At 70.7% G+C, this 53,776-nt stretch carries 59 protein-coding genes and 1 tRNA gene (2 of these 60 cut by a window edge); 32 read left to right on the top strand and 28 right to left on the bottom strand.

The genetic code is table 11. The annotated features are described in order from the left end of the window. Window positions 1-29: the 5' end (the start) of a tRNA (cytidine(34)-2'-O)-methyltransferase gene (locus tag miv_RS15930; protein ID WP_048426153.1), read on the bottom strand. It extends 427 nt beyond the left edge of the window; only the first 29 of its 456 coding nucleotides appear in the window; the start codon lies at window positions 27-29; its stop codon lies off the left edge, out of view. Window positions 30-152: 123 nt separating this feature from the next. Between miv_RS15930 and miv_RS15925 the strand changes: the two genes are divergently transcribed. Next, the gene (locus miv_RS15925; protein WP_207177785.1) at window positions 153-2,012 is read left to right on the top strand and encodes an ABC transporter ATP-binding protein; all 1,860 of its coding nucleotides are present in this window, start codon (window positions 153-155) and stop codon (window positions 2,010-2,012) included. A 599-nt stretch (window positions 2,013-2,611) separates the two neighbouring features. Here miv_RS15925 and miv_RS15920 read toward each other — a convergent pair. After that, window positions 2,612-3,076: an outer membrane protein assembly factor BamE gene (locus miv_RS15920; RefSeq protein ID WP_048426151.1), complete on the bottom strand. Its 465-nt coding sequence runs from the start codon at window positions 3,074-3,076 to the stop codon at window positions 2,612-2,614. A gap of 201 nt (window positions 3,077-3,277) precedes the next feature. Here miv_RS15920 and miv_RS15915 point away from each other — a divergent pair, with 201 nt between their 5' ends. The 6 genes from miv_RS15915 (at window position 3,278) to miv_RS15890 (ending at window position 7,786) form a co-directional block, all read left to right on the top strand. Then, window positions 3,278-3,835, top strand: coding sequence for a ubiquinol-cytochrome C chaperone family protein (locus tag miv_RS15915; protein WP_048426150.1), 558 nt, complete (start codon window positions 3,278-3,280; stop codon window positions 3,833-3,835). A 171-nt stretch (window positions 3,836-4,006) separates the two neighbouring features. Continuing rightward, window positions 4,007-4,513, top strand: a complete 507-nt coding sequence (locus miv_RS15910; protein ID WP_048426149.1) for a YceD family protein — start codon at window positions 4,007-4,009, stop codon at window positions 4,511-4,513. A 203-nt stretch (window positions 4,514-4,716) separates the two neighbouring features. Continuing rightward, window positions 4,717-5,751 carry a phosphate acyltransferase PlsX gene (gene plsX, locus miv_RS15905; RefSeq protein WP_048426148.1) on the top strand — a complete coding sequence of 345 codons (1,035 nt, stop codon included), beginning with the start codon at window positions 4,717-4,719 and terminating at the stop codon, window positions 5,749-5,751. A 28-nt stretch (window positions 5,752-5,779) separates the two neighbouring features. Beyond that, window positions 5,780-6,757 (top strand): beta-ketoacyl-ACP synthase III, encoded by a 978-nt coding sequence (locus miv_RS15900; RefSeq protein ID WP_207177784.1) that lies wholly within the window; start codon window positions 5,780-5,782, stop codon window positions 6,755-6,757. A gap of 133 nt (window positions 6,758-6,890) precedes the next feature. Beyond that, window positions 6,891-7,208 carry an integration host factor subunit alpha gene (locus miv_RS15895; RefSeq protein WP_207177783.1) on the top strand — a complete coding sequence of 106 codons (318 nt, stop codon included), beginning with the start codon at window positions 6,891-6,893 and terminating at the stop codon, window positions 7,206-7,208. Window positions 7,209-7,240: 32 nt separating this feature from the next. Beyond that, the gene (locus tag miv_RS15890) at window positions 7,241-7,786 is read left to right on the top strand and encodes a MerR family transcriptional regulator (protein ID WP_244276415.1); all 546 of its coding nucleotides are present in this window, start codon (window positions 7,241-7,243) and stop codon (window positions 7,784-7,786) included. A gap of 31 nt (window positions 7,787-7,817) precedes the next feature. On the opposite strand, the gene miv_RS15885 is transcribed toward miv_RS15890, so the two are convergent. Both miv_RS15885 and miv_RS15880 read right to left on the bottom strand, forming a co-directional pair. Continuing rightward, entirely contained in the window at window positions 7,818-8,603 is a 786-nt protein-coding gene (locus miv_RS15885; protein WP_207177782.1) for an SDR family NAD(P)-dependent oxidoreductase, read from the bottom strand. A gap of 13 nt (window positions 8,604-8,616) precedes the next feature. Beyond that, window positions 8,617-9,399 carry an SDR family NAD(P)-dependent oxidoreductase gene (locus tag miv_RS15880; RefSeq protein WP_207177781.1) on the bottom strand — a complete coding sequence of 261 codons (783 nt, stop codon included), beginning with the start codon at window positions 9,397-9,399 and terminating at the stop codon, window positions 8,617-8,619. Between the two features lie 290 nt (window positions 9,400-9,689). Between miv_RS15880 and miv_RS15875 the strand changes: the two genes are divergently transcribed. The 4 genes from miv_RS15875 (at window position 9,690) to tuf (ending at window position 14,407) form a co-directional block, all read left to right on the top strand. Beyond that, on the top strand, window positions 9,690-10,712 hold the full coding sequence (locus miv_RS15875; protein ID WP_048426141.1) for an LLM class flavin-dependent oxidoreductase: 1,023 nt from the start codon (window positions 9,690-9,692) through the stop codon (window positions 10,710-10,712). A gap of 101 nt (window positions 10,713-10,813) precedes the next feature. Continuing rightward, the gene (locus miv_RS15870; RefSeq protein WP_207177780.1) at window positions 10,814-12,517 is read left to right on the top strand and encodes a lysine--tRNA ligase; all 1,704 of its coding nucleotides are present in this window, start codon (window positions 10,814-10,816) and stop codon (window positions 12,515-12,517) included. Window positions 12,518-12,655: 138 nt separating this feature from the next. Next, a complete protein-coding gene (locus miv_RS15865; RefSeq protein ID WP_048426139.1) occupies window positions 12,656-13,042 on the top strand; it encodes a hypothetical protein in 387 nt (128 codons plus the stop codon). A gap of 174 nt (window positions 13,043-13,216) precedes the next feature. Further along, complete coding sequence (tuf, locus tag miv_RS15860; protein ID WP_058617276.1) at window positions 13,217-14,407, top strand: elongation factor Tu; 1,191 nt, start codon at window positions 13,217-13,219, stop codon at window positions 14,405-14,407. A gap of 119 nt (window positions 14,408-14,526) precedes the next feature. On the opposite strand, the gene miv_RS15855 is transcribed toward tuf, so the two are convergent. Next, window positions 14,527-14,760 carry a hypothetical protein gene (locus miv_RS15855; RefSeq protein ID WP_048427504.1) on the bottom strand — a complete coding sequence of 78 codons (234 nt, stop codon included), beginning with the start codon at window positions 14,758-14,760 and terminating at the stop codon, window positions 14,527-14,529. Between the two features lie 122 nt (window positions 14,761-14,882). Between miv_RS15855 and miv_RS15850 the strand changes: the two genes are divergently transcribed. Continuing rightward, entirely contained in the window at window positions 14,883-15,185 is a 303-nt protein-coding gene (locus miv_RS15850; RefSeq protein ID WP_048427511.1) for a hypothetical protein, read from the top strand. 99 nt (window positions 15,186-15,284) lie between these two features. On the opposite strand, the gene miv_RS15845 is transcribed toward miv_RS15850, so the two are convergent. The 9 genes from miv_RS15845 to miv_RS15805 form a co-directional block, all read right to left on the bottom strand. Beyond that, window positions 15,285-15,953, bottom strand: a complete 669-nt coding sequence (locus tag miv_RS15845) for a L,D-transpeptidase (RefSeq protein WP_048427505.1) — start codon at window positions 15,951-15,953, stop codon at window positions 15,285-15,287. Between the two features lie 170 nt (window positions 15,954-16,123). Next, window positions 16,124-16,930 carry a transglutaminase-like domain-containing protein gene (locus miv_RS15840; RefSeq protein ID WP_207177779.1) on the bottom strand — a complete coding sequence of 269 codons (807 nt, stop codon included), beginning with the start codon at window positions 16,928-16,930 and terminating at the stop codon, window positions 16,124-16,126. Between the two features lie 269 nt (window positions 16,931-17,199). Beyond that, complete coding sequence (locus miv_RS15835) at window positions 17,200-18,153, bottom strand: transglutaminase family protein (protein WP_048427507.1); 954 nt, start codon at window positions 18,151-18,153, stop codon at window positions 17,200-17,202. Window positions 18,154-18,264: 111 nt separating this feature from the next. Continuing rightward, window positions 18,265-18,543: a hypothetical protein gene (locus miv_RS15830; protein ID WP_058618000.1), complete on the bottom strand. Its 279-nt coding sequence runs from the start codon at window positions 18,541-18,543 to the stop codon at window positions 18,265-18,267. A 189-nt stretch (window positions 18,544-18,732) separates the two neighbouring features. Further along, window positions 18,733-19,350 carry a response regulator gene (locus miv_RS15825; protein WP_207177778.1) on the bottom strand — a complete coding sequence of 206 codons (618 nt, stop codon included), beginning with the start codon at window positions 19,348-19,350 and terminating at the stop codon, window positions 18,733-18,735. Between the two features lie 147 nt (window positions 19,351-19,497). Next, window positions 19,498-20,628 carry a transglycosylase SLT domain-containing protein gene (locus miv_RS15820; protein WP_207177777.1) on the bottom strand — a complete coding sequence of 377 codons (1,131 nt, stop codon included), beginning with the start codon at window positions 20,626-20,628 and terminating at the stop codon, window positions 19,498-19,500. 237 nt (window positions 20,629-20,865) lie between these two features. After that, window positions 20,866-21,093 carry a hypothetical protein gene (locus miv_RS15815; protein WP_207177776.1) on the bottom strand — a complete coding sequence of 76 codons (228 nt, stop codon included), beginning with the start codon at window positions 21,091-21,093 and terminating at the stop codon, window positions 20,866-20,868. Between the two features lie 96 nt (window positions 21,094-21,189). Beyond that, window positions 21,190-21,810, bottom strand: coding sequence for a hypothetical protein (locus tag miv_RS15810; protein ID WP_207177775.1), 621 nt, complete (start codon window positions 21,808-21,810; stop codon window positions 21,190-21,192). A gap of 45 nt (window positions 21,811-21,855) precedes the next feature. Further along, a complete protein-coding gene (locus miv_RS15805) occupies window positions 21,856-22,014 on the bottom strand; it encodes a hypothetical protein (protein ID WP_165602102.1) in 159 nt (52 codons plus the stop codon). Window positions 22,015-22,090: 76 nt separating this feature from the next. On the opposite strand from miv_RS15805, the gene miv_RS15800 reads away from it, so the two are divergent. The 3 genes from miv_RS15800 (at window position 22,091) to miv_RS15790 (ending at window position 23,570) form a co-directional block, all read left to right on the top strand. Beyond that, the gene (locus miv_RS15800) at window positions 22,091-22,390 is read left to right on the top strand and encodes a hypothetical protein (protein WP_207177774.1); all 300 of its coding nucleotides are present in this window, start codon (window positions 22,091-22,093) and stop codon (window positions 22,388-22,390) included. Between the two features lie 519 nt (window positions 22,391-22,909). Continuing rightward, window positions 22,910-23,200 carry a hypothetical protein gene (locus miv_RS15795; protein ID WP_058617996.1) on the top strand — a complete coding sequence of 97 codons (291 nt, stop codon included), beginning with the start codon at window positions 22,910-22,912 and terminating at the stop codon, window positions 23,198-23,200. A gap of 181 nt (window positions 23,201-23,381) precedes the next feature. After that, window positions 23,382-23,570 (top strand): hypothetical protein, encoded by a 189-nt coding sequence (locus tag miv_RS15790; RefSeq protein WP_058617995.1) that lies wholly within the window; start codon window positions 23,382-23,384, stop codon window positions 23,568-23,570. 78 nt (window positions 23,571-23,648) lie between these two features. On the opposite strand, the gene miv_RS15785 is transcribed toward miv_RS15790, so the two are convergent. Then, window positions 23,649-23,852 (bottom strand): hypothetical protein, encoded by a 204-nt coding sequence (locus miv_RS15785; protein ID WP_058618011.1) that lies wholly within the window; start codon window positions 23,850-23,852, stop codon window positions 23,649-23,651. Window positions 23,853-24,056: 204 nt separating this feature from the next. Next, window positions 24,057-24,133: transfer RNA gene (locus tag miv_RS15780), tRNA-His, on the bottom strand. A 173-nt stretch (window positions 24,134-24,306) separates the two neighbouring features. On the opposite strand from miv_RS15780, the gene miv_RS15775 reads away from it, so the two are divergent. From miv_RS15775 to miv_RS15765, 3 genes are all read left to right on the top strand, one after another. Then, window positions 24,307-26,127, top strand: a complete 1,821-nt coding sequence (locus miv_RS15775; protein ID WP_207177773.1) for a chloride channel protein — start codon at window positions 24,307-24,309, stop codon at window positions 26,125-26,127. A gap of 63 nt (window positions 26,128-26,190) precedes the next feature. Continuing rightward, a complete protein-coding gene (locus tag miv_RS15770; protein ID WP_207177772.1) occupies window positions 26,191-27,270 on the top strand; it encodes a tartrate dehydrogenase in 1,080 nt (359 codons plus the stop codon). 167 nt (window positions 27,271-27,437) lie between these two features. Next, complete coding sequence (locus miv_RS15765; RefSeq protein WP_207177771.1) at window positions 27,438-28,250, top strand: DUF1236 domain-containing protein; 813 nt, start codon at window positions 27,438-27,440, stop codon at window positions 28,248-28,250. Window positions 28,251-28,266: 16 nt separating this feature from the next. Here the strand turns inward: miv_RS15765 and miv_RS15760 are convergent, their stop codons facing one another. Next, entirely contained in the window at window positions 28,267-29,424 is a 1,158-nt protein-coding gene (locus miv_RS15760) for a helix-turn-helix transcriptional regulator (protein ID WP_207177770.1), read from the bottom strand. Window positions 29,425-29,642: 218 nt separating this feature from the next. Here miv_RS15760 and miv_RS15755 point away from each other — a divergent pair, with 218 nt between their 5' ends. Next, window positions 29,643-30,845: a pyridoxal phosphate-dependent aminotransferase gene (locus miv_RS15755; RefSeq protein WP_048431545.1), complete on the top strand. Its 1,203-nt coding sequence runs from the start codon at window positions 29,643-29,645 to the stop codon at window positions 30,843-30,845. A 499-nt stretch (window positions 30,846-31,344) separates the two neighbouring features. Continuing rightward, window positions 31,345-31,587: a hypothetical protein gene (locus tag miv_RS15750; protein ID WP_207177769.1), complete on the top strand. Its 243-nt coding sequence runs from the start codon at window positions 31,345-31,347 to the stop codon at window positions 31,585-31,587. Window positions 31,588-31,636: 49 nt separating this feature from the next. Here miv_RS15750 and miv_RS15745 read toward each other — a convergent pair whose 3' ends face one another. Continuing rightward, the gene (locus miv_RS15745; RefSeq protein WP_207177768.1) at window positions 31,637-32,074 is read right to left on the bottom strand and encodes a PACE efflux transporter; all 438 of its coding nucleotides are present in this window, start codon (window positions 32,072-32,074) and stop codon (window positions 31,637-31,639) included. Between the two features lie 89 nt (window positions 32,075-32,163). Between miv_RS15745 and miv_RS15740 the strand changes: the two genes are divergently transcribed. Then, window positions 32,164-33,072, top strand: a complete 909-nt coding sequence (locus miv_RS15740; protein WP_207177767.1) for a LysR family transcriptional regulator — start codon at window positions 32,164-32,166, stop codon at window positions 33,070-33,072. A gap of 121 nt (window positions 33,073-33,193) precedes the next feature. On the opposite strand, the gene miv_RS15735 is transcribed toward miv_RS15740, so the two are convergent. Further along, window positions 33,194-34,123 carry a class I SAM-dependent DNA methyltransferase gene (locus miv_RS15735; protein WP_207177766.1) on the bottom strand — a complete coding sequence of 310 codons (930 nt, stop codon included), beginning with the start codon at window positions 34,121-34,123 and terminating at the stop codon, window positions 33,194-33,196. A gap of 109 nt (window positions 34,124-34,232) precedes the next feature. Between miv_RS15735 and miv_RS15730 the strand changes: the two genes are divergently transcribed. From miv_RS15730 to miv_RS15720, 3 genes are read left to right on the top strand one after another with little or no spacing between them, the layout of a single operon-like run. Next, window positions 34,233-35,369 carry a ligase-associated DNA damage response exonuclease gene (locus miv_RS15730; protein WP_207177765.1) on the top strand — a complete coding sequence of 379 codons (1,137 nt, stop codon included), beginning with the start codon at window positions 34,233-34,235 and terminating at the stop codon, window positions 35,367-35,369. Further along, window positions 35,366-37,060 carry a cisplatin damage response ATP-dependent DNA ligase gene (locus miv_RS15725; RefSeq protein WP_207177764.1) on the top strand — a complete coding sequence of 565 codons (1,695 nt, stop codon included), beginning with the start codon at window positions 35,366-35,368 and terminating at the stop codon, window positions 37,058-37,060. The genes miv_RS15730 and miv_RS15725 overlap by 4 nt, the downstream gene beginning before the upstream one ends. Beyond that, window positions 37,057-37,509 carry a secondary thiamine-phosphate synthase enzyme YjbQ gene (locus miv_RS15720; RefSeq protein WP_207177763.1) on the top strand — a complete coding sequence of 151 codons (453 nt, stop codon included), beginning with the start codon at window positions 37,057-37,059 and terminating at the stop codon, window positions 37,507-37,509. The genes miv_RS15725 and miv_RS15720 overlap by 4 nt, the downstream gene beginning before the upstream one ends. A gap of 656 nt (window positions 37,510-38,165) precedes the next feature. Here the strand turns inward: miv_RS15720 and rpe are convergent. The 9 genes from rpe to miv_RS15675 all read right to left on the bottom strand — a co-directional run bounded on the left by rpe (window position 38,166) and on the right by miv_RS15675 (window position 45,735). Then, window positions 38,166-38,849: a ribulose-phosphate 3-epimerase gene (gene rpe, locus miv_RS15715; protein WP_048429305.1), complete on the bottom strand. Its 684-nt coding sequence runs from the start codon at window positions 38,847-38,849 to the stop codon at window positions 38,166-38,168. Between the two features lie 98 nt (window positions 38,850-38,947). After that, window positions 38,948-39,226 carry a translation initiation factor IF-1 gene (gene infA, locus miv_RS15710; RefSeq protein ID WP_048429304.1) on the bottom strand — a complete coding sequence of 93 codons (279 nt, stop codon included), beginning with the start codon at window positions 39,224-39,226 and terminating at the stop codon, window positions 38,948-38,950. A 254-nt stretch (window positions 39,227-39,480) separates the two neighbouring features. Next, on the bottom strand, window positions 39,481-40,608 hold the full coding sequence (locus miv_RS15705) for a branched-chain amino acid ABC transporter substrate-binding protein (protein ID WP_048429303.1): 1,128 nt from the start codon (window positions 40,606-40,608) through the stop codon (window positions 39,481-39,483). A 158-nt stretch (window positions 40,609-40,766) separates the two neighbouring features. After that, window positions 40,767-41,120 (bottom strand): DUF6867 family protein, encoded by a 354-nt coding sequence (locus tag miv_RS15700; RefSeq protein WP_048429302.1) that lies wholly within the window; start codon window positions 41,118-41,120, stop codon window positions 40,767-40,769. Continuing rightward, window positions 41,120-41,902 carry an ABC transporter ATP-binding protein gene (locus miv_RS15695; RefSeq protein WP_058619953.1) on the bottom strand — a complete coding sequence of 261 codons (783 nt, stop codon included), beginning with the start codon at window positions 41,900-41,902 and terminating at the stop codon, window positions 41,120-41,122. The genes miv_RS15700 and miv_RS15695 overlap by 1 nt, the downstream gene beginning before the upstream one ends. After that, window positions 41,899-42,513, bottom strand: a complete 615-nt coding sequence (locus miv_RS15690; protein ID WP_207177762.1) for a LysE family translocator — start codon at window positions 42,511-42,513, stop codon at window positions 41,899-41,901. The genes miv_RS15695 and miv_RS15690 overlap by 4 nt, the downstream gene beginning before the upstream one ends. Window positions 42,514-42,524: 11 nt before the next feature. Next, window positions 42,525-43,400 (bottom strand): ABC transporter ATP-binding protein, encoded by an 876-nt coding sequence (locus tag miv_RS15685; RefSeq protein ID WP_279359468.1) that lies wholly within the window; start codon window positions 43,398-43,400, stop codon window positions 42,525-42,527. Beyond that, window positions 43,400-44,815 carry a high-affinity branched-chain amino acid ABC transporter permease LivM gene (gene livM, locus miv_RS15680; RefSeq protein WP_207177761.1) on the bottom strand — a complete coding sequence of 472 codons (1,416 nt, stop codon included), beginning with the start codon at window positions 44,813-44,815 and terminating at the stop codon, window positions 43,400-43,402. The genes miv_RS15685 and livM overlap by 1 nt, the downstream gene beginning before the upstream one ends. Then, window positions 44,815-45,735 carry a branched-chain amino acid ABC transporter permease gene (locus miv_RS15675; protein ID WP_048429299.1) on the bottom strand — a complete coding sequence of 307 codons (921 nt, stop codon included), beginning with the start codon at window positions 45,733-45,735 and terminating at the stop codon, window positions 44,815-44,817. Before miv_RS15675 ends, livM begins: the two co-directional genes overlap by 1 nt. A 247-nt stretch (window positions 45,736-45,982) precedes the next feature. Here miv_RS15675 and miv_RS15670 point away from each other — a divergent pair, with 247 nt between their 5' ends. From miv_RS15670 to miv_RS15635, 8 genes are all read left to right on the top strand, one after another. Beyond that, window positions 45,983-46,459, top strand: a complete 477-nt coding sequence (locus miv_RS15670) for an SRPBCC family protein (protein ID WP_048429298.1) — start codon at window positions 45,983-45,985, stop codon at window positions 46,457-46,459. Between the two features lie 257 nt (window positions 46,460-46,716). Further along, on the top strand, window positions 46,717-47,211 hold the full coding sequence (locus miv_RS15665; RefSeq protein ID WP_207177760.1) for a (2Fe-2S)-binding protein: 495 nt from the start codon (window positions 46,717-46,719) through the stop codon (window positions 47,209-47,211). 320 nt (window positions 47,212-47,531) lie between these two features. Continuing rightward, a complete protein-coding gene (locus tag miv_RS15660) occupies window positions 47,532-49,901 on the top strand; it encodes a xanthine dehydrogenase family protein molybdopterin-binding subunit (protein WP_207177759.1) in 2,370 nt (789 codons plus the stop codon). Between the two features lie 20 nt (window positions 49,902-49,921). Continuing rightward, on the top strand, window positions 49,922-50,722 hold the full coding sequence (locus miv_RS15655) for an FAD binding domain-containing protein (RefSeq protein ID WP_207177758.1): 801 nt from the start codon (window positions 49,922-49,924) through the stop codon (window positions 50,720-50,722). Window positions 50,723-51,139: 417 nt separating this feature from the next. Continuing rightward, a complete protein-coding gene (locus tag miv_RS15650) occupies window positions 51,140-52,042 on the top strand; it encodes an AAA family ATPase (protein WP_207177757.1) in 903 nt (300 codons plus the stop codon). Then, on the top strand, window positions 52,039-53,247 hold the full coding sequence (locus miv_RS15645; RefSeq protein WP_207177756.1) for a vWA domain-containing protein: 1,209 nt from the start codon (window positions 52,039-52,041) through the stop codon (window positions 53,245-53,247). The genes miv_RS15650 and miv_RS15645 overlap by 4 nt, the downstream gene beginning before the upstream one ends. A gap of 46 nt (window positions 53,248-53,293) precedes the next feature. Then, window positions 53,294-53,617, top strand: coding sequence for an XdhC family protein (locus tag miv_RS15640; protein ID WP_207177755.1), 324 nt, complete (start codon window positions 53,294-53,296; stop codon window positions 53,615-53,617). Then, window positions 53,614-53,776, top strand: partial view of an XdhC family protein gene (locus tag miv_RS15635; RefSeq protein WP_207177754.1) — the beginning only. 536 nt of this gene lie beyond the right edge of the window; the window shows 163 of its 699 coding nt (coding positions 1-163); the start codon lies at window positions 53,614-53,616; its stop codon lies off the right edge, out of view. Before miv_RS15640 ends, miv_RS15635 begins: the two co-directional genes overlap by 4 nt.

The raw sequence follows: 53,776 nt of genomic DNA, 5'->3' as shown, positions 1-53,776 counted from the left end.
TCGGGCTGGTAGAGGGCGAGGCGCAGCATGGGTCCGGTGGCGTCGGTTCGTGTCCCCCGACATAGCCCGGCGGATCGCCTGCGGCATCACCCCCCGGTTGGCGGGCGGTGCCCACAGCATAGCTGAAGGCCCTGATCCTCACGGGAGCCCGCATGTTCCTCGACTGGCTCGAGCGCCGCATCGATCCCTTCGCGCCCTTCGACGAGGCCGAACGTCCACCCGGCACGGTGGCGGGCTTCGCCTGGTTCTACCTGCGGCCGGTGCGCAAGCCGCTCGGGGTGCTGTTCGTGACGGCGCTCACCGCCGGCAGCGTCGAGGCCTCGCTCTACCTGCTGATGGGCTGGTTCGTGGACATCCTGGCCCGCTCGGGCCCGGAGACCCTGTGGCGCGACCACGGCACCGGGCTCATGCTCGCCGCCGCCCTGATCCTGGTGGTCCGGCCGCTCCTCGCCTGGCTGCACGAGGCGATCTCGAACCAGCTCGTGGTGCCGCAGACCACCGGTCTCATCCGCTGGCGCACCCATCTCTACACCCTGGGCCACGCCCTGTCGTACTTCCAGGCCGACTTCGCCGGGCGCCTCGCCAATCGGGTGACGCAGGTCGGGGTCGCGGTGCGCGAACTCGCGGTCGTGGTCATCGACACGCTGCTCTACGTCGCGATCTTCGCCGTCACGGCGGTGAGCCTCTTTGGCGCGATCAGCCCGTGGCTGGTCCTGCCGGTGCTGGTCTGGATCCTGGCCTATGCGGGGCTCACGGCCTACTTCGTGCCGCGCGCCCGGGCGCGCTCGCTCCAGGTCGCCGATACCCGCTCGGCCCTCGTCGGCCGCATCGTCGACAGCTACACCAACATCCTCACCGTCAAGCTCTTCGCGCGCGACAGCGAGGAGCGCTCGGCCGTGCGCGCCGCCACGGTGGACCACACCGACGCCTACCTGCACTCGTTCCGGCTCATCACGGCGGTGACCGGCACGCTCTCGCTCCTCAACAGCATCCTCATCGTGGTCACGGCCGGGGTCGTGCTGGCGCTGTGGTCCCGGGGCCAGATGACGACCGGGGAGGGGGCGGCGGGCCTCGCCCTGGTGCTGCGGCTCATCGCGATGTCGGGCTGGGTGATGCAGACCGTGCGCGGCTTGTTCGAGCATATCGGCACGGTTCAGGAGAGCATGCAGACCATCGCCCGGCCGCACGCGCTCACCGACCGCCCGGGTGCCCGCGACCTCGCGGTGACCGGGGGCGAGGTGCGCTTCGAGGGCGCGAGCTTCCATTACGGCAAGGCCGAGGGCGGAATCATCGAGGACCTGACCCTGCGCATCGCGCCGGGCGAGAAGGTCGGCCTCGTGGGGCCGAGCGGGGCGGGCAAGACCACGCTCACCTCGCTGCTGCTGCGCCTGCACGACCTCGAGGGCGGGCGCATCCTGATCGACGGGCAGGATATCGCCGGGGTGACGCAAGCCTCGCTGCGCCGGCAGATCGCCGTGGTGACGCAGGACACCTCGCTCCTTCACCGCACGATCCGCGACAACATCGCGTATGGCCGCGAGGCCGCGACCGAGGCCGAGATCGTCGCGGCCGCCCGCGCCGCCCATGCCGACGCCTTCATCCGCGACCTGTCCGACCACAAGGGCCGCGGCGGCTACGACGCCCAGGTCGGCGAGCGCGGCGTCAAGCTGTCGGGCGGCCAGCGCCAGCGCATCGCCATCGCCCGGGTGATCCTGAAGGATGCGCCGATCCTGATCCTCGACGAGGCGACCTCCGCCCTCGATTCCGAGGTCGAGGCGGCGATCCAGGGCTCCCTCGACCGGCTGATGCAGGGCAAGACCGTGCTCGCCATCGCGCATCGCCTCTCGACCATCGCGGCCCTCGACCGGCTGGTGGTTCTGGACCAGGGCCGCATCGTCGAGGAGGGGCGCCACGCCGATCTGGTGAAGGCCGGGGGGCTCTACGCGCGTCTGTGGGCGCGCCAGTCCGGCGGATTCCTGGGGGACGACGCGGAGCGCGCGGCGGCGGAGTAGGGAGAAATCTCCTCTCCCCGCGGGCGGGGAGAGGGCTGACGACCCCTTGTCGGGTCGGCAGCAAGCCCGCAGGGCGAGGGTGAGGGGGTATAGGCGGAGGAGCCTCATCCGCTGAGACCCCCTCACCCTCACTCCGGCCTTCGCCTCCGCTTGCTGTGCTTCCTGGACGGAAGCACAGCCCTCTCCCCGCCCGCGGGGCTAGCGGATTAACACTTCTTCTTTGAGAGCTAAGCTTCTGTGAATGTGCGCACTTTCCCCTCCCCCTTGTGGGGAGGGGTTATGGGGATCGAAGATCCCGCGTGGGGGTGGTGCAGAAGGCACCGCTGAGCCTCCTCCGGCACCACCCCCACCTCCAACTCCTCCCCACAAGGGGGAGGAGAGGCGCGCGACTTTCAAAGGGAGAAGCCGCTTAAACCGAGTTGTGTGAATGCGATAGGCCGGCGGGGAGAGGGGGAAACCCGCGCTCGATCTCCGAACGATTTTCCTCGTCTCGGACTCGCACCTACGGAGCAGCGTGCCTCCCGCCCGGGCTCCGGCCATCACCCCGACAAACGAAAGGCCGGGCGACACGCCCGGCCCACCATGCAGGGATCCAGGATTTACCGCGCGTTGCCGAACGGCTCGAACTTGGTCAGGCCGCGCATCAGCTGGCCGAGGAAGGCCTGCTCGCCGCCGCTGGTCGGCGTGGTGCGGGAGATGAAGTCGAACACCTTGCCGTCCTGCTCGCCGTAGAGCGCCACACGCTCGACCTTGAACCCGGCGTTGAAGTAGACGGCGAGGACGCGCTGGTCCTTCGGGCGCTCGCCCAGGAACATGACCGTGCGCTTGGTGTCCTGGCTGATGTAGTACCAGGACTTGTTGCCGACGGTCGAGACGGTGGTCGGCGTGCCGAGGAGCTGGAGCACCTGCTCGGCGCTGGCGCCGGGGCGGACCTGGGCGACGGCGGCATCGTCGATGATGTAGCCGTGCCGGAACTCTTCGCCGATCACGCAGCCCGCGGCCGACAGACCGATCAGACCGGCCGCGGCGAGGCGGAGAAGCGACGGTGTGAAGCGGCGCGGCATCGGGACCTCGGGGGAAACGTGTACGGGACGGTTATATCGGCCGGCCGGATGGCGGCCTTGCGCGAGAAGCGACCGTTGCCGTACCCCGGGGTTGTGGCGTTGGCAAGGCACGGCCAAGGTTCCGCCACGGATGTCGAAGACCCGGTGCGGCGGCCAGGGCGCGTCAGGGTCCCTGCGTGTTGGGACGATCGAGAGCTTGAGATGATTCGCAATCCCTTCCGCCGCGAGGATGCCCGCCGGCGCGCCATCGCGGCGCTGCATGTCCGCCTCAATGCGGGCGCCCGGGTGCCGGCGCTCTACCTCGACCTCGGCGTGCCCGACACGGTGGAGGGCCGGTTCGAGGCCCTGTGCCTGCACGTCGTGCTGGTGCTGCGCCACCTGCGGCGGCTGCCGGCCCCGGCGGCGGACATCGCCCAGGATCTCGTGAACTCGGTGTTCGAGCAGCTCGATTCGTCGCTGCGCGAGCTCGGCGTCGGCGACATGGGCGTCTCGAAGCGGATGAAGAAGCTGGCTCAGGCCTTCTACGGCCGGGCCGCCGCCTACGACGCCGCCCTCGATGCCGGCGACCGCGAGGCGCTCGCGGCGGCCCTCGCCCGCAACGTGCTCGCCCGCGAGGAGCCGGAGGCGGCCCGCGGCCTGGCCGCCTACGTGGCGGCGGCGGATGCGGGGCTCGCCGGAACCGACCTCGACGCGCTGATGGCCGAGGGGCCGGTTCTACCCGATCCCGCCCGCTTCGCCGCCGACGCGGCGCAGGGCTGACGGTTCGGCGGCTCTCCCCGACGTCCCCGTCCCGCGATCGCCTCTCGGCTCCCTCTTGCGCCGGGCCGGGGCGCGACGCATCTCGGGCACAGCCCGGAAAGAGCCCCCGCGGTGCCGGCGAGGCTTCCCGAAACCCTCGCCGTACCCACAAGGATCCCCAGAGGAGCCAGCATGACCCCCGACAGCGTCGGTCCGTTCTCCCGTCCGATCCTGGTCGAGCGCACCGTCCGGGCCGGCCAGCCCGTCACCGTCGAAGCCAACGAGGAGGAGCGCGCCGCGCTCGCCCGCGATTTCGGCCTGCCGGGGATCGCCCGGCTGTCCGGCACCTTCCGGCTCTCCGGCTCGCTCCACCGGCTCCAGGTCACCGGCACCGTCGAATCGACGCTGACCCAGACCTGCGTCGTCACCTTGGAGCCCTTCGACACGACCGTGTCCGAGGAGGTCGACGTCGATTTCGCCGACCAGGACGCTTTCGCGGGCACCCCGGCGGAGGATGCCGACATCCCCGATCCGATCGTCAACGGCCGCATCGACCTGGGCAGCCTCGCGGCCGAGTTCCTGGCCCTCGGCCTCGACCCCTATCCGCGCAAGCCCGGCGTCGCCTTCGAGCCCCCGGCGGATGCCGGGGAGGAGACGCCGTTCGCGGCGCTCCAGACCCTGAAGGGCGACGAGGCCTGAGGCGTCTCCGGCGACGGGCTCTCGGGGGCCTCGGCGCGGGTCCCGGGCCGTCGCCGCGAGAAAGCCTTCAGAATTCGTTTGCGGCCCGGCGCGGTGTCGCTATTTTCCGCCGCGCCGCGGATCCCCAGGACGGCGCGAGTCCGTCAGTTCCAAGTCCGGTGGTTTCTGTTCGCGGCGGATCCGAGAGGCTGTTCGACACCCCCATGTCCCAGAGAGTGCGCATCTCGCTCGACGCGATGGGCGGCGATCACGGCCCCTCGACGGTCGTGCCCGGTGCGGGGCTCGCCCGCGAGCGCCACCCCGAGACGACCTTCCTGATGTTCGGCGACGAGGCGGTGCTCACTCCCCTGGTCGCGGCCGAGCCGCGCCTGAAGGGCGCGGTCGAGATCCGCCACACCACCGTGTCGGTGGCCATGGACGAGAAGCCGAGCCAGGCGGTGCGTTCCGGCCGCGGCAAGTCGTCGATGTGGAAGGCGATCCAGGCGGTGCGCGACGGCGAGGCCGACGCCGCGGTGTCGGCCGGCAATACCGGCGCCCTGATGGCGATGTCGAAGATCTGCCTCAAGACGATGTCGCACATCGAGCGGCCGGCCATCGCCTGCCTCTGGCCGACGGTGCGCGGCGAGAGCGTGGTGCTCGACGTCGGGGCGACGATCGGCACCGACGCCAACCACCTCGTCGACATGGCGGTGATGGGCGCCGCGATGGCCCGCATCGTGTTCGACCTCGACCGGCCGACGGTGGGGCTCCTCAACGTCGGCACCGAGGAGATGAAGGGCAACGAGGCGGTGAAGGAAGCCGCCCGGATGCTGCGCGAATCCGACCTGGCGGGGCTGGCCTATCACGGCTTCGTCGAAGGCACCGATCTCGGCCGCGGCACCGTCGACGTGGTGGTGACGGAAGGCTTCACCGGCAACATCGCGCTCAAGACCGCGGAGGGCACCGCCAAGCAGATCGCCGCCTACCTCAAGGGTGCGATGGGCCGGACCCTGATGGCGAAGATCGGCTACCTGTTCGCCCGCGGCGCCTTCCGGGCGCTGCGCGAGAAGATGAACCCGAGCCGGGCCAATGGCGGCGTGTTCCTCGGGCTCGAGGGCATCGTCATCAAGAGCCACGGCGCCGCCGATGCCGAGGGCTTCGCCGCGGCGGTCGACCTCGCCTACGACATGGCCCGCCACGACCTGATGCGGACGATCCGGGAGCGCCTCGACGCGACGCCGGCCCAAGCCTCGGCATGAAGACCGTTTCGGCATAGGAGGACGCCTCATGACCCGCCTTCGCTCGGTGGTGCGGGGCTGCGGCTCCTACCTGCCGCGGACGACCGTCACCAACGACGACCTCGCCACCCGCGTCGACACCTCGGACGACTGGATCATCCAGCGCACCGGCATCCGCCAGCGCCACATCGCCGAGCCGGACGAGACCACCTCGGTGCTCGGCATCAAGGCCGCGCAGGCGGCCCTGCAGGATGCCGGCATCGAGCCTTCGACGATCGACCTCGTGATCTGCGCGACCTCGACGCCGGACCACACCTTCCCGTCCACCGCGACGCAGATCCAGGCCGGCCTCGGCATCCAGGCGGGCGCCGCCTTCGACCTGCAGGCGGTCTGCGCCGGCTTCGTCTACGCGGTCGCCACCGCCGACAAGTTCCTGGCGACGGGGGCGGCCACCCGCGCCCTCGTCGTCGGTGCCGAGACCTTTTCGCGGCTGCTCGACTGGGAGGACCGCACCACCTGCGTGCTGTTCGGCGACGGTGCCGGCGCCCTGGTGCTGGAAGCCCAACCCGGCGAGGGCCATTCGGGCGACCGCGGCGTGCTGACGAGCCAGCTGCGCGCCGACGGCCGCCACCGGGAAAAGCTCTACGTCGACGGCGGCCCGGGCTCGACCGGCACCACCGGCAAGCTGCGCATGGTCGGCAAGGAGGTCTTCCGCTTCGCCGTCGGCTCGGTCACCGACGTGGTGGCGCAGGCCTTCGAGGCCACCGGCACCACCGCCGACGATCTCGACTGGTTCGTGCCGCACCAGGCCAACCGGCGCATCATCGAGGCCTCGGCCGACAAGCTCGGCATCGCCCGCGAGAAGGTGGTGCTGACGGTCGACCGCCACGGCAACACCTCGGCGGCCTCGATCCCGCTGGCGCTCGATGCCGCCTGCCGGGACGGCCGGATCAAGCGCGGCGACCTCGTGATGATCGAGGCGATCGGCGGCGGCTTCACCTGGGGCAGCGCGCTCATCCGCTGGTAGGTCTACCGGGTAAGCCCACAAAGTATCCGGGCGTCCCGCCGGACGCCCGGTTGACCCGGCGCGCGACGCCGATTAGCGTGCGCGATCATAGACATACGTTAGTTCGTGAATCAGCCGCCGGGGGAGCAGCACGATGGCAGGCAAGACGGTCACGCGGGCCGATCTGAGCGAGGCCGTCTACCAGCGGGTCGGCCTGTCGCGCACGGAATCCGCCGCCCTGGTGGAGACGGTCCTGTCGGAGATCTGCGGCTGCCTGTCCTCCGGCGAGATCGTGAAGCTGTCCTCGTTCGGCTCCTTCGTGGTGCGCGACAAGGGCAAGCGGGTCGGCCGCAACCCGAAGACCGGCGTCGAGGTGGCGATCGAGCCGCGCCGGGTCATGGTGTTCAAGCCCTCGAACGTGCTCAAGGCCCGGATCAACGGCGACGCCGCGCCGGAAGAAGACGACGGGTGAGCCGCCGCGCCGGCTGATGCAGGATCGGGCCGATGACCGGGATGCCGATCGAGGACGAGGATGTCTCCGAATCCGGCGGGACCGACGGCCCCGGCCGGACCCTTCTGCCTGACAAGGACTGTCTTCCCGGGAAGGAACCGGGCGCCTTCCGCACCATCGGCGAGGTCGCCGAGGATCTCGACCTGCCCCAGCACGTGCTGCGGTTCTGGGAGACGCGCTTCACGCAAGTGCGCCCGCTCAAGCGCGGCGGCAACCGGCGCTATTACCGCCCCGACGACGTCGACCTCCTGCGCGGCATCCGCCGGCTGCTCTACGGCCAGGGCTACACGATCCGGGGCGCCCAGCGTGTCCTGCGCGAGCGCGGCATGCGCTTCGTCCAGGCGGTCGGCCGTGGCGAGCAGGTCGCTCCCGCCTTCGTCGAATCGGACCACGAGCCGGAGCCCGAGACGGCGGCACCGCCCCTCGGCCGCGCCGACCGGGCGAGCCTGACGGCCGTCCTCGACGAGTTGCGGGCCTGCCGCCGGCAGCTCGCCCGCGTGAGGCCGGCGGACCTGCGGGGCGACGCCCCGGCCGGGTAGGTACCGTCGGGACATCCGACGGTCTCGCCGTTCATCTCCGCGGCACGAACGGATGGGTGCTCGACAGGCCACCATCGACCGCGAGCGCCTGCCCGTTGACGTAGGCCGCCTCGTCGCTCGCCAGGAACAAGGCCGCGGCGGCGACCTCCTCGGGAAGGCCCGCCCGGCGCAGCGGATTGAGCTGGCCGATCCGGTCGGCCTTGCCCTTCGCCCGCGCCGCCGCGAACAGGCCCGCCGTCATGCCGGTCTCGATCAGGCCGGGGCAGACCGCGTTGATCCGCAGGCCCGTCCCCGCGAAGGCGTCGGCGGCGGTCTGGACGAGGCTGATCACGCCGGCCTTGCTGGCGCTGTAGGCGGCGCCCGCCGCGTTGGCGCGAAGCCCGGCGACGGAGGCCGTACAGACGATCGCCCCGCCGCCGTGGCGCAGAAGGAGGGGCGCGCCGTGCTTGATCGCCAGGAAGGCGCCGATCAGGTTGACCCGCAGCACCTCCTCCCAGAGCTCCACGCTCTGCTCGGTGAAGGGCACGGTGCCGCCGCCGATCCCGGCATTGGCGTGGATGGCGTCGAGGCGGCCGAAGGCGCGCTCGGCCGCCGCGAGGCAGCCGGTCACGTCGGCCTCGCGACCGGCATCCGCCGGGAGCGCGATCGCCCGGCCGCCCTCCGCGGCGATCAGGGCCGCGGATTCCTCGGCGCCGGCGGTCTCTCGATCCACGACCGCGACCGCCGCGCCCTCGCGGGCGAACAGCAGGGCGGAGGCGCGGCCGATGCCGCTGCCCGCGCCGGTGACGAGAACCGCCCTGTCGGTGAAGCGTGCCATCGTGCGAGCCCCGTCACGCCACCGTGTAGCCGCCGTCGATCACCACCACCTGGCCGGTCTGGTAGGAGGAGGCCCCGCTCATCAGGTAGACGGCGATGCCGCCGAAATCCTCCGGCCGGCCGAAGCGGCGGGCGGGGATGCGCGGCAGGTTGAAGGTCACGAACTTCTCGTTCGCCATCAGCCCCGCCGTCATGTCGCTCTCGATCCAGCCCGGCAGGATCGCGTTGGCGGTGACGCCGTAGCGGGCGAGTTCGACGGCGAGCGCCCGCACCATGGCGTTGAGCGCTCCCTTGGTGGCGCCGTAATGCTCGTTGCGGGCCGCCCCCAGCAGCGAGGCGACGCTCGACGTGGCGACGAGCCGCCCGAAGGCGTCGCCGGCTCCGGCGCGCTCGGCCATGTGCCGGGCCGCGACCTGGAAGCTCGCCACCACCCCGTCGAGGTTGACCGCGAAGGTCTGCCGCCATTCCTCGGGCTCCCGCTCCAGGAACGAGCGCCGGCCGCCCCCGGCGACGCCCGCATTGGCGAACATCCCGTCGACCCGGCCGAAGCGCGCGAGCGTCGCGTCGAAGGACCGCTGCACCGCCGCCGGATCGGCGACGTCGCAGGTTTCGGCCGCGACCGGCGCGCCCGTCGGGCCGAGGCGCTCCAGCGCCCGGCGGTTCTTGTCCGCGTCGCGGCCCCAGATCGAGACGGCGCAGCCGGCGCCGGCCAGGGCCTCCGCCATGCCGAGCCCGATGCCGCCATTGCCGCCGGTGACCACCGCCACCCGGCCGGTGAGATCGAACAAGCCCGCCATGGTTCCTCCGCGGATCGCCCGTCTCGTCGCGGCTGCGGGCGCCGACCCAGCATCGGGCAATCATTGGGACCGGGCAAGGCTTGTCTTCGAACGCACGGGATGGGCCGTGGCAACGGTGCAGCCACCCGCTCGGAAGAAGCGGTATGGCGGTCCGCACCGCCGGCCGATCCCGACCGCCCACGCAACCTCTGCATGTCACGCATCGGCCCGGGGCGCTTGTATCGGGCGCCCCCAAGCCAAATCTTGGGTCGCAGCAGGGGACATGCACTCACAACCTCCGGGACCCGCCGATGCCGCCACTTTCCGTCCTCGATCTCGCGCCGATTCCGCAGGGTGCCTCGCCGGGTGACGCGCTGCGCAACACCCTCGACCTCGCGCAAGCCGCCGACCGCTGGGGCTTCACCCGCTACTGGGTGGCCGAGCACCACAACATGACCGGCATCGCCAGTGCCGCGACCTCCGTGGTGGTGGGCTACATCGCCGGAGGCACGCACCGGATCCGGGTCGGGGCGGGCGGCATCATGCTGCCGAACCACTCGCCGATGGTGATCGCCGAGCAGTTCGGCACCCTGGCGGAGCTCTATCCGGGCCGCATCGATCTCGGCCTCGGGCGCGCCCCCGGCACCGACCAGCGCACCCTGCGAGCCCTGCGCCGCGATCCCGCCGCCTCCGACCATTTCCCGCAGGACGTGCTGGAGCTCCAGACGCTGCTCGGACCGCTCGATGCCGGCCGCGTCATCCAGGCAGTGCCCGGCACCGGCACCAACGTGCCGCTGTGGATCCTCGGCTCCAGCCTGTTCGGGGCGCAGCTCGCCGCGATGCTCGGCCTGCCCTACGCCTTCGCGTCGCATTTCGCGCCCGATGCGCTGATGCAGGCGCTCGAGGTCTACCGCGCCCGCTTCGAACCCTCGGCGCAGTGCGCGAAGCCCCACGCGATGGTCGGCGTCAACGTGATCGCGGCGGAGACCGACGGCGAGGCGCGGCGCCTGTTCACCTCGGCGCAGCAGGCCTTCACCAACATTTTTCGGGGCACCCGCGGCCAGCTGCCGCCGCCGATCGACGACATCGAGACCTACTGGTCGGGTCACGAGAAGGTGCAGGCGGCCGGCATGCTGGCCTGCTCGGTGGTCGGCTCGCCCGACACGGTGCGGCGCGGCCTCGACGCGATCGCGGCCCGTACGCAGGCCGACGAGCTGATGGTGGCCGCCGCGATCTACGACCACCGGGCGCGGCTGCGCTCCTACGAGATCCTGGCCGACATCATGGCCGGGGCGCGGACGGAAGCGGCGTCGCGCGAACCCGTCCCCGCGTAAGACGATCGCATCGCGTTGACCCCCGGGAGCACGGCCCATAGGGTGCCGGGCTCCCTTCAACGCTCACCGGAAGGCCGCGTCCGCGCGGCCTCGACACGCGAATGCCCGCACCCTTCCGCATCGATCCCGCCCTGACGGAGGCCGCCGCCTCCGCCTCCGCCTGGCCCTTCGAGGAGGCGCGCAAGCTCGTCGCCCGGCTGGAACGGACGGGCAAAGGCGAGGTGCTGTTCGAGACCGGCTACGGCCCCTCGGGCCTGCCGCATATCGGCACCTTCGGCGAGGTCGCCCGCACCTCGATGGTGCGCCACGCCTTCCGGACGCTGACCAACGACAGCGTGCCGACCCGCCTCGTCGCCTTCTCGGACGACATGGACGGGTTGCGCAAGGTGCCGGAGAACGTGCCCAACAAGGCGCTGCTCACCGAGAACCTCAACAAGCCGCTGACCGCGGTGCCCGACCCGTTCGGCACCCACGACAGCTTCGGCGCCCATAACAACGCCGAATTGCGCCGCTTCCTCGACAAGTTCGGCTTCGAATACGAGTTTCTGTCGGCGACCGAGTGCTACCGCTCGGGCCGCTTCGACGCGACTTTGCTGCGGGTGCTGGAGCGCTACGACGCCGTGATGGCGGTGATGCTGCCGTCGCTGCGCGCCGAACGCTCGGCCTCCTACTCGCCGTTCCTGCCGCTGCATCCGGTCACCGGCCACGTGATGCAGGTGCCGATCGACGAGGTGAAGGTCTCGTCCGGCACCATCGTGTGGCGCGATCCCGCCACCGGCGAGGCCTACGAGACCCCGGTCACCGGCGGCCACGCCAAGCTGCAATGGAAGCCCGACTGGGCGATGCGCTGGGTCGCGCTCGGCGTCGATTACGAGATGGCCGGCAAGGATCTGATCGATTCGGTCAAGCTCTCCGGGCAGATCGCCCGGGTGCTCGGCGCCGAGCCGCCGGAGGGTTTCAACTACGAGCTCTTCCTCGACGAGAAGGGCCAGAAGATCTCGAAGTCGAAGGGCAACGGGCTCACCATCGACGAGTGGCTCGCCTACGGCACGCCCGAGAGCCTCGCGCTGTTCATGTACAACAAGCCGCGGGAGGCCAAGCGCCTGCATTTCGACGTCATCCCGCGCCACGTCGACGACTACCTGTCGTTCCTGGAAAAGTTTTCCGGGCAGGAGCCGAAGCTGAAGCTCGGCAACCCGACCTGGCACCTCCATGCCGGCACCCCGCCCGAGCCGGAGCGGGTGGGGGAGGGCGGGGCGCTGCCCTTCGCGATGCTGCTCAACCTCGTGGCGGTGGCCAATACGGAGGACCCGGCGGTGCTCTGGGGCTTCATCCGCCGCTACGCGCCCGAGGCCTCGCCGGAGACGCATCCGCGCCTCGACCGGCTGGTGCATCACGCCGTGCGCTACTTCCGCGACTTCGTGCGCCCGGCCAAGACCTACCGGGCCCCGAGCGCCGAGGAGGCGGCCGCGCTGACCGACCTGTCGGAGACCCTGGCCGGGCAGACCGGCTCCACCGACCCGGAGGCCCTGCAGGCGGCGGTCTACGAGGTCGGCCGGCGCCACTTCCCGGATCTGTCGGGCAAGTCGAAGAGCCCGGACGGGCGGCCCGGCGTGTCGCAGACCTGGTTCACGACGCTCTACGGCATCCTGCTCGGCGAGGCGCGCGGCCCGCGCTTCGGCTCCTTCGTCGCGCTCTACGGCGTCGAGGAGACCCGCGCGCTCATCGCCCGCGCTTTGTCGGGGGCGCTCGCCGAGGAGCACGCCGCGTTCCTCGAGAGCCGCGGCACGCCGCAGGCGGCCTGACGCTCTGCCGGGCCCCGCCGGATCGCGGCGGGGCCTCTCGCTTCGGCGTTGTCCCCACCCATCCACCGCTTTACCTTGGCAGCAGGGAATCAGTGGTGGTATGGAACGTAACAGGAACAAACACCCCGGGACACCGTCATGCGCGCCGTGATGCCGCTGCTGCTCGTCGCCTTGTCGGGACCGACCCACATCACCGCGAGCCACGCCTTCGACGGCGCGCGGCCGACCCGCGTGGCGGCGGCGATCGCGCGGCTGAAGGGCTGCCTGGCGCGGGAATCGGCGGCAGCGCGGATCCGCCACGAGACGCCCGAGCACTTCGCCGTGCGCGCGCAGCACATCTGCCTGCCCGCCAAGCGCGACGCCGCGCGGGCGAAGGCCGTGGCCCTGGTGGCGGCCGGCTTCACCGAGGCGCCCGACCTCGTCGGCGCCGTCGAGCAGCTGCTCTCCGACCACGAGCGCGAGACGGCGGAAGCCTATGCGCGCAGCGTCGGCCGCCGGCGCGTGGCGGGCGGTGCCGAGCCGTGAGCCGACGGCCTCGGTGACGAGGGCCGTCGGACTACGCAGGCAGCGATGCGCGTGAGCCCGGTCGCACCGACCTGGGCGCATGCGCGGACTTGATCAACCGGCGCTAACCCTCTAAGCGGGCCGCGCCTTCCGCCCGGCTGCACGTCGTGGGCGGGCTTGCCGCAGGTGATGGATATGGCCAAGGAAAAGTTTTCGCGGACGAAGCCGCACTGCAACATCGGCACCATCGGTCACGTTGACCATGGCAAGACCTCGCTGACCGCGGCGATCACCAAGGTGCTGGCCGAGACCGGCGGCGCGACCTTCACCGCCTACGACCAGATCGACAAGGCGCCGGAGGAGAAGGCGCGCGGCATCACGATCTCGACCGCCCACGTCGAGTACGAGACCCAGAACCGCCACTACGCGCACGTCGACTGCCCCGGCCACGCCGACTACGTGAAGAACATGATCACCGGCGCCGCCCAGATGGACGGCGCGATCCTGGTCGTGTCGGCCGCCGACGGCCCGATGCCCCAGACCCGCGAGCACATCCTGCTCGCCCGCCAGGTCGGCGTGCCGGCGCTGGTGGTGTTCATGAACAAGGTCGACATGGTCGACGATCCGGAGCTCCTCGACCTCGTCGAGCTCGAGGTGCGCGAGCTGCTCTCGAAGTACGACTTCCCGGGTGACGACATCCCGATCACCAAGGGCTCGGCGTTGTGCGCGCTGGAGAACCGCGAGCCGAAGATCGGCCACGAGGCGGTGCTCGAGCTGATGAAGACGGTCGACGCCTACATCCCGCAGCCGGAGCGTCCGATCGACCTGCCGTTCCTGATGCCGATCGAGGACGTGTTCTCGATCTCGGGCCGCGGCACGGTGGTGACGGGCCGCGTCGAGCGCGGGATCATCAAGGTCGGCGAGACGGTCGAGATCGTCGGCATCCGCCCGACCACGACGACGACGGTGACCGGCGTCGAGATGTTCCGCAAGCTGCTCGACCAGGGCCAGGCGGGCGACAACGTCGGCGTGCTGCTGCGCGGCACGAAGCGCGAGGACGTGGAGCGCGGCCAGGTCGTGTGCAAGCCGGGTTCGGTGAAGCCGCACACCCGGTTCAAGGCCGAGGCGTACATCCTGACGAAGGAGGAGGGCGGCCGCCACACGCCGTTCTTCACCAACTACCGTCCGCAGTTCTACTTCCGGACCACGGACGTGACCGGCGTGTGCCAGCTCCCCGAGGGCACCGAGATGGTGATGCCGGGCGACAACGTGACCATGGACGTCACGCTGATCGTGCCGGTCGCCATGGAGGAGAAGCTCCGCTTCGCCATCCGCGAGGGTGGCCGCACCGTCGGCGCCGGCGTCGTCGCCTCCATCACCGAGTAAGCGACATCCTCCCGGTCCGGAGCCCGCGGCTCCGGACCACGGACGAGACGGGGCGGGCGCCGGACAGGCGCCCGCCCTTTTTCGTGGCGCAGGATGCAGCCCGACCCGGCTTTACCCGGTCAGGCCACGTCCGGCGTGCGGCTGCGGTGAAGCGGGCCGACATCGGGCCCGTCGAGCACGTCGTCGACCGCGAGGTCGTCCGCCGCCAGTTCCCGGTCGGGGGGATCGACCGCACGGACCAGGCGGACGATCTGCATCGCCCGGTCGGCGCAATCGGGCGAGATCCGGGCGATCTCCTCGGCGAGTTCGAGGACCGCGTCGAGGGTCCGCTGCCACTGGGTCGAGGTCGTCACGGGCGTGTCTCCCGAAGGACGGGGCGGCGATGTGGGCCGGGCCCGGATTTGCCGGGCCGGGGCGGTTCGGCTACCGATGCGGCGTCCCGCAGGGTCAGACCCTGCCAGAGAGGAACGCGATGATGCGAGGGTTCGTTCGCGCCGGCCTGGCCTCGGCCGCGATTCTGGTCGCCGCCCTGACCGGTTCGGCCTCGGCGCAATACTACCGCGAAGACGTGGCACCGGGCTACGGCTACGAGCGCGTGCCGCCGCGCCGGGCCGTCGGCTACAATTGCGACGCTGTCCAGCGCGGCTTCACCGGCCCGCAGCCCTATTCCTGCCCGCTGCCGGGCCCGCGGCCGCTCGGCGTGCGCTGCTTCTGCGACGTGCCGATCGCGGCCTTCAGCACGCCGCAGCCGCCGGCCCCGGGCCGCGTCGTCCCCTGATCCCGGCGAACGGGGCCGCTCCCGGGTGGCCTCTGGTTCGACCACGAAAAAGGGCCGCCCGAGGGCGGCCCTGTCCGTGTCCGGATTTTCGTCGGGATGTCAGTTCAGCACCACCACCTTGGCGCCGACCTTGACCCGCGAATAGAGGTCGGTGACGTCGTCGTTGGTCATGCGGATGCAGCCCGAGGACACCGCCTGGCCGATCGTGTCCGGCTCGTTCGAGCCGTGGATGCGGTAGAGCGTGCCGCCGATATACATCGCGCGGGCGCCGAGCGGGTTGTCGATGCCGCCGGCCATGTAGCGCGGCAGGTCGGGGCGGCGGGCCAGCATCTCCTTCGGCGGGGTCCAGGACGGCCACTCGCGCTTGGCGGTGATCGTCTTCGTGCCCGACCAGGTGAAGCCCGGGCGGCCGACGCCGACGCCGTAGCGCAGGGCCATGCCGTCGCCCAGCACGAGGTAGAGGCGCCGCTCGGCGGTCGAGACCACCAGGGTGCCGGGGGCGTAGGCGCCGTTGAAGGGCACCAGTTCCCGCGGGATCGGAGCGACCTGCGCCTGCTCGGTGCTGCCGGCGGCCTGACCCTGCCCGACCTGACCCTGGCCGTAATAGCCCTGGGTGGCGCGGTAGCTCGGCGAATCGTAGGGCTGGCCGGCGTAGTAATCCTCGCCGGGATTGGCGTCGAAGGGATCGTAGGGGGCCGCCTTGGCCGGGGCCGAGGCAAGCACGCACGCGCTCAGAACGCCCGCCAGGGCGGTAGCGAAGATCTTCATGGCCGGAGCCTTACCTCAGCAATTACCTTTGCTGTACAATGCTGTCTCGGCGAAGTGGTTCCCGGCTCCGGCGACGCTTGTTTCGAGGGCGGAGTACTGAGGCCTGTGAGAGCGTTCACGGGCGGTTGACGGGATCGGCGGCATCCGACGCGATGCCGCCCCGCGGGACGTCAGGCGACCTCGTCGGTATGCACCTGGAAACCCGCCAGCACCGAGGGGCCGAAGATCGTCGAGATCGCCACGTCGGTGGCGTCGCGCCCCCGCCCCATCAGGATGCGGCCGATCCGGGGCCGGTTGTGGCGGGCGTCGAACGTGTACCAGCGGCCGCCGAGATAGACCTCGAACCAGGCCGAGAAGTCCATCGGGTCGGGCACCGCCGGCACGCCGATATCGCCGAGATAGCCGGTGCAGTAGCGCGCCGGGATGTTCATGCACCGGCAGAAGGTGACGGCGAGGTGCGCGAAGTCGCGGCACACGCCCTCGCGCTGGTTGAACCCGTCGAAGGCGCTGCGGGTGGCGTCGGCACGCTGGTAGTCGAACCGGATGTGGTTGTGGACGTAGTCCACGATCGCCTGCACCCGGGCCCAGCCGAGAGGGGTGTGGCCGAAGAGCTGCCAGGCGATGTTCGACAGCTTGTCGGTGTCGCAGTAGCGGCTCCCCAGCAGGTAGACCATCACGTCGTCGGGCAGGTCCTGGACCGGGTGCTGCACGGCGTCGGGGGCGTACTCGTCGACGCGGCCGCTATCCTCGACCAGGAAATCGGCCGAGATCGTCAGCCGCCCGGGCGGGGCGAGGATGCGGGTGCAGGTATTGCCGTACCGGTCGGGATAGTCGTGGGCCGGGATCGGCGGATCGAAGCGGAGCGCCGGTGAGGTCAGGCAGTCGCCGAGCCGGGACGGGTGGACGCTGAGCATCAGGAGCATCGGCGTCGGGGCCGGGGAGTCGAAGCTGATCGCGTACCCGGTCCTGATCTTCATGGGGTGCTGGCTCCCTGAGGCGGCCGATGGGCCGACGCATCGTGACACCCCAGGGTAAGCCCGTCCCGCCTGCGTGGGTTGCCCGAAGAAGCGGCAGGTACTGGGCGAAGATGCGCCGTCCGGACCGATCCGCCGTCATACGAAATCCGGCGAAATCCGGTCGATCGCGTCGCGATGCGGATTTCGGCGTCGCTTGAGCGTGTGGAACCTGCGGCTCCACCACGCGGGCTGGTGAGACCGCGTCCGGAAGGGGGCTCCCGGACGCGATATCACTCGGCGGCGCGGCGGGGGAGCGCCGGGTCGTCGTTTGCCGGTACCCCGTCTGTCGGTACCCCGTCGTGCTCGCTCACCCGGACCGTCACCGCCATGTCGAGAAAGTCCTCCGGCCGGCCGATCCAGCTGCCGTGGAGCGGCACCGCCTGCCCGGGATGGCGCGTGACCGCGACCCGGATCAGGTCGCGGTTGCCGACGATGCCGTTGGTCGGATCGAACTCGACCCAACCCGCTTCCGGTAGGTAGACCTGGACCCAGGCATGGGTGGAGCCGCCGCCGGCATGGCGCGCGGCGCCGTCCCGCTCCGGCGGGTAATCGGGCACGTAAATGTAGCCGGAGACGAATCGCGCGGCCATGCCGAGCGCCCGGACCGCTTCGATCATCAGGAGCGCGAAGTCGCGGCAGGTGCCGCGGCGAAGGCGCAGGGTCTCGGCGGGGTCCTGCACGCCCTTCTCGATCCGGGCCTCGTAGGCGAAGTCGCGCCGGATTCCCGTCGTCATCGCCGCCAGCAGGGCGCGGGTCTCGGCGCTGCCGTCGGGGCCGAGAAAGCCGCGGGCCCAGGCCCGGACGGCCCCGGCGGGGTCCGGTCGCTGCCGCTCCCGATAGCGGGCGAGGTCCGGCACCTCGTCGTCATCGTAGGCGAAGGGGTAGCGCGCGGCCTGCGGCGCGAGGGCGAAGGCGAGCGGCGGCTCGGGCGTGTGCTCGAGGGTGATGCGGCAGGTGACGCGAAGCTCCTGCGCGCGGCCGCGGAAGCGCGCGACCGCAACGCAATTGCCGAACACGTCGTGGACCCAGCGCAGGCTCTCCGGCTCCGGGCTGATCGCCAGCGAGGCCGCGATCAGCCGCTGGTCGTAGCTGTCCCGGGGCCGGAACAGGATCCGGTGCTCGCCGAATCCGACGGGCCGGCGGTAGCGGTAGGTGGTGACGTGATCGACGGAGAGGATCGGCAAGAGGCAGATCGAGCTTTGGACTGGTCGGGATTCGCGGTTTCGGGCCTCGTCGCGGCAAGGCCCGGTGTCATGGGCGGTCCGTCCCGAGGGTCGTTTTTCGCGGGGGTCGGTTCAGAGGCGCCGGGCGCGGGCCTCGAAGGCCGCCGCCATGGTGTCGCCGTGACGCCCGAGGGTCTCCAGCCGCTCGGCCCGGCGGTTCTGTTCGGCACCGTCCTCGCCATGGCTCAGGTCGGCGAAGATGCGGGCCTGCTCGGCCTGCCGGCGGTGGCGCTCCGCCTGCTCGCGGAAGAAGGCCGCCTGCTGCCCGGCGGTCGCCGCGTATTCGGCGGCGTATCCGTCCTGGCGGTCGCGCTCGCCCGTCGTCGCTCCGGTCCCGATGCCGGTCGTCATGGCAGGATCTCCCTGATCCGGTCCGCCGGTCCACCCGGCGCCTCCTCCCGGGCGTGCGGCTTGCGGGCCGCCACGTCCCTTCCGCCGTGAATTTAGGACACGAGGGCCGTCCCGGGCAAATCAACCCAGCGTCCCGCCGGGGAGATGACCGTGAGGTGCCGGCCGTCCGGGAGCCCGGACGGCCCGTGGTCAGGAGACGGGGGGGCGGGGCTTGCGCGCGGCGTGCTCGGCGAAAGCCAGGAGTTCGGAGCCGCGGTCGAGGGGGACCGCCTGCGGCGGCAGATGCGCGTCCGGGAGCCGGAGCCCGGGACGGGGCGGCTGCGCCACGACGAGATGGATGGTCGGCCAGAGCGTCGCGACCGCCCGGGCGAGCCCGGCGCCGTCGAGGGCGCCCGGCCGTTCGGTCGGCAGCCCGATGAGAACCAGGGCGACCTCGCCGCCTCGCAGGCGCAGGGTGTCGAGACCGGTCTCCGGATCGCGACAGCGCACGGTCTCGAGGCCGGCCCGGGCCAAGAGGGCGCCGGCTTCCTCGGCCCCCGGTACGTCGCCGACGAGCAGGGCGAGCCGGCAGGCCGTGCCCGTCGCCCGTGCGTCGTCGCAGGGCCCGGGTCGTGTCGCCCGATCGTCGTCGAGACCCGATGCCTCGCTCTCCTCGATCCGGCGCAGCAAGGCGCCGAGCCGCTCCGGCACCGCCTCGACCATCAGGCCGTCATAGGCGGAGGCGAGGCTCGCGCCGAGGGCGTCGAGGGAGAGAATGGGGGTGAGTTGCGTGCCGCCCGTCCGGCGTCCGGCGCCTGCCGCGCCCATCGTCACCTCCTGGTCCGTGATGGATCGTCGGAGGGATAAACCGTGATCGGGCGCCGTGGTTTCCGTTACCGCAGGCTCGGCGGCAAGTCTTTTTCGTGGAACAAGTCTTTTTCGCGGAAAGGGTTTTTCCCGCGTGACGGAGCCCCCTCAGGGCGACTCCGCCGCGTAGGCCATCACGCCCATCAGCGCGCCGACGTCGCGGTAGCGGGCGCCGCGGGTGCTCATCATCGCCTCGAACTTGTCGTGGACCTGGGCCACCGTGAGGCTGCGGGCCTTCCGGCGCCCGACGCGCTCGTAGAAGATCGGCCGGTTGGCCTTGGCGGGCTTCGGCAGCAGGGCGGCAGCCTCGGCCTTCGGCTCCTCGACCACCTTGGCCATGAAGCGCTCGGCGTCGTCCGGGCCGAGGAAGTGGGCGAGGTAGGTCTCGCCGAGGGTGAGGTCGCGGCCGATCCGGGCGGCGATCCGGGCCGAATCGCGCTTCAGCATCTCGCCCGCCATCACGGCGGCGAGCGAGGGATCGCGGCGCAGATCGAGGATACGGGTGCGCTCCGCGGCATCCGCGACGCTGTTGTCCTCGCCGATCAGGCCCGCCTCGCGGGCATAGCCGTGCTGGGCGCCGAATTCCCGCATCACCTGCAGCCAGGTCCGCTCGATGAACTGGTAGAGGCCGGTCGCCGAGGAGGTCCGGGCCTGGACCTCGGTGAGGAAGCTCGATTCCTTGTCGGCGACCGCCATCAGCAGGACCGGGTCGGTGCGCACCGTCGCGGCCGCCCGCACGATGGTCTGGACGAGGTGGCGGCGGATCCGCATCGGCCCGAAGGTCAGCACCTCGTTGGGATCGCCGCCCGAGCTGGCGGCGAGGAGGTCGTCGTAGGAGACGCGATCGACGCCGGACGAGCCCAGCGCCGTGTCGAGATCGTGGATCGGTTCGCGCAGGGGCGCGATCCCGGCCATGTCGCGGCCCGCAGCGGGCTGGGCCTGCGAGGCCTGCATCTGAATCTTGGATGCCTGGATCTTGGGCGCCTGGATCTTGGGGGTCGGCATCACCAGGAGGTCGGCCATCATGGTGACGGCCGGGCGGGCGGTCACCAGCTCGGCGCCGTACTGGTGCAGTAGGGCGGAGAGGCCGGCGGCGAGGCACCCGGCCGCCACGATCGTGCGGGCCATCACCGGCACGCCGCCATGGGCGGCGCGGCTGCTGAAGGAGAGGACGTCCCCGTGGGCTCCCGCCATCCGCATGGAGCCCCGCTGCGCCGGTCCGTCCACTCGACGTCGCATCTGATGTATCGCCCCGGTTTCCGTGCCTGTACGGCGCAAGAAGCCGACGAGATGTGGCGATATGACGGCGAGGCTCGCTCAGGTCATCACGAACCGGTGCAAGCTTCGCCGTATCGCGGCAAGCTCCGCTCTGTCGCCGGCCAAGCATTCATGCCGTGTTATGGCCAAGCTCGACCTGCGGGGCGGCCCTGGCGATTGTCGCCGGGGATGGTGCGGTGCAACGAGACCGCTACCGTGTCAGCGGCTGACAGGCGGCTGGACGGCCTCGTCCCGGGCGCGCTGGCGCTTGTTGGCCTGGTGGCGGCCGAGCGCGCAACCGGCGGCGGCGCCCGCGAAGGTGTGGCCGACGGCGTGGCCGGCGATGCCGCCCACGACCGCGCCCTTGATGCATCCCTTGGCTTCCGCGGCTCCGGCGAAGCCGACCAGGCCCACGGCGAGCACGGCGGCGGACATCATCTTGCGCATGGCGATCTCCCGTACGTCACATCCAATGACGGCGAAGAACAGCCGGGATCCGGGATCGGTTCCGCGGGATCGCGGACGCCGCCGGGGTCCTCTGCGTCAGGTTTGGGTGATGATGTAGATCTGCAGCCCGATCTCGATCGTGAGCAGGAAGGCGATCAGCACCAGGAGGAGGGCCAGCACGGCCTGCCCGCGGTTCTCGAACAGCGGGGAGCCCGCACGCGGGGAGGGCCGCAGGGCCGGCGGGGCCGGGATCCGCGCCGGGACGGCCGCGGGACCGGGGAGCCCCCTGGCCGCCTCGCCGCGGGGGAGAACCTCCTCGATGGTCGACTCGCGAGAGACGGCCTCGCGGGACGGAATCTCGGCCGACTGGCTCTCGAAGCTCGGCCGGTACGCGCCGACCGGGACCAGGATCCGCACCGGAAGGGCGCGGCCTTCGTCGGCATAGACCTCGTCGAGGACGCGCCGCAGGCGGCCGGCCTCGACCCGCACGCTCGGATCGTTGCTCGGATCGAAGCTGTCGGCCCGGCCGAGGGCCTGCGTGGCGATGGTGTAGGCCTTGATGGTCTCGCCCCGGCCGGCCAGCTCCTCCTCCACGATATAGCCCAGGAAGGCGGCCAGCTTCGGCGAGCGCCGGAATGCCGGCGCGCGCAGGCAGCCGTCCAGGCTGCGCCGCACGGCATCGGCCAGGACAGTTTCCGCGCGGGTCTGCTCGCTCATCTCACCTCGTCCGGGCCTCGTAGCGGCGCCGTGCTCCCACTACAATCATTCATTCGACAGGTGGCTCCCTACGTTATGCGCATGCCCGATATGCTGCATTGCGTCGAGGTCTTCCGACATGACGTAGATCATCGATTTGGCCGGGCAGGCGGATTGTCGCGATCCGGTGCGGCACCCGGCGGCGTCGCTCATCGTCATGCGCATGGAGTGTCGAGCTCTTAACTGATCGCTAACCATATCCGCCCGAGGATCCCGCGAACCCGACCGCACGAGGTGATCCATGCCGCAAGCTCAGACCCGCCCGCTGCCCACGGCGTTCGCCCGCTATCCGATCCCGCTCGAGCTGCTGGCGGTGCTGCACCGCGCCAGCGAGGACGACGTGGACGCCCTGGTGGCGCGCATGCCCGAGACGGGACGCGCCCGGCTGGCCGCCTACTGCACCGACAAGGATCATCTGCACCAGCTCGGCCTGCGGATTGCCGGCACCTGCGACGAGGCCGCCCTGGCGCGGGTCGTCGGCGCGGATGCGGGGGCGAGCCTCTACGCCCAGTCGCGCCCCGCCGGGATGCTGCCGATCTAGATCCCTCATCGCGCCGCGTCCTCCGCGGCGAGACGGCGTCCCGCCGTCGGGCCATGCTCCGACGGACCGGCCCGTCGATCCGAGGATGTCGGGGCTGCGCCGTGCGCGGCCCCGATCCCGTTTCGGCGACGGCAGGCGGATGGATCCCGCACCCGTCAAAAACCTGCTCCGGATGTCCCGTGGGCCATTCCCCAAGAGGAAAGGTCACAAGAAAAAAGGCCACCCTTGCGGGTGGCCCGAAGTCTAGGGAGGAAACGCCCAAAGAGGGCAGCACGACCGCGACGCCATCGCGATCGTGCGATGCACAAATTAGCGTGCGCCGCACAAAACGCAAGCGAATTTTTTCGGTTCTGGCGCATTCGAAATTGGTTTGCCGGGCGGAGCACGCAAGCGGATTTCGAATGCCGCTTTCGCGAACATACGACATAGACCATGCCAGTATGTCGCAGCCCAATGGGGGAGGAACCGCGACTTCAGGATGTCGGTTGAGGGGGCACGACAACGTCTGGAGGAAACACCATGACACGCCTCACCGCCATCGGCGCCGGGCTCTTCCTGCTGGCCGGCACGCTCGGTGCCGCTGCGGGTCCCTGCGCCCCGGGCCAGACCGCCCAGAACCAGAAGATGGACAAGAGCTCGACCGTCGATCCGCCGGCCACCGCCTCGGTCACGCCGGGCGCGAAGGCGGAATCCCCCGGTACCGTCGGGGCGATGCAGAATGTGGGCTCGCAGACGGCGACCTCGCCGGCCGACGTCTCGCGCCAGTCGAAGGGCGAGAAGACCGCCGCGCAGCAGGCCAACGACTGCTGAGCCCGCGACTCCCCGGACAACCTGACGATAACGGCGTGGGTCAGGCAGCCCGCGCCGTTTCCGCGTGAGCTCGGCTCCTCGAATGTCGCCCGCCAGGCCGCGCGATCTCGTGGCCGGTTCGCGCGTTGAACGGGGACCGCTATCACCGCGCCCGAATGCGCAGTCTTGAGGAGGATCGCCCATGGCCGACAGGACACCCGAGATGGCTCGCGCCCAGATCGCGTATGCGCTCCAGGCCAAGCGCCAATCCCTCGCCGCCGCCGCGCTGGCCCTCAGGGAGGAACCCGAGGATCCGGAGGCGCGGCGCACGGTCGATCGGCTGACGGAGGATGTCGGCCGCCTCGAGATCCAGCTGCGCGGCGCCGTGTAGCGATACGGTCCCTGCTCCCGCGGGGATGCACGATCCCGGGGCATCCCCGCGGGAGCGGGGTGCCCGCCGGGCGTGTCGTCAGACCGGAGGCGCGCTCTTGAGGTAGCCCTTCACCCGCAGGTAGTCCCGCAGGATGAGGCAGATCGCATCGCCGCGGGAGAGTTCTTCCACCGCGGCGAACTCGGTCAGCGCCAGCGCGATCTCGTCCGGGATGTGGAACGCCTCCTCGTCGCTCGGCGAGGCCTCGGCGGCATGGCGCGGGGTGTCGGCGATATCGGTCATCGGGCGCCTCCGGGTCGGGCTGCGGGCGTCGTCGGACACCGCGTCCTGCCGGTATCGCACGTCAGCGCCGATCGTTCCCGTATCGATGCCCACAGGCATCGGCCGTCATGGAACCGCAAAATTCCGTTGTTCGGCAAGTCTATCGGTTCGGTCCGCTCGCCGGGGGCGCTGTCGCCAGCCCGGGCTCCGAACCTTCCAAGTGCGTGGTACCGCCACCCCGGCTCGAACGGGGGACCTCTAGATCCACAATCTAGCGCTCTAACCAACTGAGCTATGGCGGCTCGCGACGAGGGGGTGTGTAGTCGGGCCCGGGCGCCGTGGCAAGCGCCGATCTGCGTTCCCGCTTCCGAAAGCGCGAGAAACTGCGCCGGCTGTGGAAGCGAAGCCGGTCGACCGGCCGCCTCCGGCACCGTAAACCGCAGGGCACCCCACCATTCCCTGCCCCGACGGTCCGATGACGCCGAAGCCCGAGACGGTCCGCCGCGCCCTGACGGAGAGCGCCCTCGTGCTGGCGCCCGGATCGCTGCGCGCCTGGGTGCGCAGCGGCGAGATCGGCCTGATCCTGCTCGCGGCGTTCGTCGGCTGCGTGTCGGGGGCGCTCGTCAGCGGCATGGGCTGGGCGGCGCAGACCGCGCATGAATGGCTGTTCGGCCTCGACCTCGACGAGCGCCTGAGCGCGACGCCGCACGTCTCGCCGCTCGTCGCCCTCGGCGTGCCGGCCCTGGGCGGGGTGGTGCTCGGTCTCGTGGTCTGGCTCGGCGGGCGCTGGCGGCGCGCTCCCGGGCGGCCGGTCATCGACCCGATCGAGGCCAACGCGCTGCATGGCGGCCGCCTGTCCCTGCGGGACTCGGCGCTGGTGGCGGTGCAGAACCTGATCTCGAACGGCTGCGGCGCCTCGGTCGGGCTCGAGGCGGGCTACACCCAGATCTCCGCCGGCGTCGCCTCGCGCCTGGGCTTGAGCTTCGAGCTGCGCCGTGCCGACATGCGGATCCTCGTCGGATGCGCGGCGGCGGCCGCGATCGCGGCGGCGTTCGGGGCGCCGCTCACCGGCGCCTTCTACGCCTTCGAGCTGATCATCGGCACCTACGCCATCGCGTCGCTCACCCCGGTGGTGACCGCGGCGCTCGCCGGAGGGTTCGTGTCGCGGGCGATCCTCGGCCACCAGACGGTGATCACCATCGGGCCGACCCCGCCGGTCGGCCCGGCCGACTACCTGCCGACCCTGGGCCTCGGGCTGATCTGCGCCGGGCTCGGCATCCTGATCATGCAGGGCGTCACGCTGGTGGAGGAGGGGGTGCGCCGCACGAGGCTGCCGCCGCTGTCCCGGCCCGTCCTCGGGGGCGTCGTGGTCGGGGTGCTGGCGCTCGTGGCCACGCCCCAGGTGCTCTCGGCCGGGCACGGCGCGCTCCACCTCAACCTGACCGAGGACGGCGCCGCCATCGGGGCGGCCGGGCTGATCCTCCTCTTCCTCGCCAAGGCGCTCGCCTCGGCGATCTCGATCGGCACCGGGTTCCGCGGCGGCCTGTTCTTCGCCTCGCTGTTCCTCGGGGCGCTCGCCGGCAAGATCTTCGTGATCCTCGCCCCGCCCCTCGTCGCCATGGTGCTGCCGCCGGTCACCTACGCGGTGGTGGGGATGAGCGCGCTCGCCGTCGCGGTGATCGGCGGGCCGATGACGATGACCTTCCTGGCGCTGGAGGTGACGGGCGACTTCCCGATCGCCAGCCTGGTGCTCGTGGCGGTGATCGCGTCCTCGCTCACCGTGCGCAAGACCTTCGGGTATTCCTTCGCGACCTGGCGCTTCCATCTGCGCGGGGAGTCGATCCGCAGCGCCCACGACGTCGGCTGGATCCGCACCCTGACGGTCGGCCAGCTGATGCGCCGCGAGGTCCGCACCGTGCGGGCCGACACCACGCTGGCGGCGTTCCGGCGGGCCTTCCCGCTCGGCTCCGGCACCCAGGTGGTCGCCGTCGACGAGGCCGGGCAGTATGCCGGCATCGTGCTGGTGGCGGAGGCCCATGCGGCCCCGATCGACGACAAGGCGGCGGAGACGAAGGTCGTCGACCTCCTGCGCTACCGCGACGAGATGCTGCTGCCGCAGATGAACGCCAAGGAAGCCGTGGCCCTGTTCGACAAGGCCGAGAGCGAGGCGTTGGCGGTGGTCGAGAGCCGGGAGACCGCCCGGGTAATCGGAATCCTGACCGAGAAGCACACGCTCAAGCGCTACAGCGACGAGCTCGACCGCCAGCGCAGGGCGAGCGTCGGGGATGTGGCGTGAACGGCGATTGACCGATCCCGCCCGATGCGCGACGGCAGGACCCATAACACGGAGGAGACACCCATGCCGTCAGCCAAGCGTCATTACCGCATCGCCGTGATCCCCGGGGACGGCATCGGCAAGGAGACGGTGCCGGAGGGCGTGCGCGTGCTGGAGCAGGCGGCCAAGCGCCACGGCTTCACGCTGCAGCAGGACTGGTTCGACTTCTCGTCCTACGACTACTACGCCAAGCACGGCCGGATGATGCCGGAGGACTGGAAGGCGCAGATCGGCGGGCACGACGCGATCTTCTTCGGCGCGGTCGGCTGGCCGGAGAAGATCCCGGACCATGTCTCCTTGTGGAACTCGCTGATCCTGTTTCGCCGCGAGTTCGACCAGTACATCAACCTGCGTCCGGTGCGCCTGATGCCCGGCGTGCCGAGCCCGCTCGCCGGCCGCAAGCCCGGCGACATCGATTTCTGGGTCGTGCGCGAGAACACCGAGGGCGAGTATTCCTCGGTCGGCGGCCGGATGTTCCAGGGGACCGACCGCGAATTCGCCGTGCAGGAATCGGTCTTCACCCGCCGCGGCACCGACCGGGTGCTGAAATTCGCCTTCGAACTCGCGCGCTCGCGGCCGAAGAAGCACCTGACCTCGGCCACCAAGTCGAACGGTATCTCGATCACCATGCCGTACTGGGACGAGCGGGTGCAGGAGATGGCGCGCCACTACCCCGATGTCGCCTGGGACAAGTACCACATCGATATCCTGACGGCGCATTTCGTGCTGCACCCGGACTGGTTCGACGTGGTGGTGGCCTCGAATCTCTTCGGCGACATCCTGTCGGATCTCGGCCCCGCCTGCACCGGCACGATCGGCATCGCGCCGTCGGGCAACATCAACCCGGACCGGGATTTCCCGTCGCTGTTCGAGCCGGTCCACGGCTCGGCCCCCGACATCGCCGGCCAGGGTATCGCCAACCCGATCGGCCAGATCTGGTCCGGCGCGATGATGCTGGAGCATCTCGGCGAGAACGAAGCCGCCGCCGAGATCGTCGCCGGCATCGAGCGGGTGCTGGCCGAGCGGACGCTCCGCACCCGCGACCTCGGCGGCAACGCCGACACCACCGCCTGCGGCACGGCCGTCGCCGAGGCGATCGGCTGAACCGGGGAGGGCGCCCGAGACGATCCGGGCGCCCGCAGGCCAAAGCGAGATCGGGGGCGGGGATCGCACCCGATCGCGGAACCATCTCCCGCACGTCTCCGTTGCGGCCCGGCACTGCAACAACCCTGCGCCACAGGCCGCGCGGGGGCAGTCTCGGGAGTCGTGACATGACCAAGCTGAATCGCGGCAAGATGTTGCGCGGGACGATGACGGCCGCCGTGCTGGTGCTCGGCGCGGCCACGGCCTTCGCGCAGGGCGGTCCCGGCGGCGGTGGGGGAGCGGGCGGCGGCGCCGGTGGCGGGGCTGCAGGCGGTGCCGGCGGTGGTGCGGGCGTCGGCGGCGGAGCCGGTGGTGGTGCCGGCGGCGCGGGCATGGGCGGCGCCGGAGGAGCCGGTGGTGCGGCCGGCCCGCGCGGCGGCGCCGGGGCTGCGCAGCCCGGCGGAGCCGGGCCGGCAGGGGGCGCGGGCCAGCAACCGGGTGCGCCCGGCGGCCGGGCCGGCGGCGAGGGCGCCCAGCCCGGTGCCGGCGGACGCGGTGCCGAGCCGGGCGAGCGCGGTGCGGAGCGCGGCGAACGCGGCGAGCGGGGAGCCGAACGCGGTGAGCGGGGCGACCGCGGCGGCGAGCGCGGCGAACGCGGCGAGCGTGGAGGAGAACGCGGTGAGCGTGGCGACCGCGGTGCCGATCGGGGCGAGCGCGGCGGCCGGACGGAGGCCCGGGGCGCCGTCTCGCGCCTCGACACCACCAAGCGCACCGAGTTCCGCCAGACCATCGTGCGCTCCGGCGTGCGGCCGCTGACGGGGGTCAATTTCGCCCTGCGCGCCGGCGTCGCGGTGCCGCGCTCGGTCACCCTGCACGCCCTGCCGCCGGCGATCCTCACCCTGGTCCCGGCCTATCGCGGCTTCCAGTACGTGCTGGTCGGCGACGATATCGTCATCATCGATCCCGACACCTACGAGATCGTGGACGTGATCCCGGCCTGATGCCGGCTTCTCCGGCTCAGGCGCGTTGCCTGAGCCGGAGGATGAACACCGCGAGCTCGGATTGCCGCGACACCCCGAGCTTGGCGAAGACCTGACGCAGTTGCGAGCGGGCGGTCTCGTGGCGGATGCCCAGCGCCTCCGCCGCCTGGACCAGGGAGCGCGACCCGTCCATCAGCAGGGCGAGGCGGATCTCGGCCGGCGAGAGCCCGAGGGCGGCGAGGCGGTCGCGCTCCCGGGTGCCGTCCGCGGCGCTCCCGCGCAGGACCACCAGGGCGAGCTGGTCCGGAACCAGCAGCCGCGCCATCCCGACGATGCCGCGCAGGTCCTGGCGCAGTCCGATCGCGGTGACCTGCCAGCGTATCGGCCCGACCCGCACCGGCCCCTGGCCCGCCGGGTCGATCCCGGGTTCCGGGGCGCCTCCGCAGGCGAGCGCGACCTCCCGGGCCACCGACTCGGCGAGGCGCCGATCCCGTATCTGCACCCGGTCGAGGGCCCCGACCCGCAGGACCGTTCCCTCGGAAAGAAGGTCGTGGCCGGCGCGGCTCGCCTCCACGAGGCGCAGGTCGCGGGTGACCACGAAGGCGGGATCGGCCACCCGGGTCAGCAGCGTCTCCCCGGGCGCGCGGGCGATACCGGCCGGGAAGCAGGCCCGGTTGGTCTCGATCGCCCGGCGCATCCGCGGCCCGATCCGCGCCATGACCGCGCCCAGCCGCTCCTGCTCGCGCGCCGCCCGCGCCTGCTCGTGCTGAAGGTTGAGCACCGCCAGGCGGCCGTCGGCGTCGATCAGCTTGATCCCGCTCGAGGCCGTCATGCCGCCCAGCCGCGACAGCCAGTCGGTGTAGAACTCGGTATGCTGCAGGGTGGCGACCGGCATCCGCTCCTCGGAATGCATCGACACCATCTCGGGCGTGGACAGGATCACGGAGATCCACGGGTTCACCGCGCCGTAATGCGCCTCGTAGGCCTGGACGTCGGCCGGATCCCAGCCCCAGTGCACGAGGGGCAGGCCGGTCCCGGCGGCGGCATCGACGACCTGGAGCACCGGCCAGATCCCGGGCATGAGGCGACCGATCGTGGCCATGACGCCGTCCCAGGCCGCGGGATCGCAGGCGGCGTGGTCGATCGCGAGGCCGATCTCCTCGCTCAACGCCCGCACCCGCTCCGCCTCGCCCATCGCCGCCGATCCCGTCCCGTCGGGGAGGGGAACGGTGTCACGCGGGCGCGCCATTTGTCCAGGCCGATGGTTCCGTGCAGGCACGGACGCCTGTTCTTCGGGCAAAGCGCGGCTTGCCCGCACTGGCGCGCCCGACTAGGGTCCGGCCCGCTCGAAGACCCGGACGGCCAGGACCCTGCCCGACCGGGCGTCTTACACAGGTTCTGGAGTCGATCATCATGGGCTTTCTGGCCGACGCCCTCTCGCGCGTGAAACCCTCCGCCACCATCGTGATGACCCAGAAGGCGCGGGACCTGAAGGCCCAGGGGCGCGACGTCATCAGCCTGTCGGTCGGCGAGCCGGATTTCGACACGCCCCAGCACATCAAGCAGGCGGCGATCGAAGCGATCCATCGCGGCGAGACCAAGTATCCGCCGGTCTCGGGCATCGTCCCGCTGCGCGAGGCCATCGCCAAGAAGTTCAAGCGCGAGAACGGGCTCGACTACAAGCCGAGCCAGACCATCGTCGGCACCGGCGGCAAGCAGGTGATCTACAACGCGCTGCTCGCGACCCTGAACCCGGGCGACGAGGTGGTGATCCCGCGGCCCTACTGGGTGTCCTACCCGGAGATGGTGGGCCTGTGCGGCGGCACCCCGGTCTTCGCCGACACCACGATGGAGACGAACTTCAAGCTCCAGCCCGAGGAGCTGGAGCGCGCCATCACGCCGAAGACCAAGTGGGTGATCCTCAACTCGCCCTCGAACCCGTCGGGCGCCGCCTACAGCCACGCCGAGATGAAGGCGCTCACCGACGTGCTGGTGCGCCACCCCCACGTCTGGGTGCTCACCGACGACATGTACGAGCACCTCGTCTACGGCGACTTCACCTTCGTGACCCCGGCCCAGGTCGAGCCGGCGCTCTACGAGCGGACGCTGACCATGAACGGCGTCTCGAAATCCTACGCCATGACCGGCTGGCGCATCGGCTACGCCGCCGGCCCCGAGCAGCTGATCAAGGCGATGGACTTCGTCCAGGGCCAGCAGACCTCCGGCGCGGCCACGATCTCGCAATGGGCTGCCGTTGCCGCCCTCGACGGGCCGCAGGACCACCTGGCCGAGTTCCGGGCCGCGTTCCAGACCCGGCGCGACCTCGTCGTCTCGATGCTGAACCAGACCAACGGCCTGCGCTGCCCGACGCCGGAGGGCGCGTTCTACGTCTACCCGTCCTGCGCCGAGCTGATCGGCAAGCGCACCGAATCCGGCAAGGTGATCGAGACCGACGAGGACTTCGTCACCGAGCTCCTGATGGCCGAGGGCGTCGCCTCGGTGCACGGCTCGGCCTTCGGCCTCGGTCCCAACCTGCGCATCTCCTACGCGACCTCGAACCAGCTCCTGGAAGAGGCCTGCCGCCGCATCCAGCGCTTCTGCGGCTCGCTGCGCTGATCGCTCCGCGAGCCGGCCGCGCCTGCGCGGCCGGATGACGAGGTGTTCGAACCCGGCGGGCCCTGGGCCCGCCGGGTTTATCGTCTCGGTCGGTCAAGTGCGCCGGGCCGGCGCGTTGTGACGCAAGCGCCTCGGCGGTATTCCGGTTGCCCCTCCGGCCCCGTCTGTCCTACACGGGCCGTCCTCGATGCCGGCGCGCCCGGCGGCTTCCGGAACCCGTCCGGGCTGTGCGGCAAAGAGGTCGGCGACGACGGGGTGGGGCGGACCAGTTCTCTGCACCCAATCCTGTGAGGCTCAGTGGGCCGAGCAGTCGCCGGAGCGTCAGGGTTCCGGGGAACAGGAACCGCGATCCTGGCGCAAGGCCCACCAGATTGCTCCGCCCTCCCGTTGTGGGACGATCCGGGTCGGGGGCGGGGAGGCCGCCCGTTAAGGCTTATGGCCCAAGAATGTCGGACGGCCGGATCGTCGGCCTCACACCGATCGTGGGTCCCGACCAGCCATGTGGCGCCTCCTTCTCGGCGGTATCAAAGTCATCATCGCGATCGCGGCGCTGACCACGGCGGCGAACTGGATCGCCCTGCGCGAGAAGGACCGGGCGCCGGGACCGGCGCTGGCCTCCGTCATCGACCCGCCCACGACCGGCGCCATCGCGCCGCGCCGCGCCGACAAGGCCCCCGCGCATCTCGACCAGCGCAGCCTCGGCCGGCTGATGTCGGAGGCCTCCGGCGAACGGCGGCGCTGAGCGCCGCCGAAATCGTGGCTACCGGGATCGACGGCGCCCTGACGCGGTATCAGCGCGCCGGTGCGGCCTCGGCCCAGCCCGGGGCCGGGAAGGCCCGGTCGTAGGCGAGGTTGAACAGGAACGCGTAGGCGACGTAGAAGGCCGCGATCGCCAGATCCATGACCAGGGCCTCGCGCAGGCCGATGCCGAGATACCAGGCGATCGGCGGCAGCAGGATCACCAGCAGCCCGGCCTCGAACAGCACCGCATGCGCCGCCCGCAAGGGAAGGCTCTTGCGGGTGTGCCCCATGACCCGCTGCATCGCGTGGTCGAAGCCCAGATTGTAGACGTAGTTCCACGCCGTCGCGGTCACCGCGCTGCCGATCCCGATCACGCCCATCGCGGAGGCGTGCAGGCCGAACGCGACCGTCCCGAGCGGGATGATGAGCGCGAGGCCGACGACCTCGAACAGGATGGCATGGCGGATGCGGTCGCGCGTGCTGCGCATGGTCTCGACCCCGAAGCGGTGATGGATGGGCCGCTTTCTATCTGCGATGCTCCCGGTCGCAAGTTGGGACCTATCGGGAAAACAGATAGATGGCCGTGTCGCTCGACCAGCTCCAGGCCTTCGTGGCGGCGGCCGAGGCCGGCTCGTTCTCGGGCGCCGCCCGGACGCTGAGGAAGGCGCAATCCGCCGTCAGCATGCAGGTGGCGAATCTCGAGGCTGATCTCGGGCTGGACCTGTTCGACCGCACGGGCCGCAACCCGGTGCTCACCCCGGCCGGCGAGCGGCTGCTCCTGGAGGCGCGGGTCGTGCTCGACCGGCGCGAGCACCTGATCGGCGTGGCGAGCAGCCTGCAGCAGGGCATCGAGAATCGGCTCGTCGTCGCCATCGACGAACTCTATCCCGAACACGCGCTCGGCGCGCTCTTCGCCGACTTCGCGCGGGCCTTTCCGTCCGTCGAACTGGAACTGCTGTTCCCGCTGATGGAGGATGTCAGCCGCATGGTGCAGTCGGGCGCCGCCGATCTCGGGGTGATGTGGCGCCAGGAGGTTTTGCCGACGGAACTCGGCTTTCAGACCATCGGCTGGGTGCCGCTCAAGCTCGTCTGCGGCCGCGACCACCCCCTCGCCAAGGCGCGGGTGGAGTGGGAGGAGCTGAAGCGCCACCGCCAGATCCTGGTCGCCGCCCGCAGCGATGGGCCGGAGAAGCGCCGCCTGCGCGTCGCCGCCGAGGTCTGGTGGGTCGAGAGCCACTGGGTGATTTTGGAGATGGTGAAGCACGGGATCGGCTGGGCCTTCGTCACCGACCACGTCATCGCCGCCTCGCTCACCGCGCCGTACCTCGTCACGCCGGACCTGCAATTCGACCAGGGCGACTGGCCGGTCGCCCTGGAACTCGTCTGGCACAAGCAGCGCCCCTGCGGCCCTGCCGCCGCCTGGCTGCGGGCGCGCTTCGCGGCGGAGCGGATCGGTGGGGAGGGGGGCAGCGGCAGGGTGGGGTGAGGCGAGCGACGGGGCCGTCGGGGGCAGAGTCCGAAGCTCTCCATCGTCGTTCGGGGCCCCGCTCTCGCGGATCCGGACCCACGCGGTGCAACGAGCGGCGTCGGGCCGAGGGCCCGAACCGTCACCGCCTCAGCACCGCCAGCCACCCCGGCACCCCGACCCCGTTCTGGCGCCGGATCTCGGCCGGCTCCAACACGAGGGCCGTCAGCCCCGCCTCGACCGCGTCCTCCCGCACCGTCTCGAAGCCGTGGGCGTAACGCCCGTCGGCCCCCAGCACGGCGCCGCGCTCGCCCGGATGGCCCTGGAGCGTGAAGGCCAACAGGCCGCTGGGCGCGAGCACCCGGGCGGCTTCCCGCAGCACCGGGCCGATCTCCCGCAGGTAGATGAACACGTCGGCGGCGACCACGAGATCCGCGCTCGCCGCCGGCTCGGCTTCGAGGAAGCCCCGCAGGTCGCCCTCCTGCAGGCGGGCGTAGCGGCCGGTGCGGCGCGCCTGCGCCAGCATGCCGGGCGAGAGATCGACGCCGACCAGGGTTCCGGCGAGGCCGTCGAGCGCCCGGGCCATCAGGCCGGTGCCGCAGCCGAGATCGAGGACGGTGCCGAACCGGGCATCCGGCCCGCGCAGCCGCTCCAGGGCCGCCCGGATCAGGGCGGGGCCGCAATAGCCCAGGCCCTCGACGAGGTGACGCTCGAAGCGCCCTGCATAGCCGTCGAACAGGGCCCGCACATAGGCCGGGGAGATCGCCTCCGCGTTCGCCGCGCCGTCTCCCTCGCCGAGCGCGGCGAGGTGCAGCCGGGCGCCGAGCGCGTCGTCGGGATCGAGGACGAGCACCGACCGGAACGCGTCCGCCGCCGCCTGGCGCTGCGCCGGATCGGCGGCACGCGCACGGCCGAGCAGCAGCCAGGCCGGAGCGTAGCCGGGGGCGATCTCCAGCACCTGCGCGGCGAGGTCGGACGCGGCCGCCGCGTCGCCCTCGGCGAGGGCCGCCTCCGCCCAGGCGTAGCGGCGGTCGGCGAGGAGGTCGCCGGAGGAGCGGGTGGGGGCGGGCATCGCGGCGGGGTCTCGGCGAGGGTTTCGGGGTCACGGGACGGACGGAGCGGGCCGCCTATATACCCGGCTCCGCAGCCGAGAAGAGGCTAGTCCTCCGAAACGAGGGTCAATGGCGCCGCGCCCCACCGACCTCCTCACCCTGACCCGCGAGGGGCTCTACTGCCCGCCGGGGGATTTCCACATCGATCCGGTCCGCCCGGTGCCGCGCGCCCTCATCACCCACGGCCATGCCGACCACGCCCGGGCCGGCCACGGCGCCGTGCTGGCGACGCCCGAGACCCTGCGCATCATGGCGGTGCGCTACGGCGAGGAGTTCTGCCGGACCCGCCAGGAGGCGCGGCTCGGCGAGGCGATCCGGATGAACGACGTCACGGTGCGCTTCCATCCGGCCGGCCACGTGCTGGGCTCGGCCCAGATCGCCATCGAGCAGGGCGGCTGCCGGATCGTCAATTCGGGCGACTACAAGCGGGCGCGGGACCCGACCTGCCTGCCCTTCGAGGTCGTGCCCTGCGACGTGTTCATCACCGAGGCGACCTTCGGCCTACCGGTCTTCCGCCACCCGGAGGCCCGCGACGAGGTGCGCCGCCTGCTCGATTCGGTCCGGCTGTTTCCCGAGCGCACCCACATCGTCGGCGCCTACGCGCTCGGCAAGGCGCAGCGGGTGATGGCGCTCCTGCGCGAGGAGGGCTTTTCGGATTCGATCTACCTGCACGGCGCCATGGAGAAGCTGACCGACCTCTACCGCCGCGAGGGGATTCGCGTCGGCGAGACGATCAAGGTCGTGGCGGCGGAGCGGCCGAAGCTCGGCGGCAAGATCGTGCTCTGCCCGCCCTCGGCGATCCAGGACCTGTGGTCGCGAAAGTTTCCCGATCCCGTCACCGCCTTCGCGTCGGGCTGGATGCAGGTCCGGGCCCGCGCCCGCCAGAAGGGCGTCGAGCTGCCGCTCATCGTCTCCGATCACTCGGACTGGGACGACCTCTGCCGCACCATCAAGGATACCGGGGCCGGGGAGGTTTGGGTCACCCACGGCCAGGAGGACGCCCTGGTCCACTGGTGCGAGACGCAAGGCATCCGGGCCAAGCCCCTGCACATGCTGGGCTACGGCGACGAGGGCGAGGCGGAGCCGGAGAGCAAGCCCGAAGAGAATAAGCCCGACGCGGGCAAGTCCGACGAGGGCAAATCCGACGACAGAAAGCCCGCGGGACGCCGAGCCCGGAAGACCAAGGCCGAGGAGAGCGCGGCGTGAACGACTTCGCCCACCTCCTCGACCGCCTGGCCTACGAGCCGCGGCGCAACGCCAAGCTGCGCCTGCTCCAGGACTTCTTCCGCCACACCCCCGACCCGGATCGCGGCTACGCGCTCGCGGCCATGACCGGCTCGCTCAGCTTCCGCGAAGCCAAGCCCGGCCTGATCCGCGGCCTCGTCGAGGCCCGGGTCGATCCGGTGCTGTTCCGGATGTCCTACAACTACGTCGGCGACCTCGCCGAGGCGACGGCCCTGATCTGGCCGAAGCGCGACGGCAGTCCCGGCCCCGGCCACAACAATCCGCCGGTTCCGACCCTGTCGGAGGTGGTGGAGAGCCTCGCCACCATCGGCAAGAGCGAGCTGCCGGCCCGGCTCGCCGCCTGGCTCGACGCCCTCGACGAGACCGGGCGCTGGGCGCTCCTCAAGCTCATCACCGGGGAATTGCGGGTCGGCGTCTCGGCGCGGCTCGCCAAGACCGCGGTGGCGAGCCTCGGCGGCCACGAGGCCGATGCGGTCGAGGAGGTCTGGCACGGGCTGCAGGCGCCGTACCCGGAACTCTTCGCCTGGGTCGAGGGAAGGGCCGGCCCGCCGGAATCGGTCAATCCGGCGCCGTTCCGCCCCGCCATGCTCTCGCACCCGATCGAGGAGGAGGCCGACCTCGACAAGCTCGACGTCGAGGCCTTCTCGGCCGAGTGGAAGTGGGACGGCATCCGGGTCCAGCTCGCCGGCGGGCGCGACGGCGAGGGACGCCAGGTCCAGAAGATCTATTCGCGCACCGGGGAGGACATCTCCGGCGCCTTTCCCGATCTCGCCGAGGCGATCACCTTCTCGGGCGCCCTCGACGGCGAACTCTTGATCCTGCGCGATACGCGGGTGCAGAGCTTCAACGTGCTGCAGCAGCGCCTCAACCGGAAGGCGGTGACGGGCAAGCTCCTGCAGGATTTCCCGGCCCATGTCCGCGCCTACGACCTCCTGGCCGAGAACGGCGAGGATCTGCGGCCGCTGCCCTTCAGCGAGCGCCGGGCGCGGCTCGAGCGCTTCGTCGGCGGGCTCGACCACGCGCGCATCGACCTCTCGCCCCTCGTCCCGTTCGCCGACTGGGCGGCGCTCGCCGCGGCCCGGGCCGATCCGGCCTCGGTCGGGGCGGGGCCGGACGCCGACGCGATCGAGGGCGTGATGCTCAAGCGCCTCGCCAGCCCCTACCAGCCCGGCCGGCCGAAGGGCCCGTGGTGGAAGTGGAAGCGCGAGCCCTACCGCGTCGATGCGGTGATGATGTACGCCCAGCGCGGCCACGGGAAGCGCTCGTCGTTCTACTCCGATTACACGTTCGGGGTCTGGCGCGAGGCGCCGGACGGGGCCGAGGAACTGGTGCCGGTCGGCAAGGCCTATCACGGCTTCACCGACGAGGAACTGGCCAAGCTCGACCGCTACGTCCGCAACCACACCACCAAGCGCTTCGGCCCGGTGCGGGAGGTGGAGTACGGTATCGCCAAGGGGCTGGTGCTGGAGATCGCCTTCGAGGGGGTGCAGCGCTCGACCCGGCACAAATCCGGCGTCGCGATGCGGTTTCCCCGCGTCAGCCGCATCCGCTGGGACAAGCCGACCGCCGAGGCCGACCGGATCGAGGCCCTGGAGCGCATCCTCGCCCGCGGCGAGACAGAGGTCCACCCCGGACGGAGACACGCCGAATGAGACGCGTCGAGATGCTGGGGAGCGGCCCGGTCACCCGCCAGGCGAGCGGCCGCCTCGTCGTCGAGACGAGGGGCCAGGGCTTCACCGAGATCACCTCCGAGGTGGCGGGTTTCGTGCGCGAGGCGGGATTGCGGCAGGGCCTGCTCACGGTGTTCTGCCGCCACACCTCGGCCTCGCTGACGATCCAGGAGAATGCCGACCCGGACGTACGCACCGACCTGATGACCGCCCTCGACCGGCTGGCGCCCCGCGACGTGCCTTATGTCCACGGCATCGAGGGGCCGGACGACATGCCGGCCCATATCCGCACGCTCCTGACCGACGCGGCGCTGTCGATTCCCGTGGTCGAGGGGCGGCTCGCCCTCGGCACCTGGCAGGGCGTCTACCTGATCGAGCACCGCGACCGGCCGCATCGGCGCGAGATCGTGCTGCACCTCGCCGGCTCGTAGGCGGTCCGCGACCGTCCGGGGGCCGACGCGTCGCTCGCGGGGTGGGGTGCCGATCAAGGTGATCGCTCGCACGACCGGCCACGGCCGCGAGCTCGTCCGCAACGTCGTGCGCGGCGTGACGGGTGACGTGTTCCGCCCCCGTCGGAGCAGCCTGGAGGTTCATCCGCCCCGGCTGGAAAGCCAGTGGAAGGCGGGCTGCCGGACCGGGGCGGAGTTGTGGCAGCGGCTTCGTGCGAGAGGGTTCACCGGCCGCCTGCGGGTGGTCGGGGAGTGGGCGGCGGCGTGCTGACCCTCGATGGCCGGATCGAGAGGGCGAGGGCCGGCCCGCTGGGATCCTTCGCGGCTGGGCTCGCGACGGACAAAGGGCTGTCGCCGCTGCGTCGACGAAGCCGTGGTCGAACGGGCAGACCGAAGGCCGGATCACCCGCTCGAAGCCGGTGAAACGGCCGATATTCGGCCGTGCCGATCTTGACCTGCTCGACGCTCGCCGGGTTGGCGCGGCTTGGACCGATCTGCACCGAGACTGCGTCAGACCCCCACGCCAAACAGCGGGGGGCTTGTTCCGATGCCGTTCGACAGCGAGAGCACCGTCCCGATCCCTCCGGCAGTCCAGGGCGGCCGGTCGCGGGGCAGGGGTGCCCGACCGCGAGGGGATTCTACACCCACTGCCCCGAAGCCCGCTCCGCCGCCCGGCGGATCGCGGCGATGTTCGCGCCGTAGGCCTCGCGGCCGCCCTTGAAGGTGGCGGACCCCGCCACGAGGGCGTTCGCCCCCGCCTTGACCACGGCCGGCGCCGTCTCGGGCGTCACGCCGCCATCCACCTCGATGTCGATGTCGCGGCCGCCGACCATCGCGCGCACCCGCGAGACCGTCTCGCAGACCGAACCGATGAAGCTCTGGCCGCCGAAGCCCGGGTTGACGGTCATGCACAGCACGAGATCGACCATGTCGAGCACCGGTTCGACGAGGCTCGCCGGCGAGCCCGGATTGATCGCGACACCCGCCTTCTTGCCGAGCGCCCGGATGGTCTGGAGCGAGCGGTGCAGGTGAGGACCCGCCTCGGCATGGACCGTGATGATGTCGGCCCCGGCTTCCGCGAAGGCCGCGAGGTAGGGGTCGGCCGGCGCGATCATCAGGTGGACGTCGAAGACCGCGCTCGTGTGCGGGCGGAGCGCCTTCACCACGACCGGGCCGAAGGTGAGGTTGGGCACGAAATGCCCGTCCATCACGTCGATATGGACCCAGTCGGCCCCGGCCGCGACCACGTCGCGGACCTCCTCGCCGAGCCGGGCGAAGTCGGCCGACAGGATCGAGGGGGCGATCACCAGGGGACGGGTCATGGCGGGCCTCGCAGGGGTAGGACGACAGGGACGCAAACGCGCAAAAGGCCAGGGTTCGCACCCCAGCCCCGCGCAGACACAGGTCTATGGACGGACGATCAGCGCCGGCGGAACTGGCTGCCGCCGCGGAAGGGCGGGCGCGGGCCCGAGGAACGCTCGTCCTTGTGGCGGAACACCAGACGGCCCTTCTCGAGGTCGTAGGGCGACATCTCGACGGTGACGCGGTCGCCGGCCAGAGTCTTGATGCGGTTCTTCTTCATCTTGCCGGCCGTGTAGGCCACGATCTCGTGGCCCTGGTCGAGCTGCACGCGGTAACGCGCGTCCGGCAGGATCTCGAGCACGAGACCGTCGAACTGCATCAACTCTTCTTTCGCCATTCACACTCTCCACCCGGGTCGCCGTCGCGGTCGGCGCCGCCGGGAGCACATCTTCGGAATTCGATCGCGACGCGGCCGGCCGTACGGGGTGCTCGGCCGAGTTGCCGGGCGCGCTGATGGCCTTGTAACGCTCGATGTGCATGTAAGGTGAGGCGTTCGGACGCGCAAGCCGTGGACGTGACGAACGCACGGCTTCGTCAACGGAAAAAGGCCCGGCGCGCGAGCGCGCCGGGCCGGACCGGACAGACCGGCCGTTACTGGGTCTGCTCGTTGCCGGTATAGTCGATCCGGCCGTCGGCGCCCTTCTTCCACATGTACATGACATAGTCGGGACGGGTGATGTCGCCCTTCTTGTCGTACGAGATGTCGCCGATCACGGTCTTGAACGGCTTGCCCTCGTGCATGTAGGCCGCGACCTTCTTGCCGTCGGTCGACTTGGTGGCCTCCATGGCGTCCTTCAGGATCTGGACGGCGGCGTAGGAGTAGAGGGTGTAGGCTTCGGGATCGATGTTCTTGGCCTTGAAGGCCGCGACCACGTCCTTCGCGTTCGGGTTCTTGCGGGCATCCGGCGAGAAGGTCATCAGCGTGCCGTCGGCGCCCGGGCCGGCGATCTGGGCGTATTCCTTGTCGGTGATGCCGTCACCGCTCATCAGCGGGGCGTTGAGGCCCTGGTCGCGCATCTGGCGCACGATCAGGCCGGCCTCGGTGTGCAGGCCGCCGTAATAGACCACGTCGGCCTTGGCCTGCTTCAGCTTCGAGACGAGGGCCGAATAGTCCTTCTCGCCCGGGTTGATGCCCTCGAACAGCACGTCCTTGCCGCCCTTGGCCTTCAGGGCCTTGAGGGTCTCGTCGGCCAGGCCGCGGCCGTACGGGGTCTTGTCGTGCACGAAGGCGATGTTCTTGCCCTTGAACTTCTCGGCGAGCCAGGCGCCGGCGACCGCACCCTGCTGGTCGTCGCGGCCGCAGGTGCGGAAGGTGTTCCACAGCTTGCGGTCGGTGTATTTCGGGTTGGTCGAGGCCGGGGTGATCTCGACGATGCCGGATTCGGCGTAGACGTCGGAGGCCGGGATCGAGACGCCGGAGTTGAAGTGGCCGATCACGGCCTTCACGCCGTCGGCGGCGAACTTGTTGGCGACCGAGACGCCCTGCTTCGGGTCGGAGGCATCGTCGCCGACGACCAGGACGATCTTCTGGCCGTTGATGCCGCCGGCCTTGTTGATGTCGGCGACGGCCTGCTCGGCGCCGTTCTTGAGCTGGGCGCCGAAGGCGGCGTTGGCGCCGGTGATCGGGCCGGCCACGCCGAGCTTGATCTGGGCCTGCGCCGATCCGGCCCAGGCGAGGCCGGCCGCGAGGGCGAAGCCGGCCAGTAGCGTGCGCTTCATCTCAGTACTCCTCTGGAACAACCAAGGTCGGGCTCGCGGGCCCTTTCGGCCGGGAGACCGGGGCGTGGGGACCCCGGATGGGTGGAACGGGACCATCGGTCCCGGATCGCTGGCGCGCCCCGTGGGGGCCAAGGGCCCCAAGGGGTAAAGGGGCTTTATCAGGCGCCGGCCTTCGCCCGCCAGGCGAAGGGGCCGTTGCGCTCGTAGAGCCAGCGATACTGCGTCGTCATCTGCCGGGCGCGGGTGGCGCGGAAGCCGGCCGAACCGATGATCAGGAGCACGATCGTGTCGACCACGTAGTAGTGCGGCGACAGGAACGAGCCTTCGAACAGGGCGTGGTGGATGAAGCGGACGGCGACGCCCAGCAGCAGCAGCGACAGGATCGCCTGCCAGAACGGCTTCCAGCCCAGCGCGATGCCGCGCCCGATCATCCAGGCCATCCACCCGCCCATCACCACGGTGACGAGGAGGAAGAGCCAGATCGTGCTCTCCTCGTAGAGGATCCCCTGCATCAGTGCCGTCCCCCTTCGAGATAGGCGGCCTTCACCGACGGATCGTCGAGGAGCTGCTTGCCGGTGCCCGACATGGTGATGGTGCCGGTCACCATGACGTAGCCGCGATGCGCCAGTTTGAGGGCGTGGTAGGCGTTCTGCTCGACGAGGAACACCGTCATGCCGTCGCGCTCGTTCAGCTCCTTGATGGCGGAGAAGATCTGCTTGACGATGAGCGGGGCCAGCCCCAGCGACGGCTCGTCGAGGAGCAGGAGGCGCGGCCGGCTCATCAGGGCGCGGGCGATGGCGAGCATCTGCTGCTCGCCGCCCGACATCGTGCCGCCGCGCTGGTAGAGGCGCTCCTTGAGGCGCGGGAACATCGCGCAGACCCGCTCCAGGTCCTGCTCGAAATGGGCGCCGCCGTTGACCGAGGCTCCCATCTGCAGGTTCTCGTAGACGGTCATCCGCGGGAAGATCCGCCGCCCCTCCGGCGATTGCGCCAGGTTGAGCCGGGCGATCTCGTGGGTCGGCATCCGGGTGATGTCCCGGCCCGCATAGGTGATCGTGCCCTCGCGCGCCCGGGGGGAGCCGAAGATCGTCATCATCAGGGTCGACTTGCCGGCGCCGTTGGCGCCGATCAACGTGACGATCTCGCCCTCGTTGACGTCGAGATCGACCCCTTTGAGGGCGATGATGTTGCCGTAATAGGTCTTGACCCCGCGCACCGTGAGCAGGGGCGCCCGGGTCCCGGCTTGCCGGGCGCGGGTCTCGTCGACCAGGACGTTGATGCCGGCGACGCTCATGGCGTGCTCCGGGCGGCGGCGAAGCCGGCGCCGATGAGGAGGCTGCCGCCGACCCGGTTCATCACCCGCACCCGGGCCGGGCTGGCGAAGAACCCGCGGGCCCGCGAGGCGGCCACGGCGTAGGTCAGCGCGTTCAGGAAGGCGAGGACGACGAAGGTCGCCTCGAACACCACCATCTGGGTCAAGAGATCCCCTCGCGGATCGAGGAATTGCGGCAGGAACGCCACGAAGAAGGTCAGGCTCTTCGGGTTGAGCGTGGTGACGAGCCAGGAATGCGCGACCATCCGCAGGGCCGGCGCACCGGAGCGCGGCGGCGCCTGGAGCTGCGTGCCGGCCCGCCACAGCTTGATCCCGAGCCAGACCAGGTAGGCGGCACCGCACCATTTCAGCGCCGTGAACAGCGTGGCCGAGGTGGCGAGCAGCGCGCCGAGCCCGGCGAGCGACAGGGTCATGGCGGTGAGGTCGCCGAGCGCGACGCCGATCGCCGCCGGGAGCGCCGCGCGCAGGCCGCTGCCGATGGCGTAGGACACGACGAGCAGGATCGTCGGGCCGGGGATCACCAGCAGGATCGCCGAGGAGGCCGTAAAGGCGAGCCACGTGGTCAAGGACATGCCCGTGAGCGTCATACGCCGACCTCCGCCTCGACCTGCTCGACCTCGTCGTCCTCGACGCCGAGATAGGCGGCGATGACGCTCTGGTCGCTCTGGATCTCCGAGGGCGTGCCGTCGGCGATCTTGGTGCCGTAATCGAGCACCACGACGTGGTCCGAGATCTCCATCACCACCGACATGTCGTGCTCGATGAGGAGCACCGAGGTGTCGTGGTCGTCGCGGATCGCCCGCAGGAGATCGTTGAGGAGCAGCGATTCCCGCGGGTTGAGGCCGGCCGCCGGCTCGTCGAGGCAGAGCAGGACCGGATCGGTGCACATCGCCCGGGCGATCTCGAGCCGGCGCTGGTCGCCGTAGGGCAGGGCGCCCGCCGGATCGTCGGCCCGGTCCATCAGGTGGATGCGCGTCAGCCAGTCCTTGGCCCGCTCCACCGCCGCCTTCTCGGCCCGGCGGTAGGACGGCAGGCCGAGCAGGCCGCCGATGGTGAAGCCCGACGAGACCATCAGCGGGTTGTGCTGGGCGACCAGCAGGTTCTCCAGCACCGTCATGCCGGTGAACAGGCGGATGTTCTGGAACGTGCGGGCGACCCGCGCGGTGCGGTTCACCGCGTAGCCCGGCAGCTGCTCCAGGAGGTAATCCGACCCGTCGCGGTGGCGCAGAGTCATCATGCCTTCCGTCGGCTTGTAGAAGCCGGTGATGCAGTTGAAGACCGTGGTCTTGCCGGCGCCGTTCGGGCCGATCAGCGCCGTGATGTCGCCGCGGCCGACCCGGAACGACAGGTCGTTGACGGCGACGAGGCCGCCGAACCGCATGGTGACGTGATCGACCGTCAGGACCGGGTCGGCCATCCGGGGGGAGGCGAGGGGAGGCGAGGAGACGGGGGCGGTCATCAGCCGTGGCCCTCCTTCACGAGGGATCCCGAGATGCGCTTGCGTTCCTTGAGCACGATCGAGGGGGCGCGCTCGGAGATCAGGCCGCGGGGGCGCCAGATCATCATCACCACCATGGCGAGGCCGAACAGGAGCAGGCGGTACTCGCTCGGATCGAATCCGTCGCCGAACACCGCCTTGAGGAAGCCGAGGTTGCGCAGGAGCTCGGGGCCGCCGACCATCGCCACCGCGGCGATCGCCACGCCGATCTGCGAGCCCATGCCGCCGAGCACCACGATCGCCAGGATGATCGCGCTCTCGAGGAAGTTGAAGCTCTCCGGGCTGACGAAGCCCTGGCGCACGGCGAAGAACGAGCCGGCGAAGCCGCCGAACATGGCGCCCAGCGCGAAGGCCGTGAGCTTGGTGTTGGTGGTGTTGATGCCGAGCGAGCGGCAGGCGATCTCGTCCTCGCGCAGGGCCTCCCAGGCGCGGCCGATCGGCAGGCGGCGAAGCCGCAGCGTGACGCCGTTGGTGATCAGCGCGAGCACCAGGATGAGGTAGTAGAGGAAGATCACCCGGTGCATCGGGCTGAAATCGAGCCCGAGCTTCGCCGCGAATCCGTCCTCGTCCGCCGTGAACGGGATGCCGAAGAAGGTGGCGCGCGGGATCGACGAGATGCCGGCGGCCCCGCCCGAGAAGTCGGTCCAGTTGATGAGGACGAGGCGGATGATCTCGCCGAAGGCCAGCGTCACGATGGCGAGGTAGTCGCCGCGCAGGCGCAGCACGGGGAAGCCCAGCACCATGCCCCACAGGCCCGCGAACAGGCCGGCGAGCGGCAGGCAGACCCAGAACGACAGGCCGAACACCGTGGAGAGCAGCGCGTAGGAATAGGCGCCGACGGCGTAGAAGGCGACGTAGCCGAGATCGAGAAGCCCTGCGAGCCCGACCACGATGTTGAGGCCCCAGCCCAGCATCACGTAGGTGAGGATCAGGATGCCGAGGTCGATCCAGTAGCGGGATTCGCCCAGCCCCCCGGTGCCCAGCACCGCCAGCAGCGGGAAGGCCAGCGTCACGCCGAGGAAGGCGGGCAGCGCGTAGGAGGAGAGCTTCTGCGAGGCGTTCGGCTCGGCATGGACCGCCTCCGTCGCCTGGGTCGGCGACGGGGTGAGCGCCCGGCGGGCGTCGCGGTTGGCGAGGATCAGCCGCTGGCCCAGGCGCCCGACGAAGACGAGCCCGCACAGGAGCGCCACCAGGCCCCAGCGCGGCACGAGGTCGAGGGCCGCGGTCTGGCTGAGATCGGTCCGGTAGGCGATGATCGGCACGCAGAGGCCGAAGGTGACGAGCGTGAACAGCGCCGCGTCCTTGACGATCGCCGCCATGTCGGTGGCGCGGTCGGCGGCGGGATGGGCCGCGAGGGTGTTGGCCGGGTTCGCCATCAGACCTTCTCGACCTCGGGCCGGCCGAGGATGCCGGACGGCATGAAGATGAGCACGATCGCGAGGATCGAGAACGCCGCGACGTCCTTGTACTCGATGGAGAAATACGCCGACCAGAAGGTCTCGATGAGGCCGATGAGGAGGCCGCCGAGCACCGCGCCGGGCAGGCTGCCGATGCCGCCGAGCACCGCCGCCGTGAAGGCCTTCACGCCGGGCGTGAACCCGTCCGAGAACGACACGACGCCGTAATAGAGGAGGTACATCGTGCCGGCGACCGCCGCGAGGGCCGCGCCGAGCACGAAGGTGAGCGAGATGGTGCGGTCGACGTCGATGCCGAGCAGCGCCGCCATCTTGCGGTCCTGCTCGCAGGCGCGCTGCGCCCGGCCGAGCGGGGTCTTCTGCACCAGGTACCAGAACCCGGCGAGCAGCACGACGGTCGTCAGCATGATGATGATCTGCTTGTAGGACAGGGCGACGGCGTAGCCGTTCTCCCCGGTCCACAGGGTGATCACGTCGCGCATCATCGGCGGGGTCGGCTTGTTGCGGGCGCCCTGGACGACCTGGACGAAGTTCGACAGGAAGATCGAGACGCCGATCGCCGAGATCAGCGGGGCGAGGCGGAAGGAGCCGCGCAGGGGCCGGTAGGCGATCCGCTCGATCGACCAGCCCCACAGGGCGGTGAGCGCCATCGCGACGATCAGCACGATCAGCAGCGCCAGCGCGATCGACGAGATGCCGAGCCAGGTCGTGACGATCAGGAAGGTGATCAGCGCGATGAAGGCCGAGAGCATGAACACGTCGCCGTGGGCGAAGTTGATCATGCCGATGATACCGAACACCATCGTGTAGCCGATGGCGATGAGGCCGTAGATCGACCCCAGCGTCAGCCCATTGATGAGCTGCTGCGCGAAGACCTCCATGCGGTCACGTTCTCCACTGTCGGGCTGCTTTGTCAGCCCGGGCCTCCCTGGCCGCGCCCCGGTCATCCGGGTGTCACGACCGTCCCTTGCGGCGAGGCTTAGCAAGCACCGCACCACACGACAATCGGCGAATGCGGGGTCGCCGTGCGAAAGACCAGGTGGCCCACATGCTACGGCTCCGCTACCCTTACGGCGGCGCCGGTTCGAGCGGCCGGCAAAAGAGACGATCGGGGAGGGGAACGCCGCCATGGCGATGACGATGACCGGTGAGGTCGTGCTGCCGGCCGACCAGCAGACCGTCTGGGAGAAGCTGAACGACCCCGAGGTGCTCAAGCGCTGCATCCCGGGCTGCGATACCCTCGAGAAGGTCGGCGACAACGAGCTGCAGGCCTCCGCCAAGATCGCGGTCGGCCCGGTGAAGGCGACCTTCAAGGGCAAGGTGACGCTCACCGACATCGACCCGCCGAACGGCTACCGCATCACCGGCGAGGGCCAGGGCGGCGTCGCGGGCTTCGCCAAGGGCGGGGCCGTGGTGCGGCTGGAGCCGGCCGAGGGCGGCCAGACCAAGATGACCTACGACGTCGAGGCCAGCGTCGGCGGCAAGCTCGCCCAGCTCGGCGGCCGCCTGATCAACGGCGTGGCGAAGAAATACGCCGACAACTTCTTCGACACGTTCGCCAAGGAGGTTCAGGGCGGCACCGCGGGCGAGACCCCGGCGGCCTGAGGCCGAGCTTCGATCGTCCGCGATCAACTTGTTGCGAGGCGATCGGGCAGAATGACCCGAATCGGCCGGAAACGGCCGGTTTGCGCGCCAAAAAGCCGGCGCGCCCCGCCTTGACCGGCGCTTCCGGGCGGTCGACACTCGAATTCGAGCGATTCCAGAGAGGCACGGCCGACCCGGCCACCACGCGCGACAGGGTCCGTCACAAGGACCCGCGGGTTTCCGGCCAAGTGTCCTGGTCCAGGAGGAGGACGTCACCCATGAGCGCTGTCAGCCTGACGGTGAACGGCAAGGCCGTGACCGCCGACATCGATCCGCGCACGCTGCTGGTGCAGTACCTGCGCGAGAACCTTCGCCTCACCGGCACCCATGTCGGCTGCGACACCAGCCAGTGCGGCGCCTGCGTCGTCCATCTCGACGGCGAGGCGATCAAGGCCTGCACCGTGCTGGCGGTGCAGTGCGACGGCCGCTCCGTCACCACCATCGAGGGCCTGGCCTCCGGCGGCGAGCTGCACCCGATGCAGGCGGCCTTCCGCGAGCATCACGGCCTCCAGTGCGGCTACTGCACCCCCGGCATGATCATGACCGCCGTGGATCTGGTGCGCCGCAAGGGCCATGCCCTCGACGAGCACACCATCCGCGACGAGCTCGAAGGCAACATCTGCCGCTGCACCGGCTACCACAACATCGTGAAGGCGATCGCCGCGGGTGCCGAGAACATGGCGGGCGAGCCGCAGAAGGTCGCGGCGGAGTAGCACCGCCTTGAACCCTCCCCCCTCTGCGGGGGAGGGTACCCCACGGCGAGTGCGAAGCACTCGTGCTGGGGCGGGAGAGGGGACGCCGCTTCCGGAGATGTCGCGCGCTTGATGAAGGCAGCCACCTGAATCAGCGTTGCGCTGCCCCTCTCCCGGCTCGCTTACGCTCGCCACCCTCCCCCGCAGAGGGGGGAGGGTTGAAGGCCTGCGCTCTACGAAAAGACCGTCCGCGCCAACCGGACCAACAACAAGACGCCACCAAGAACGAGGCCGGCCCCTCGGCGCCGGCCCACGAGGCCAGATCCGGGAGACTCAACGCCATGACCGCCACGGGTATCGGCGCCTCGGTGCGCCGCAAGGAAGACCAGCGCTTCATCACCGGCAAGGGCCGCTACGTCGACGACTATAATCGTCCGGGCCAGGCCTATGCCTACTTCCTGCGCTCCCCCCACGCCCACGCCACCATCCGGGGCATCGACACGGCCGCCGCAGCAGGGATGCCGGGCGTCGTCGGCATCCTGACCGGCGAGGACCTGGCGGCCGACAAGGTCGGCGGCCTGATCTGCGGCTGGATGATCCATTCCAAGGACGGCACGCCGATGAAGGCCGGGGCGCATCCGGCGCTGGCGCAGGGCAAGGTGCGCTATGTCGGCGACCACGTCGCGGTCGTCATCGCCGAGACGCTGGCCCAGGCCAAGGACGCCGCCGAGGCGATCGACGTCGATTACGACGTGCTGCCCGCGGTGGTCGAGACCGCCAAGGCCGCGGGCGCCGGCACGGTCGTCCACGACGTCGCCCCCGACAACACCGTCTTCAACTGGCATCTCGGCAACCAATCCGACGTCGAGGCGGCCTTCGCCCGCGCGGCGCACGTGACGAAGCTCGACATCGTCAACAACCGCCTGGTGCCGAACCCGATCGAGCCCCGCGCGGCGGTGGGCGAGTACGACGAGGCGGAAGAGGCCTTCACCCTCTACACCACGAGCCAGAACCCGCACGTCGCCCGCCTCGTCCTCTCGGCCTTCATCGGCATCGCGCCGGAGAACAAGCTGCGGGTGGTGGCCCCGGATGTCGGCGGCGGCTTCGGCTCCAAGATCTTCATCTATGCCGAGGAAACGGTCTGCGTCTGGGCGGCGAAGAAGGTCGGCCGGCCGGTGAAATGGACCAGCGACCGCACCGAGGCGTTCCTGTGCGACGCCCATGGCCGCGACCACGTCACCCATGCCGAACTCGCGATGGACGAGGGCGGCAAGATTCTGGCGCTGAAGGTCCATACCATCGCCAATCTCGGCGCCTATCTCTCGACCTTCTCGTCGTCGGTGCCGACCTACCTCTACGCGCCGCTCCTGTCGGGCCAGTACAACATCCCGGCGATCTACTGCGAGGTGGATGGGGTCTACACCAACACCGCGCCGGTCGACGCCTATCGCGGCGCCGGGCGGCCGGAGGCGACCTTCGTCATCGAGCGGCTGGTCGAGGTCGCGGCCCGCGAGCTGAACCAGGACCCGTCGAAGTTCCGGCGCAAGAACTACGTCAAGAGCTTCCCGCACCAGACGCCCGTCATCATGATGTACGATGGCGGCGACTATTCCGCCTCCCTCGACAAGGCGCTGGAGATCGCCGACCATAAGGGCTTCGCCCGCCGCCGCCGCGAGAGCGCCCGCAACGGCAAGCTTCGCGGCATCGGCTTCTCGTCCTATATCGAGGCCTGCGGCATCGCCCCGTCGCAGGCGGTGGGGTCGCTGGGCGCCGGCGTGGGCCTGTGGGAATCGGCCGAGGTGCGGGTGAACCCGACCGGGTCGATCGAGGTGCTGACCGGCTCCCACAGCCACGGCCAGGGCCACGAGACCACCTTCGCCCAGCTCGTCTCCGACCGGCTCGGCGTGCCGATCGAGAGCGTCTCCATCGTGCACGGCGACACCGACAAGGTGCAGTTCGGCATGGGCACCTACGGCTCGCGCTCCGGCGCGGTCGGCATGTCGGCCATCGCCAAGGCGATCGACAAGGTGGTGGCCAAGGGCCGCAAGGTCGCCGCCTACGCGCTCGAGGCCGGCGAGGACGACATCGAGTTCAAGGACGGCCGCTTCTCGGTCGCCGGCACCGACAAGTCTCTCGCTTTCGGGGAGGTGGCGCTCCAGGCCTACGTCGCGCACAAGTTCAGCGGCGCACAGCTCGAACCCGGCCTGAAGGAGGGAGCGTTCTACGATCCCACCAACTTCACCTTCCCGGCCGGCATGCATATCTGCGAACTCGAGGTCGATCCCGATACCGGCGTGGTCACCATCGAGAAGTTCACGGCGGTGGACGATTTCGGCAACGTCATCAACCCGATGATCGTCGAGGGCCAGGTCCATGGCGGCATCGCGCAGGGCGTCGGCCAGGCCCTGTTCGAGGGCGCGCTCTACGATTCGGACGGTCAGCTCGTCACCGCGAGCTTCATGGATTACCGCATGCCGCGGGCGGCCGACCTGCCCTCGTTCGAGGTCGGCATGACGGTGACGCCGTGCCCGTCGAACCCCCTCGGCATCAAGGGCTGCGGCGAGGCCGGCGCCATCGCGGCCCCGGCGGCGGTGATGAACGCGCTCACCGACGCCCTCGGCCACGAGAACATCGCGATGCCGGCGACCCCGCTGGCGGTGTGGCGGGCGGCGCAAGCCAGCCCCCACCTGCGCCCGGAAGCCGCGGAATAAGTCGAAGTCTGGAGAGCCCCATGTACGCTTTCGCCTATCACCAGCCGACCAGCCTCAAGGAGGCCGTGAGCCTGCTCGGCGGCGAGGATGCCAAGCTCGTCGCCGGCGGCCACACCCTGATCCCGACGATGAAGCAGCGGCTGGCCGCCCCCGGCACGCTGATCGACCTCGGCAAGGTGCCGGACCTCGTCGGCATCGAGCGCAGCCCGCGCTCGATCACCATCGGTGCCATGACCACCCACGGCGCCGTCGCCGAGTCGGCCGACGTGAAGGAGGCGATTCCTGCACTCGCCGAACTCGCCGCGCTGATCGGCGATCCGGCGGTGCGCCACCGCGGCACGATCGGCGGCTCGGTCGCCAACAACGATCCGGCGGCCGATTACCCGGCGGCCTGTTTGGCGCTCGGCGCCACGATCAGCACCAACAAGCGCAAGCTCACGGCCGAGGAGTATTTCACCGGCCTGTTCGAGACCGCTCTGGAGGAGGGCGAGATCGTCACCGGCGTCTCGTTCCCGATCCCCCACAAGGCGGCCTACGAGAAATTCCGCAACCCGGCCTCGCGCTACGCCCTCGTCGGCGTCTTCGTCGCCAAGCGCCCGAGCGACATCCGGGTGACGGTGACGGGAGCGGGCTCGAACGGGGTGTTTCGCTGGACCGAGGCCGAGGAGGCGCTGGGCAAGCGCTTCGCCGCGAAGTCGCTGGAGGGGATGTCGCCCTCGGCGAGCGGCCTCAACAGCGACATCCATGCCGATGCCGATTACCGGGCCCACCTGATCGGCGTGATGGCGCGGCGCGCGGTGCAGAAGGCGGCGGATCGGTAAGGCGCACCGCTGGCCTTTAACCCACCCTCCCGCTCCGCGGCAGGACTGTACGAAGAATGGAGAAAGCGCGGGTTTCCCCTCTCCCCGCGGGCGGGGAGAGGGCTGATCCCCTGTCCAGGGGGATCAGCAAGCCCGCAGGGCGAGGGTGAGGGGGTATTTCCGGAGGAGCCTCACTCGTCGATACCCCCTCACCCTCGCTCCGGCTGCGCCTCCGCTTGCCGACTACACGACAAGGTGTAGTCGGCCCTCTCCCCGCCCGCGGGGAGAGGGGGAGACCCGCGCCACGACTTTCCCCGGAAAGCCCTGCCGCAGAGGGGGGAGGGACTGGATCGGCGCTGGTCCACTCCAATATTCGTCACCGAAGCAAAATACCCCGGCGGACGCCCACCGCCCCCCGCGAGAATCTCCCGCCGCCGCATGACTCTCCCCACCTCCATCGACGCCACCCAGGCGCTGCTCTCGTCGGCCGGCTACGTCGCCGACCGGGCGCTCTCCACCGTGGTCTTTCTGTCGCTCAAGCTGCAACGGCCGCTCTTCCTCGAAGGCGAGGCGGGCGTCGGCAAGACCGAGATCGCCAAGGTGCTGGCCAAATCCCTCGGCCGGCCGCTGATCCGGCTGCAATGCTACGAGGGGCTCGACGTCGCGGCCGCCGTCTACGAGTGGAACTATGCCGGCCAGATGATGGCGATTCGCCTCGCCGAGGCCGGCGGCGCCGTCGATCGCGAGCGGCTGGAATCCGAATTGTTCTCCGAGCGCTACCTGATCCGCCGGCCGCTGCTCCAGGCCCTGGAGCCCGGGGCGGGCGGAGCGCCGGTGCTGCTGATCGACGAATTGGATCGCACCGACGAGGCGTTCGAGGCCTTCCTGCTCGAAGTCCTGTCCGACTTCCAGGTCACGATCCCCGAACTCGGCACGATCCGCGCGCCCGAGCCGCCGCTGGTGATCCTGACCTCGAACCGCACCCGCGAGATCCACGACGCCCTCAAGCGCCGCTGCCTCTACCACTGGGTCGATTACCCAGATGCGGAGCGCGAGTTGCAGATCCTGCGCAGCCGCCTGCCGCAGGCGCCGGAGGCCCTGTCGCGCCAGGTCGTCGCCTTCGTGCAGGCGATCCGCAAGGAGGACCTGTTCAAGGCGCCGGGCGTCGCCGAGACCCTGGACTGGGCCACGGCGCTGGTCGAGCTCGACGCGATCGCCCTCGATCCGACACTGGTCATCGACACGCTCGGCGTGCTGCTGAAATACCAGGACGACATCCAGGCGATGCGGGGCGGGCGGGCGAAGGCGCTGCTCGACGAGGTCCGGTCCTCCGCCGGATGAGCGAGAGCCCCGCCGGCTCCGGCCGGCTCCCGGACAACATCGCGTATTTCGCCCGGGCGCTGCGCACCGCCGGCGTGCCGGTCGGGCCCGGCGACGTGATCGACGCCGTCGCGGCGGTCGAGGCCGCCGGCATCGGCACCCGCGAGGATTTCTACTGGACGCTGCACGCCGTGCTGGTGCGCCGGCGCGAGCATTCGGCCCTGTTCGCCGAGGCCTTCCGGCTCTTTTGGCGCCGGCGCGACCTCATCGAGAAGATGATCGCCCAGATGTCGCCGGTCGCCCCCGATAAGGCGCCGCCCAAACCCCCGAATGCCGGGGCCTTGCGGGTACAGGAGGCCCTGTCGCCGAAGACCGAGCGACCGAAGCCAAAGGTCACGGAGGAAGACCTCACCACCGTCACCCTGTCGGTGTCGCAGGCCGAGGTGCTGAAGGCCAAGGACTTCGCCCAGATGAGCGCGGAGGAGGTGGCCCAGGCCCGCCGCCTCATCGCGAGCTTGCGGCTCCCCGACGACGCGACCCGGACACGACGGTTCGAGGCGCGGGCGCGCGGGCGCATCGATCCGCGCCGCAGCTTCCAGCGCACGGTGCGGGCCGGCGGCGCCATCGACCTCGCCTTCCGGGCGCCGCGGGAGCGGCCGCCGCCGGTCGTGGCGCTCTGCGACATCTCCGGCTCGATGGCGGAGTATTCGCGCCTGTTCCTGCACTTCCTGCACGCGATGAGCGAGCAGCGGAAGGTGCACAGCTTCGTCTTCGCGACGCGGCTCACCAACATCACCCGGGAGCTGACCCGCCGCGATCCCGACGAGGCCTTGTCCCGCGCCAGCGCCCGGGCGCAGGATTGGGAGGGCGGCACCCGCATCGCCGAGGCCCTGCACCTGTTCAACCGGCACTGGTCGCGCCGGGTGCTCGGCGGCGGCGCGGTGGTGCTGCTGTTCACCGACGGGCTCGAGCGCGAGGTGACGCCGGAGCTGACCCACGAGATGGACCGCCTGCGCCGCTCGTGCCGGCGGCTGGTCTGGCTCAACCCGCTCCTGCGCTTCGAGGGGTTTTCGGCGCGCGCCAGCGGCATCCGGGCGATGCTGCCCCATGTCGACGATTTCCGGCCGATCCACAGCCTGTCGGCGATGGCGGATCTCTGCCGCGCGCTCGGCGCGCACCAGCCGCGCGGGCGCGAGCCGACGGCGTGGTTGCGCGAGGCCGGCTAGATCCTACCTCCTGTGAGGGGCTAACGGCCCTGGAGACGTTTGTCCGATGCTGTCGACCGATACCGACATCCTCGCCACCGCCGAGGCCTGGCGCGACGCCGGCCGGGGCGTGGCGCTCGCCACCGTGATCGAGACCTGGGGCTCGGCCCCGCGCCCGGTCGGCTCGCACCTGATCATCGACCAGGAGGGCAATTTCCTCGGCTCGGTCTCGGGCGGCTGCGTCGAGGGCGCGGTCATCGCCGAGGCCGCCGACGTGATCGAGGACGGCCAACCCCGGGTGCTCGAATTCGGCGTCGCCGACGAGACTGCCTGGCGGGTCGGCCTGTCCTGCGGCGGGCGCATCCGCGTGCTGGTCGAGGCGGTCGCGTGAGGCTCGACATCCTGCGGGAGATGAACCGGGAGCGCGCCGCCCGCCGCGCCGTCATCCTGGTCACCGACACCGCCGACGGCACGCAGCGCCTGGTGCGCGAGGCCGACGCCGAGGGCGATCCCCTGGCCGCCGAACTCGCCGCCCGGTTCCGGTCGGGCA

Source organism: Methylobacterium indicum (genome assembly GCF_017347565.1).
In the GTDB taxonomy this organism is placed as follows: domain Bacteria; phylum Pseudomonadota; class Alphaproteobacteria; order Rhizobiales; family Beijerinckiaceae; genus Methylobacterium; species Methylobacterium indicum.
This window is presented reverse-complemented; position numbering and strand designations above follow the sequence as displayed.

Bases quoted from the DNA above. Each gene is read 5' to 3' on its own strand.
- miv_RS15925 (WP_207177785.1), top strand. From the start codon at position 153: ATGTTCCTCGACTGGCTCGAGCGCCGCATCGATCCCTTCGCGCCCTTC.
- miv_RS15920 (WP_048426151.1), bottom strand. From the start codon at position 3,076: ATGCCGCGCCGCTTCACACCGTCGCTTCTCCGCCTCGCCGCGGCCGGT.
- miv_RS15915 (WP_048426150.1), top strand. From the start codon at position 3,278: ATGATTCGCAATCCCTTCCGCCGCGAGGATGCCCGCCGGCGCGCCATC.
- miv_RS15910 (WP_048426149.1), top strand. From the start codon at position 4,007: ATGACCCCCGACAGCGTCGGTCCGTTCTCCCGTCCGATCCTGGTCGAG.
- plsX (WP_048426148.1), top strand. From the start codon at position 4,717: ATGTCCCAGAGAGTGCGCATCTCGCTCGACGCGATGGGCGGCGATCAC.
- miv_RS15900 (WP_207177784.1), top strand. From the start codon at position 5,780: ATGACCCGCCTTCGCTCGGTGGTGCGGGGCTGCGGCTCCTACCTGCCG.
- miv_RS15895 (WP_207177783.1), top strand. From the start codon at position 6,891: ATGGCAGGCAAGACGGTCACGCGGGCCGATCTGAGCGAGGCCGTCTAC.
- miv_RS15890 (WP_244276415.1), top strand. From the start codon at position 7,241: ATGACCGGGATGCCGATCGAGGACGAGGATGTCTCCGAATCCGGCGGG.
- miv_RS15885 (WP_207177782.1), bottom strand. From the start codon at position 8,603: ATGGCACGCTTCACCGACAGGGCGGTTCTCGTCACCGGCGCGGGCAGC.
- miv_RS15880 (WP_207177781.1), bottom strand. From the start codon at position 9,399: ATGGCGGGCTTGTTCGATCTCACCGGCCGGGTGGCGGTGGTCACCGGC.
- miv_RS15875 (WP_048426141.1), top strand. From the start codon at position 9,690: ATGCCGCCACTTTCCGTCCTCGATCTCGCGCCGATTCCGCAGGGTGCC.
- miv_RS15870 (WP_207177780.1), top strand. From the start codon at position 10,814: ATGCCCGCACCCTTCCGCATCGATCCCGCCCTGACGGAGGCCGCCGCC.
- miv_RS15865 (WP_048426139.1), top strand. From the start codon at position 12,656: ATGCGCGCCGTGATGCCGCTGCTGCTCGTCGCCTTGTCGGGACCGACC.
- tuf (WP_058617276.1), top strand. From the start codon at position 13,217: ATGGCCAAGGAAAAGTTTTCGCGGACGAAGCCGCACTGCAACATCGGC.
- miv_RS15850 (WP_048427511.1), top strand. From the start codon at position 14,883: ATGCGAGGGTTCGTTCGCGCCGGCCTGGCCTCGGCCGCGATTCTGGTC.
- miv_RS15845 (WP_048427505.1), bottom strand. From the start codon at position 15,953: ATGAAGATCTTCGCTACCGCCCTGGCGGGCGTTCTGAGCGCGTGCGTG.
- miv_RS15840 (WP_207177779.1), bottom strand. From the start codon at position 16,930: ATGAAGATCAGGACCGGGTACGCGATCAGCTTCGACTCCCCGGCCCCG.
- miv_RS15830 (WP_058618000.1), bottom strand. From the start codon at position 18,543: ATGACGACCGGCATCGGGACCGGAGCGACGACGGGCGAGCGCGACCGC.
- miv_RS15825 (WP_207177778.1), bottom strand. From the start codon at position 19,350: ATGGGCGCGGCAGGCGCCGGACGCCGGACGGGCGGCACGCAACTCACC.
- miv_RS15820 (WP_207177777.1), bottom strand. From the start codon at position 20,628: ATGCGACGTCGAGTGGACGGACCGGCGCAGCGGGGCTCCATGCGGATG.
- miv_RS15815 (WP_207177776.1), bottom strand. From the start codon at position 21,093: ATGCGCAAGATGATGTCCGCCGCCGTGCTCGCCGTGGGCCTGGTCGGC.
- miv_RS15810 (WP_207177775.1), bottom strand. From the start codon at position 21,810: ATGAGCGAGCAGACCCGCGCGGAAACTGTCCTGGCCGATGCCGTGCGG.
- miv_RS15805 (WP_165602102.1), bottom strand. From the start codon at position 22,014: ATGCGCATGACGATGAGCGACGCCGCCGGGTGCCGCACCGGATCGCGA.
- miv_RS15800 (WP_207177774.1), top strand. From the start codon at position 22,091: ATGCCGCAAGCTCAGACCCGCCCGCTGCCCACGGCGTTCGCCCGCTAT.
- miv_RS15795 (WP_058617996.1), top strand. From the start codon at position 22,910: ATGACACGCCTCACCGCCATCGGCGCCGGGCTCTTCCTGCTGGCCGGC.
- miv_RS15790 (WP_058617995.1), top strand. From the start codon at position 23,382: ATGGCCGACAGGACACCCGAGATGGCTCGCGCCCAGATCGCGTATGCG.
- miv_RS15785 (WP_058618011.1), bottom strand. From the start codon at position 23,852: ATGACCGATATCGCCGACACCCCGCGCCATGCCGCCGAGGCCTCGCCG.
- miv_RS15775 (WP_207177773.1), top strand. From the start codon at position 24,307: ATGACGCCGAAGCCCGAGACGGTCCGCCGCGCCCTGACGGAGAGCGCC.
- miv_RS15770 (WP_207177772.1), top strand. From the start codon at position 26,191: ATGCCGTCAGCCAAGCGTCATTACCGCATCGCCGTGATCCCCGGGGAC.
- miv_RS15765 (WP_207177771.1), top strand. From the start codon at position 27,438: ATGACCAAGCTGAATCGCGGCAAGATGTTGCGCGGGACGATGACGGCC.
- miv_RS15760 (WP_207177770.1), bottom strand. From the start codon at position 29,424: ATGGGCGAGGCGGAGCGGGTGCGGGCGTTGAGCGAGGAGATCGGCCTC.
- miv_RS15755 (WP_048431545.1), top strand. From the start codon at position 29,643: ATGGGCTTTCTGGCCGACGCCCTCTCGCGCGTGAAACCCTCCGCCACC.
- miv_RS15750 (WP_207177769.1), top strand. From the start codon at position 31,345: ATGTGGCGCCTCCTTCTCGGCGGTATCAAAGTCATCATCGCGATCGCG.
- miv_RS15745 (WP_207177768.1), bottom strand. From the start codon at position 32,074: ATGCGCAGCACGCGCGACCGCATCCGCCATGCCATCCTGTTCGAGGTC.
- miv_RS15740 (WP_207177767.1), top strand. From the start codon at position 32,164: ATGGCCGTGTCGCTCGACCAGCTCCAGGCCTTCGTGGCGGCGGCCGAG.
- miv_RS15735 (WP_207177766.1), bottom strand. From the start codon at position 34,123: ATGCCCGCCCCCACCCGCTCCTCCGGCGACCTCCTCGCCGACCGCCGC.
- miv_RS15730 (WP_207177765.1), top strand. From the start codon at position 34,233: ATGGCGCCGCGCCCCACCGACCTCCTCACCCTGACCCGCGAGGGGCTC.
- miv_RS15720 (WP_207177763.1), top strand. From the start codon at position 37,057: ATGAGACGCGTCGAGATGCTGGGGAGCGGCCCGGTCACCCGCCAGGCG.
- rpe (WP_048429305.1), bottom strand. From the start codon at position 38,849: ATGACCCGTCCCCTGGTGATCGCCCCCTCGATCCTGTCGGCCGACTTC.
- infA (WP_048429304.1), bottom strand. From the start codon at position 39,226: ATGGCGAAAGAAGAGTTGATGCAGTTCGACGGTCTCGTGCTCGAGATC.
- miv_RS15705 (WP_048429303.1), bottom strand. From the start codon at position 40,608: ATGAAGCGCACGCTACTGGCCGGCTTCGCCCTCGCGGCCGGCCTCGCC.
- miv_RS15700 (WP_048429302.1), bottom strand. From the start codon at position 41,120: ATGCAGGGGATCCTCTACGAGGAGAGCACGATCTGGCTCTTCCTCCTC.
- miv_RS15695 (WP_058619953.1), bottom strand. From the start codon at position 41,902: ATGAGCGTCGCCGGCATCAACGTCCTGGTCGACGAGACCCGCGCCCGG.
- miv_RS15690 (WP_207177762.1), bottom strand. From the start codon at position 42,513: ATGTCCTTGACCACGTGGCTCGCCTTTACGGCCTCCTCGGCGATCCTG.
- miv_RS15685 (WP_279359468.1), bottom strand. From the start codon at position 43,400: ATGACCGCCCCCGTCTCCTCGCCTCCCCTCGCCTCCCCCCGGATGGCC.
- livM (WP_207177761.1), bottom strand. From the start codon at position 44,815: ATGGCGAACCCGGCCAACACCCTCGCGGCCCATCCCGCCGCCGACCGC.
- miv_RS15675 (WP_048429299.1), bottom strand. From the start codon at position 45,735: ATGGAGGTCTTCGCGCAGCAGCTCATCAATGGGCTGACGCTGGGGTCG.
- miv_RS15670 (WP_048429298.1), top strand. From the start codon at position 45,983: ATGGCGATGACGATGACCGGTGAGGTCGTGCTGCCGGCCGACCAGCAG.
- miv_RS15665 (WP_207177760.1), top strand. From the start codon at position 46,717: ATGAGCGCTGTCAGCCTGACGGTGAACGGCAAGGCCGTGACCGCCGAC.
- miv_RS15660 (WP_207177759.1), top strand. From the start codon at position 47,532: ATGACCGCCACGGGTATCGGCGCCTCGGTGCGCCGCAAGGAAGACCAG.
- miv_RS15655 (WP_207177758.1), top strand. From the start codon at position 49,922: ATGTACGCTTTCGCCTATCACCAGCCGACCAGCCTCAAGGAGGCCGTG.
- miv_RS15650 (WP_207177757.1), top strand. From the start codon at position 51,140: ATGACTCTCCCCACCTCCATCGACGCCACCCAGGCGCTGCTCTCGTCG.
- miv_RS15645 (WP_207177756.1), top strand. From the start codon at position 52,039: ATGAGCGAGAGCCCCGCCGGCTCCGGCCGGCTCCCGGACAACATCGCG.
- miv_RS15640 (WP_207177755.1), top strand. From the start codon at position 53,294: ATGCTGTCGACCGATACCGACATCCTCGCCACCGCCGAGGCCTGGCGC.